The organism is Paenibacillus sp. MCAF9 (assembly GCF_052114265.1).
Taxonomy (GTDB): domain Bacteria; phylum Bacillota; class Bacilli; order Paenibacillales; family Paenibacillaceae; genus Pristimantibacillus.
In genome coordinates this window covers 1-57,671 of sequence record NZ_JBFREL010000028.1, presented here as the reverse complement: position 1 = coordinate 57,671, position 57,671 = coordinate 1, and the positions used below count along the sequence as shown (strand labels likewise).

Annotated in this window: 53 protein-coding genes (1 of these 53 running past the window's edge); 46 read left to right on the top strand and 7 right to left on the bottom strand. The window is 46.1% G+C overall.

The genetic code is table 11. From position 1 onward, the window contains the following. The 5 genes from hisS to AB4Z45_RS26600 all read left to right on the top strand — a co-directional run. On the top strand, nucleotides 1–1,143 hold the 3' portion of the coding sequence (hisS, locus tag AB4Z45_RS26620; RefSeq protein ID WP_441912579.1) for a histidine--tRNA ligase. It extends 123 nt beyond the left edge of the window; the window shows 1,143 of its 1,266 coding nt (coding positions 124–1,266); its start codon lies off the left edge, out of view; the stop codon is at nucleotides 1,141–1,143. A gap of 28 nt (nucleotides 1,144–1,171) precedes the next feature. After that, entirely contained in the window at nucleotides 1,172–2,992 is a 1,821-nt protein-coding gene (aspS, locus tag AB4Z45_RS26615; RefSeq protein WP_076270824.1) for an aspartate--tRNA ligase, read from the top strand. Nucleotides 2,993–3,021: 29 nt separating this feature from the next. Next, on the top strand, nucleotides 3,022–3,777 hold the full coding sequence (locus tag AB4Z45_RS26610; RefSeq protein ID WP_430057769.1) for a tRNA threonylcarbamoyladenosine dehydratase: 756 nt from the start codon (nucleotides 3,022–3,024) through the stop codon (nucleotides 3,775–3,777). Continuing rightward, complete coding sequence (locus tag AB4Z45_RS26605; protein ID WP_441912578.1) at nucleotides 3,774–4,439, top strand: YdeI/OmpD-associated family protein; 666 nt, start codon at nucleotides 3,774–3,776, stop codon at nucleotides 4,437–4,439. The genes AB4Z45_RS26610 and AB4Z45_RS26605 overlap by 4 nt, the downstream gene beginning before the upstream one ends. 193 nt (nucleotides 4,440–4,632) lie before the next feature. Further along, complete coding sequence (locus tag AB4Z45_RS26600) at nucleotides 4,633–5,940, top strand: replication-associated recombination protein A (protein ID WP_441912577.1); 1,308 nt, start codon at nucleotides 4,633–4,635, stop codon at nucleotides 5,938–5,940. Nucleotides 5,941–6,030: 90 nt separating this feature from the next. On the opposite strand, the gene AB4Z45_RS26595 is transcribed toward AB4Z45_RS26600, so the two are convergent. The 3 genes from AB4Z45_RS26595 to AB4Z45_RS26585 are packed head-to-tail and all read right to left on the bottom strand — an operon-like array spanning nucleotide 6,031 to nucleotide 8,074. Continuing rightward, nucleotides 6,031–7,116, bottom strand: a complete 1,086-nt coding sequence (locus AB4Z45_RS26595; protein ID WP_441912576.1) for a copper resistance D family protein — start codon at nucleotides 7,114–7,116, stop codon at nucleotides 6,031–6,033. Next, nucleotides 7,116–7,685 carry a copper resistance protein CopC gene (locus AB4Z45_RS26590; RefSeq protein WP_441912575.1) on the bottom strand — a complete coding sequence of 190 codons (570 nt, stop codon included), beginning with the start codon at nucleotides 7,683–7,685 and terminating at the stop codon, nucleotides 7,116–7,118. Before AB4Z45_RS26590 ends, AB4Z45_RS26595 begins: the two co-directional genes overlap by 1 nt. Nucleotides 7,686–7,738: 53 nt before the next feature. Further along, on the bottom strand, nucleotides 7,739–8,074 hold the full coding sequence (locus tag AB4Z45_RS26585) for a hypothetical protein (RefSeq protein ID WP_441912574.1): 336 nt from the start codon (nucleotides 8,072–8,074) through the stop codon (nucleotides 7,739–7,741). Here AB4Z45_RS26585 and AB4Z45_RS26580 point away from each other — a divergent pair. Beyond that, nucleotides 8,062–9,402 carry a hemolysin family protein gene (locus tag AB4Z45_RS26580; protein ID WP_441912573.1) on the top strand — a complete coding sequence of 447 codons (1,341 nt, stop codon included), beginning with the start codon at nucleotides 8,062–8,064 and terminating at the stop codon, nucleotides 9,400–9,402. The genes AB4Z45_RS26585 and AB4Z45_RS26580 overlap by 13 nt on opposite strands. Before the next feature lie 73 nt (nucleotides 9,403–9,475). Here the strand turns inward: AB4Z45_RS26580 and mnmA are convergent, their stop codons facing one another. Next, nucleotides 9,476–10,609, bottom strand: coding sequence for a tRNA 2-thiouridine(34) synthase MnmA (gene mnmA / locus AB4Z45_RS26575; protein ID WP_441912572.1), 1,134 nt, complete (start codon nucleotides 10,607–10,609; stop codon nucleotides 9,476–9,478). A 202-nt stretch (nucleotides 10,610–10,811) separates the two neighbouring features. On the opposite strand from mnmA, the gene cymR reads away from it, so the two are divergent. The 15 genes from cymR (at nucleotide 10,812) to AB4Z45_RS26500 (ending at nucleotide 27,162) form a co-directional block, all read left to right on the top strand. Next, complete coding sequence (cymR, locus tag AB4Z45_RS26570) at nucleotides 10,812–11,231, top strand: cysteine metabolism transcriptional regulator CymR (protein ID WP_054027272.1); 420 nt, start codon at nucleotides 10,812–10,814, stop codon at nucleotides 11,229–11,231. Between the two features lie 12 nt (nucleotides 11,232–11,243). Next, nucleotides 11,244–12,398, top strand: coding sequence for a cysteine desulfurase family protein (locus tag AB4Z45_RS26565; protein WP_441912571.1), 1,155 nt, complete (start codon nucleotides 11,244–11,246; stop codon nucleotides 12,396–12,398). A 17-nt stretch (nucleotides 12,399–12,415) separates the two neighbouring features. Next, a complete protein-coding gene (locus AB4Z45_RS26560; protein WP_441912570.1) occupies nucleotides 12,416–12,952 on the top strand; it encodes a PRC-barrel domain-containing protein in 537 nt (178 codons plus the stop codon). A gap of 13 nt (nucleotides 12,953–12,965) precedes the next feature. Continuing rightward, complete coding sequence (locus AB4Z45_RS26555; protein WP_054027275.1) at nucleotides 12,966–13,163, top strand: hypothetical protein; 198 nt, start codon at nucleotides 12,966–12,968, stop codon at nucleotides 13,161–13,163. A 155-nt stretch (nucleotides 13,164–13,318) separates the two neighbouring features. Beyond that, nucleotides 13,319–14,389 (top strand): AI-2E family transporter, encoded by a 1,071-nt coding sequence (locus AB4Z45_RS26550; protein WP_076270816.1) that lies wholly within the window; start codon nucleotides 13,319–13,321, stop codon nucleotides 14,387–14,389. A 355-nt stretch (nucleotides 14,390–14,744) separates the two neighbouring features. Then, nucleotides 14,745–17,378, top strand: coding sequence for an alanine--tRNA ligase (gene alaS / locus AB4Z45_RS26545; protein WP_441912569.1), 2,634 nt, complete (start codon nucleotides 14,745–14,747; stop codon nucleotides 17,376–17,378). A gap of 50 nt (nucleotides 17,379–17,428) precedes the next feature. After that, the gene (locus tag AB4Z45_RS26540; protein ID WP_076270873.1) at nucleotides 17,429–17,695 is read left to right on the top strand and encodes an IreB family regulatory phosphoprotein; all 267 of its coding nucleotides are present in this window, start codon (nucleotides 17,429–17,431) and stop codon (nucleotides 17,693–17,695) included. Nucleotides 17,696–17,815: 120 nt separating this feature from the next. Then, the gene (gene ruvX, locus AB4Z45_RS26535; protein WP_076270814.1) at nucleotides 17,816–18,232 is read left to right on the top strand and encodes a Holliday junction resolvase RuvX; all 417 of its coding nucleotides are present in this window, start codon (nucleotides 17,816–17,818) and stop codon (nucleotides 18,230–18,232) included. A gap of 8 nt (nucleotides 18,233–18,240) precedes the next feature. Next, complete coding sequence (locus AB4Z45_RS26530; RefSeq protein ID WP_076270813.1) at nucleotides 18,241–18,537, top strand: DUF1292 domain-containing protein; 297 nt, start codon at nucleotides 18,241–18,243, stop codon at nucleotides 18,535–18,537. Then, complete coding sequence (locus AB4Z45_RS26525; RefSeq protein WP_054027280.1) at nucleotides 18,537–18,848, top strand: DUF1292 domain-containing protein; 312 nt, start codon at nucleotides 18,537–18,539, stop codon at nucleotides 18,846–18,848. Before AB4Z45_RS26530 ends, AB4Z45_RS26525 begins: the two co-directional genes overlap by 1 nt. A 216-nt stretch (nucleotides 18,849–19,064) precedes the next feature. Continuing rightward, entirely contained in the window at nucleotides 19,065–20,171 is a 1,107-nt protein-coding gene (gene mltG / locus AB4Z45_RS26520) for an endolytic transglycosylase MltG (protein ID WP_441912568.1), read from the top strand. 54 nt (nucleotides 20,172–20,225) lie between these two features. Then, a complete protein-coding gene (locus AB4Z45_RS26515) occupies nucleotides 20,226–21,158 on the top strand; it encodes a peptidase U32 family protein (RefSeq protein ID WP_339207917.1) in 933 nt (310 codons plus the stop codon). 95 nt (nucleotides 21,159–21,253) lie between these two features. Continuing rightward, the gene (locus tag AB4Z45_RS26510) at nucleotides 21,254–22,516 is read left to right on the top strand and encodes a peptidase U32 family protein (protein ID WP_441912567.1); all 1,263 of its coding nucleotides are present in this window, start codon (nucleotides 21,254–21,256) and stop codon (nucleotides 22,514–22,516) included. 198 nt (nucleotides 22,517–22,714) lie between these two features. Further along, nucleotides 22,715–24,931 carry a methyl-accepting chemotaxis protein gene (locus tag AB4Z45_RS26505; protein ID WP_441912566.1) on the top strand — a complete coding sequence of 739 codons (2,217 nt, stop codon included), beginning with the start codon at nucleotides 22,715–22,717 and terminating at the stop codon, nucleotides 24,929–24,931. A 209-nt stretch (nucleotides 24,932–25,140) separates the two neighbouring features. After that, nucleotides 25,141–27,162, top strand: coding sequence for a peptidoglycan D,D-transpeptidase FtsI family protein (locus AB4Z45_RS26500; RefSeq protein ID WP_441912565.1), 2,022 nt, complete (start codon nucleotides 25,141–25,143; stop codon nucleotides 27,160–27,162). Nucleotides 27,163–27,230: 68 nt separating this feature from the next. Here AB4Z45_RS26500 and ytvI read toward each other — a convergent pair whose 3' ends face one another. After that, nucleotides 27,231–28,391 (bottom strand): sporulation integral membrane protein YtvI, encoded by a 1,161-nt coding sequence (gene ytvI / locus AB4Z45_RS26495; RefSeq protein ID WP_441912564.1) that lies wholly within the window; start codon nucleotides 28,389–28,391, stop codon nucleotides 27,231–27,233. A gap of 166 nt (nucleotides 28,392–28,557) precedes the next feature. On the opposite strand from ytvI, the gene AB4Z45_RS26490 reads away from it, so the two are divergent. After that, entirely contained in the window at nucleotides 28,558–29,949 is a 1,392-nt protein-coding gene (locus tag AB4Z45_RS26490; RefSeq protein ID WP_339207921.1) for a polysaccharide deacetylase family protein, read from the top strand. Between the two features lie 172 nt (nucleotides 29,950–30,121). Here AB4Z45_RS26490 and ilvD read toward each other — a convergent pair whose 3' ends face one another. Continuing rightward, the gene (ilvD, locus tag AB4Z45_RS26485) at nucleotides 30,122–31,807 is read right to left on the bottom strand and encodes a dihydroxy-acid dehydratase (RefSeq protein ID WP_076270807.1); all 1,686 of its coding nucleotides are present in this window, start codon (nucleotides 31,805–31,807) and stop codon (nucleotides 30,122–30,124) included. 241 nt (nucleotides 31,808–32,048) lie between these two features. On the opposite strand from ilvD, the gene AB4Z45_RS26480 reads away from it, so the two are divergent. The 18 genes from AB4Z45_RS26480 (at nucleotide 32,049) to AB4Z45_RS26395 (ending at nucleotide 49,423) form a co-directional block, all read left to right on the top strand. Beyond that, complete coding sequence (locus AB4Z45_RS26480; RefSeq protein WP_441912563.1) at nucleotides 32,049–32,753, top strand: response regulator transcription factor; 705 nt, start codon at nucleotides 32,049–32,051, stop codon at nucleotides 32,751–32,753. Next, nucleotides 32,743–33,837: a sensor histidine kinase gene (locus AB4Z45_RS26475; RefSeq protein WP_441912562.1), complete on the top strand. Its 1,095-nt coding sequence runs from the start codon at nucleotides 32,743–32,745 to the stop codon at nucleotides 33,835–33,837. Before AB4Z45_RS26480 ends, AB4Z45_RS26475 begins: the two co-directional genes overlap by 11 nt. A gap of 96 nt (nucleotides 33,838–33,933) precedes the next feature. Beyond that, nucleotides 33,934–34,902, top strand: a complete 969-nt coding sequence (locus tag AB4Z45_RS26470) for a D-alanyl-D-alanine carboxypeptidase family protein (protein WP_441912561.1) — start codon at nucleotides 33,934–33,936, stop codon at nucleotides 34,900–34,902. Nucleotides 34,903–35,118: 216 nt separating this feature from the next. Beyond that, on the top strand, nucleotides 35,119–35,421 hold the full coding sequence (locus tag AB4Z45_RS26465) for an urease subunit gamma (protein WP_441875885.1): 303 nt from the start codon (nucleotides 35,119–35,121) through the stop codon (nucleotides 35,419–35,421). Between the two features lie 93 nt (nucleotides 35,422–35,514). Next, entirely contained in the window at nucleotides 35,515–35,883 is a 369-nt protein-coding gene (locus AB4Z45_RS26460) for an urease subunit beta (protein WP_441912560.1), read from the top strand. Beyond that, entirely contained in the window at nucleotides 35,880–37,595 is a 1,716-nt protein-coding gene (gene ureC / locus AB4Z45_RS26455) for an urease subunit alpha (RefSeq protein ID WP_441912559.1), read from the top strand. The genes AB4Z45_RS26460 and ureC overlap by 4 nt, the downstream gene beginning before the upstream one ends. Nucleotides 37,596–37,637: 42 nt before the next feature. Then, nucleotides 37,638–38,330, top strand: a complete 693-nt coding sequence (locus AB4Z45_RS26450) for an urease accessory protein UreF (RefSeq protein WP_441912558.1) — start codon at nucleotides 37,638–37,640, stop codon at nucleotides 38,328–38,330. Between the two features lie 25 nt (nucleotides 38,331–38,355). Further along, nucleotides 38,356–39,084 (top strand): urease accessory protein UreG, encoded by a 729-nt coding sequence (ureG, locus tag AB4Z45_RS26445; RefSeq protein WP_441912557.1) that lies wholly within the window; start codon nucleotides 38,356–38,358, stop codon nucleotides 39,082–39,084. After that, on the top strand, nucleotides 39,084–39,977 hold the full coding sequence (locus AB4Z45_RS26440; protein WP_441912556.1) for an urease accessory protein UreD: 894 nt from the start codon (nucleotides 39,084–39,086) through the stop codon (nucleotides 39,975–39,977). Before ureG ends, AB4Z45_RS26440 begins: the two co-directional genes overlap by 1 nt. A gap of 196 nt (nucleotides 39,978–40,173) precedes the next feature. Continuing rightward, entirely contained in the window at nucleotides 40,174–40,617 is a 444-nt protein-coding gene (locus AB4Z45_RS26435) for a MarR family winged helix-turn-helix transcriptional regulator (protein WP_441912555.1), read from the top strand. A gap of 145 nt (nucleotides 40,618–40,762) precedes the next feature. Beyond that, nucleotides 40,763–41,800 carry a BMP family lipoprotein gene (locus tag AB4Z45_RS26430; protein WP_441912554.1) on the top strand — a complete coding sequence of 346 codons (1,038 nt, stop codon included), beginning with the start codon at nucleotides 40,763–40,765 and terminating at the stop codon, nucleotides 41,798–41,800. 116 nt (nucleotides 41,801–41,916) lie between these two features. Beyond that, on the top strand, nucleotides 41,917–43,416 hold the full coding sequence (locus AB4Z45_RS26425) for an ABC transporter ATP-binding protein (RefSeq protein WP_441912553.1): 1,500 nt from the start codon (nucleotides 41,917–41,919) through the stop codon (nucleotides 43,414–43,416). Beyond that, on the top strand, nucleotides 43,409–44,458 hold the full coding sequence (locus tag AB4Z45_RS26420) for an ABC transporter permease (protein ID WP_076270798.1): 1,050 nt from the start codon (nucleotides 43,409–43,411) through the stop codon (nucleotides 44,456–44,458). The genes AB4Z45_RS26425 and AB4Z45_RS26420 overlap by 8 nt, the downstream gene beginning before the upstream one ends. A 2-nt stretch (nucleotides 44,459–44,460) precedes the next feature. Next, nucleotides 44,461–45,384: an ABC transporter permease gene (locus AB4Z45_RS26415; protein ID WP_441912552.1), complete on the top strand. Its 924-nt coding sequence runs from the start codon at nucleotides 44,461–44,463 to the stop codon at nucleotides 45,382–45,384. Nucleotides 45,385–45,445: 61 nt separating this feature from the next. Continuing rightward, nucleotides 45,446–46,120 (top strand): sulfite oxidase-like oxidoreductase, encoded by a 675-nt coding sequence (locus AB4Z45_RS26410; RefSeq protein ID WP_441912551.1) that lies wholly within the window; start codon nucleotides 45,446–45,448, stop codon nucleotides 46,118–46,120. 4 nt (nucleotides 46,121–46,124) lie between these two features. Next, a complete protein-coding gene (locus AB4Z45_RS26405; RefSeq protein WP_441912550.1) occupies nucleotides 46,125–46,847 on the top strand; it encodes a nucleoside phosphorylase in 723 nt (240 codons plus the stop codon). A gap of 32 nt (nucleotides 46,848–46,879) precedes the next feature. After that, on the top strand, nucleotides 46,880–47,794 hold the full coding sequence (locus AB4Z45_RS26400) for an AraC family transcriptional regulator (protein WP_441912549.1): 915 nt from the start codon (nucleotides 46,880–46,882) through the stop codon (nucleotides 47,792–47,794). A 132-nt stretch (nucleotides 47,795–47,926) separates the two neighbouring features. Further along, entirely contained in the window at nucleotides 47,927–49,423 is a 1,497-nt protein-coding gene (locus AB4Z45_RS26395; protein WP_441912548.1) for an alpha-glucosidase/alpha-galactosidase, read from the top strand. On the opposite strand, the gene AB4Z45_RS26390 is transcribed toward AB4Z45_RS26395, so the two are convergent. Continuing rightward, nucleotides 49,420–50,034, bottom strand: coding sequence for a 3'-5' exonuclease (locus AB4Z45_RS26390; RefSeq protein ID WP_076270792.1), 615 nt, complete (start codon nucleotides 50,032–50,034; stop codon nucleotides 49,420–49,422). The genes AB4Z45_RS26395 and AB4Z45_RS26390 overlap by 4 nt on opposite strands. 595 nt (nucleotides 50,035–50,629) lie before the next feature. Between AB4Z45_RS26390 and AB4Z45_RS26385 the strand changes: the two genes are divergently transcribed. The 6 genes from AB4Z45_RS26385 (at nucleotide 50,630) to AB4Z45_RS26360 (ending at nucleotide 57,468) form a co-directional block, all read left to right on the top strand. After that, nucleotides 50,630–51,886 carry an MFS transporter gene (locus AB4Z45_RS26385; protein ID WP_441912547.1) on the top strand — a complete coding sequence of 419 codons (1,257 nt, stop codon included), beginning with the start codon at nucleotides 50,630–50,632 and terminating at the stop codon, nucleotides 51,884–51,886. Nucleotides 51,887–52,120: 234 nt separating this feature from the next. Then, nucleotides 52,121–52,927: an ABC transporter ATP-binding protein gene (locus AB4Z45_RS26380; RefSeq protein ID WP_076270790.1), complete on the top strand. Its 807-nt coding sequence runs from the start codon at nucleotides 52,121–52,123 to the stop codon at nucleotides 52,925–52,927. 9 nt (nucleotides 52,928–52,936) lie between these two features. Continuing rightward, nucleotides 52,937–54,769, top strand: a complete 1,833-nt coding sequence (locus AB4Z45_RS26375) for an ABC transporter permease (RefSeq protein ID WP_441912546.1) — start codon at nucleotides 52,937–52,939, stop codon at nucleotides 54,767–54,769. Between the two features lie 140 nt (nucleotides 54,770–54,909). Continuing rightward, the gene (locus AB4Z45_RS26370; RefSeq protein ID WP_441912545.1) at nucleotides 54,910–55,494 is read left to right on the top strand and encodes a GNAT family N-acetyltransferase; all 585 of its coding nucleotides are present in this window, start codon (nucleotides 54,910–54,912) and stop codon (nucleotides 55,492–55,494) included. Nucleotides 55,495–55,507: 13 nt separating this feature from the next. Beyond that, nucleotides 55,508–55,981 carry a GNAT family N-acetyltransferase gene (locus tag AB4Z45_RS26365; protein WP_441912544.1) on the top strand — a complete coding sequence of 158 codons (474 nt, stop codon included), beginning with the start codon at nucleotides 55,508–55,510 and terminating at the stop codon, nucleotides 55,979–55,981. A gap of 38 nt (nucleotides 55,982–56,019) precedes the next feature. Then, the gene (locus AB4Z45_RS26360) at nucleotides 56,020–57,468 is read left to right on the top strand and encodes a serine hydrolase domain-containing protein (RefSeq protein ID WP_441912543.1); all 1,449 of its coding nucleotides are present in this window, start codon (nucleotides 56,020–56,022) and stop codon (nucleotides 57,466–57,468) included. Nucleotides 57,469–57,671 lie beyond the last annotated feature (203 nt).

The window sequence follows — 57,671 nt, the reverse complement described above, 5'->3', positions numbered from 1 at the left end:
CCGATATTTGAATCCACTGAGCTGTTTCAACGGGGCGTCGGTGAAACGACCGACATCGTTGAGAAAGAAATGTATACCTTCACAGACCGCGGCAATCGCAGTCTGACGCTTCGTCCGGAAGGAACCGCAGGCGTTGTAAGGTCTTACGTAGAGAACAAGCTGTACGGCGAGCCAGACGTGTCTAAATTGTATTATATCGGTCCGATGTTCCGTTATGAGCGGCCACAGGCAGGCCGTTATCGCCAGCTGCATCAATTTGGCGTTGAGGCTATCGGTTCGGTTGATCCTGCTATAGATGCAGAAGTCATTGCACTTGGCTATACCTTTTATACAGAGGTGGGTCTAAAAGGCGTACGAGTTGAAATTAATTCCGTCGGAACACCGGCTGTACGCGCGGTGTTCCGCGAGCGTCTGCTTGCTTTCTTAGAGCCTAAGCGTGAGCTGCTCTGCAAGGATTGCCAATCACGGATGGATCGCAATCCGCTGCGCGTGCTTGATTGCAAGGTCGATCAAGAGCATTTTACGGATGCGCCGTCTATTTTGGACAGCCTGGACGAGGAATGCCAAATTCACTTTGATAAAGTAAAAATGTATTTGAGTGACATGGGCATTCCTTATGAAATCAATCATCGCCTCGTTCGCGGACTCGACTACTATACCCATACAGCCTTCGAATATAAGGCAGAGGGTATCGGTACGATCGATACTGTCGGCGGCGGCGGTCGCTATAATGGCCTAGTATCAGAAATCGGCGGTCCTGAACAGCCGGGTGTCGGTCTTGGCTTAGGTCTTGAAAGAACGATTTTGCTGCTTCAGCATCAAGAAACAGAATTGCCGGTTTTTAATCAAATCGATGTGTATGTGGTTGCGCTTGGCGAAGCTGCAGAGCGTGAGGTAACTAAGCTCGTTTACCAGCTAAGACAGCAAGGCATACGTGCAGAGCGCGATTATCTTGGTCGTAAAATGAAGGCGCAAATGAAGTCGGCAGACCGTCTTCAAGCCCGTTTTACCGCTATACTAGGCGACGATGAGCTTGAGCGCGGCGAGATTTCCTTGAAAGACATGACAAAAGGCGAACAGCGTGTTGTTGAACTGGATAAGCTCGCTGAAGAAATTAGTAGTTCGTTTGCTACACAAAAATAAATCTAACTAAACGAGGAGAATGAACACAATGTTGTTAAAAACACATCACTGCGGCCGCTTAACGAAAGCGGACGTTGGTCAATCAGTTATTCTAAACGGCTGGGTACAACGTCGCCGCGATCTTGGCGGTGTCCTATTTATCGATCTTCGCGACCGTTCTGGTATTGTACAAACGGTATTCAACCCAGATTTCTCTGGTGACGCACTAGCGATCGCTGACCGTGCTCGTAATGAGTTCGTCCTTGCCATTCAAGGAACAGTAGTGGAGCGCGATGCTGAAACTTACAACGCTAACCTTGCTACCGGTGAAATTGAAGTTCGTGTTACAAAAATTGAAGTGTTGAACGCTGCCAAAACGCCTCCATTCCCAATTGAGGATGGCGTAGAAGTAGACGAGTCGCTTCGCTTGAAATATCGTTACCTTGACCTGCGTCGTCCAGAAATGCAAAAAACGTTGTTGCTTCGTTCGAAAGCTGCAAAGGTTTTCCGCGATTTCCTAGACGGAGAAGGCTTTATCGACGTAGAAACACCAATTTTAACGAAAAGCACGCCTGAAGGCGCGCGTGATTACTTGGTGCCAAGCCGTGTGCATGAAGGTGAGTTTTTTGCATTGCCGCAATCGCCGCAAATCTTTAAGCAGCTTCTAATGGTTGGCGGTATTGAACGCTACTACCAAATCGCTCGCTGCTTCCGCGATGAGGATCTTCGTGCAGACCGTCAACCGGAATTCACGCAAGTCGACATCGAGACTTCTTTCCTTTCACAAGATCAATTGCTTGCTATGATGGAAGAGCTGACAGCTAAACTTTTGAAAGAAACAGTTGGCGTAGAGCTTGAGCTTCCGTTCCAACGCATCACTTATGCAGATGCAATGAACAAATACGGCTCCGACAAACCGGACCTTCGTTTTGACCTAGAAATTAAAGATATTACCGATATCGTTTCAACTAGCGATGTAAAAGTATTCGCAAGCGTTGCAGCAGGCGGCGGCGTTGTTAAAGCGTTGAACGCTAAGGGCTGTGCAAGCTGGAGCCGCAAAGAGCTTGATGACTTGCAGCCGTTCGCTGCTCGTTATGGCGGTAAAGGGCTAGCTTGGATCACCGTGAAGGATGGCGAATGGCGCGGGCCGATCGTTAAGTTCCTTAAACCGGAAGAGATTGCTTCGCTAACTGAGCGTCTGCAAGTTGAAGATGGCGATTTGCTAACTTTCTCTGCAGATAAGAAAAAAGTGGTTTGTGATGTACTCGGCAACCTGCGCTCTAAGCTTGGTAAAGACCTCGGCCTGATTGACGAATCGAAATTCAAGTTTGCTTGGGTTGTTGACTTCCCATTGCTTGGCTGGGATGAGGATGCGAAGCGTTATGTTGCTGAACACCACCCGTTCACACGTCCAAATGAAGACGACCTTCATTTCTTCGATACTGATCCAGGCCAAATTCGCGCACAAGCATACGATCTAGTTCTGAACGGTTATGAAGTTGGCGGCGGCTCTATGCGTATTTACAAGCGTGAGGTACAAGAACAAATGTTCAAAGCGCTTGGCTTTAATGCGGAAGAAGCACAAGAAAAATTCGGCTTCTTGCTGGATGCATTTGAATATGGAACGCCTCCACACGGCGGTATTGCTTTTGGTTTCGACCGTCTGGTGATGCTGCTTACAGGCCGCACGAATTTGCGTGAGACGATTGCATTCCCAAAAACGGCAAGCGCAACAGATCTTCTCTGCGATGCGCCGTCCGAGGTCGAGCTTTCGCAGCTTGAGCAATTGCATATCCGTACAGTTCTTAAACCGAAGCAACCAGTTGCAGCGGCAGCAGCAAATGCAGCAACAGAAACTAGCGAAAAATAAGCAATCAATACGAAGGAGGCGGCGGCCGGATGCTTCACCAATTTTCACGAACAGAGCTGGCTATTGGGCCAGAGGGGCTAGCGCTAATGAAGGGGAGCACGGTTGCCGTGCTCGGCATCGGAGGCGTTGGCGGCATTGCAGCTGAGGCGCTTGCACGCACCGGAGTTGGACGTATTATACTCGTTGACAAGGACGTTGTAGATATTACGAACGTTAATCGTCAGATTCATGCGCTCACAACGACAGTGGGGCAAGTAAAATCAGAGCTTATGCGCGATCGGATTAAGCTGATTAATCCTGAATGTGATGTCATTGCCCTGCGTATGTTTTATACGGAAGAAACGTTTGAACAGTTTTTCGAGTACCCGCTTGATTATGTTGTTGATGCGTCCGATACGATTTCGTATAAGATTCATTTGATCAAGCAATGTCTCGAGAGAAAAATTCCGATAATTTCTAGTATGGGCGCAGCGAACAAGATGGACCCGACGAAATTTCAGGTTGTCGATATTTCGCAGACGCATACCGATCCCCTAGCAAGGGTTATCCGTACTAAACTTCGTAAGGAAGGCATCAAACGCGGCGTTAAGGTTGTATTCTCAACGGAGCTGCCAATGAAGCCTCGCGAGGATGTTACAAAAAAAATCGTTCCCGAGAATGCGCCTGACATTCGCAAAGCTAAGCAGCCTCCGGCCAGCAATGCATTTGTTCCGCCGGTAGCGGGTCTGATCATGGTTAGTGTTGTCGTGAAGGATTTGCTTGCTGCCGGCGGCATTGAGGTATGAACGAAGCGCTTGTCAAAAAGCTGCGATTGATGCCGGATATGAAGGCGCTTGTCCTAAGGCCGCCTTCCGAGCATTACTTGGAGGAGCTTGGATTACAAGCAGCTTCAGCAGCTATTGATGCAGATTTGCAATACGACTTTGTGCTTTTATTTGTTAACAGCTTAGCTGAGCTTGCGGAGCATGCACCAGCAGCTATCCAGGCAGTTACAGTTAAGCCTGATGGTTTGTTATGGATCACGTATCCCAAGGGCTCGTCTAAGGTGAAGACGGACATCAACCGAGACACGGGCTGGAAGCTGATGCTGACATTTCATGTTGAAGGCGTCGCTATGATATCGATGGATGACACATGGTCATCTATGCGTTATCGTCCAGAAGGTGCTGCGCAAAAGAGTAAAGCTAGGCGAACATCCTCAGCAGCCGTTTCCAGCACATCATCTACTGGGTCGGCTGAAGAGCTTCCTTTTCCAGATGATCTAGCAGCTGCTTTACAGGCATCTAGTACAGCAGCAGCCTTTTTCGAAGGCAGCCTGACCGCTGCAAAGCGACGTGATTTCGTAAAGTGGATTACGGATGCGAAGCGGGAAGAAACACGCATGAAACGAGTAGCAGCAACTATCGATAAGCTGGAGCGAGGTTTAAAATCTCCATTCGATAATTAACCAATAAATAAATAGCCGTTTCTAGAGAAAGCGATTTTGCTTTTTCTGAGAATCGGCTATTTTTTTATATACCAGCCATCCCATATTCCACGATATAAACGTTGATGAGATCAGAACTCCGTGTAAATCTGGCGAACAAATGTGCTTGTATGCTATGATCGGAGTAACAGATGGCAGAAGGTTGGGGAGCAGAATGGATTTATTTTCATATCAAGAGGAAGAAGCGCCTCGCGCCAGGCTGCTTGCAGATCGCATGCGGCCGCAGACATTAGACGAATATATCGGGCAAGAGCATATAGTAGGAACGGGTAAGCTGCTGCGGCGGGCTATTGAAGGCGATCAGGTGTCGTCAATTTTGTTGTATGGTCCGCCGGGCTGCGGTAAAACGACGCTTGCACATATTATATCCTTGCGGACAGCAGGCGAGTTCGTGAAGCTGAATGCGGTAGATGCGTCGGTAAAGGATGTACGTGAGGTTATCGAGCTGGCTCGCACCAACAAAGCGATGTACGGCAAGAAGACGACCCTTTTTCTTGATGAGGTGCATCGCTTTAATACAGCTAGGCAGGATGCGCTGCTTCCTGCTGTCGAGCAGGGCATTATTATATTTATAGGGGCGACAACAGAAAATCCATTTCATCATGTGAATGGCGCTCTATTGTCACGTTCAACTTTGTTTCAGCTCGAAGCGCTTGGCGAGGAGCACGCCTATGAGGCGATGATAAGAGCACTAGCCGATCGTGAGCGGGGTTTAGGCTTTATGGACTTGCAAGTAGATGAGGACGCGCTGCGGCATATCGCTGCAATGGCTGGCGGAGACATCCGAAGGGCGCTTAATGCGCTTGAGCTGGCTGCGGTGACAACGCCGTCTGAGATGGATGGTTCTGTCCGGTTGACGCTTGAGGTGGCTCAAGAGTCCATAAGGAAGCCGTCCATTCGCGCAGATCTATCTACACAATATGATGTGCTGTCGGCGTTTCACAAAAGTGTAAGAGGTTCAAGCGACGCAGCGTTATTTTGGTTTTTATATGCTGTGGAGAAGCTGGGCATGGACCCGATGACGTTTATCCGCAGGCTGATTGTCGCATGCAGCGAAGATATTGGACTTGCTAATCCGCAAGCGATGATTCAAGCGGTTACAGCGATGGATGCCTATCATAAGATAGGCTGGCCTGAAGCGAAATATAACATCTCACAAGCGATTCTGTTCGCGGTAGAGAGTCCCAAGTCGAATGCTACTGCCATTGCAATCGGCAATGCAGAGGCGGCAATCGAGCGAGCAGGCGGTGCAGAGGTACCGCTGCATTTGCGCGATACCCACTACAAAGGGGCGCAGCAGCTTGGCCACGAGGGGTATCAATATCCGCATGATTTTCCGAACCATTATGTAAAGCAGCAATATTTGCCGAATACGCTTGGGGGAATGACCTTTTATAAGGCTACCGAGCAAGGGATGGAAGATAAAATAAGGCAAAATCAGCAAAAACGCCATGGTAAATGATAATTTACTTAATAAAAAAACTCCTGCTAATTTGATGGAGGAAAGCTCATTCCTAAGCTTACCTCCATATTAGCAGGAGTTTTTCTTCTATTAAGCAATCGCAAACATCAGGCCGAAATAGCCGAATACCACTGTCAAAATACCCATTACAAAAGCTGGCATAAGATTATTTACGCGATACATCCAAAGCAGACCGACCGCCATTAGTGCAGCTGCCGCAAGCATGAGGAGGCACTCCATGTTCAGCGTGAATTTCAAGCTGATGTCAGGGCTGAAGTTTCCTTTGTAAATTGAAGTGAATAATGGAGAAGGTGATTCCGATTGCAGTGTCTCCTTCACCTTATGCGGTGGTGCTTGCTGACCAAGCACACCTGTTGCTGCAAGCACGAGCAAAGCAATGAAGCTTTCTGCTTTTAGCCAGCGCCTTGGATTGAAATTCGGATTAGTTTTTGCTATTTTTTTGTATCCGAAGCCATTTGAGAAAGCAAACAGCAGTAGAGGCAAAATCAGTAGATGTTTAATCAGCAGCATCTGACCGTAGGGAAGCATCCATGAGTTTACATATTCTGGAGTTGTGAATGACATAAGCGTAATGCCGGCAAGAAGCGTTACAAAAACAGAAACTATGGCTACTGGCGAAAACCAACGCAGAAATGCATTCCAATTGGCATCATCTTTGGAAAACCAACTGATCACAAACAAAATGCCGATCCATACGCTGACTGCGAGAAAATGAGCAGAATGTGTAATTAAACCTTTAAATCCATACAAGGATGAAGCATGTCCTGCATAACCCAGCCACACAATTAGCAAAAAGGTAACAAACAAAGCTACCTTAGGCATATGCTTATCGCCCCGGAATGCTTTAAGCCCTAGTAGAAAAGCGAGTCCAGCTGATCCGATGGTTGTCCAAACCCACGCTTTGCCTGTATTAACATCGAGCAGGATGCTCTTTAGAATAGCGCCGTAGCTCATGTCAAAATCTTTGGCAAATACGATAGCAAGCTTATGAATAGGAACGTAGGATAAGAACGGTATTGCTACTGCGCATGCGAGCAGCAGGCCATGCGGTACATGAACGGAAGGCCTTCTGTCCTCCGGTACAAGCCGCAATAGAAAGGTGCCCGTTAAAATGGCGAAGCAAATGTATAGAAGGCCTTCGCTGATATAGATCATTATTTGCGCCTCCGCATGAATAAGAGAACTGCTGCTACGATAATGACACCGATAACGACATAAGGAGTATAGTTTGTCCCAGCATCATTAGTTGTAGCTTCACTGCTTCCTCCGTCAGTATTGGTGCTAGCATCAGGTGAAGGAGTAGGAGCCGTTGTCTCTGCTGGTGCTTCAGTAGCTGTTGCTGTTGGTTCTTCGCTTGGTTGTTCAGTAACAACAGGTGCTTCTACAGTAAACGAATAATCGCCTTCCACCGAATGACCATCCGCTCCGATAATGACCCACTTTACTGTATAAATGCCATTAGGCAAAGCAGCAGGAACTGATCCGGTCATCGTCATGCCGTCAACCTCGACCTTTTCTTTTTCCATTTCCTCGCCGGCAGCATTTAATATTTTAAAATTACTAAGCTTTTCGATCTTTGTGTTAAATGTCATCTCTATACGCTCTGGTGAGGCAGCGACCGTCGCATCTCGCGCAGGCACCGCGCTTTCTAGTTTGGAATGGGCCATCGCTACGCCCGGAACGAGCCATAGAGCGGCAAGAAAAATAAGCAATATTCGTTTCATTTTTAAACCTCCTACATATTTTTACAACGAGCCTACTTGGTAAGCTCATTGCATTATAACAGATTCCAATTCGCTGTTGCGCCAAATAAAATGATCAATTCATTGCGGCTTAGTGAACATTTGTTGAAGATCGTTTGATGCTTCCTATAAAAAACGCTTAGAAAGACTGGAAATCTGCGTATAAGTGCTAGCCTATGGCGAATAGACATAATTACAGTCTTGAGAGCGGTATGGCTCGCAAGCTTTACCGTTTGACGCGGCGGTTTGTCATCTAGGAGAAATCTCACACTACACAAAGATTGCCGTATCTTTGTTCCAAAAGGAGGTGCACCTGTCATCGCATCCCGTTTCATTTCTTGCGGAGGACAGGAATCCAGTGATTGACCCATTACCGACCAGCTTGTCTCTGCTGCTTATTTTTGTTTTTATCATGATGAACAGTTTTTTTGTTGCTGCCGAGTTTGCAATGGTGAAGGTAAGAGGAAGCCGCTTAGATACAACGATCGCTGATGGTGATTCGAGAGCGAAGCTTGCCTTTCATATGACAGGCAATTTAGATGCTTATTTGTCTGCGTGCCAGCTTGGCATAACGCTTGCTTCGCTTGGCCTTGGATGGGTTGGCGGTCCAGCTATTGCAAATGTGATCAAGCCTGCTATGGCTTTCATCGGCATTCGCAGTGAATGGTTTGTTCATACCTTTTCATTTTTGCTTGCCTTTGTTCTCATTACGATGCTGCAAATAGTACTTGGAGAGCTGGCGCCAAAAACGATTGCAATTCGCAAAGCTGAATCCATTACTCGCTTGACAGCATTGCCGCTCGTTTGTTTTTATAAGCTTATGTTTCCCTTTATTTGGTTATTTAACGGGGTAGCCAATTTGCTTCTTAGAAAAATTGGAATTGAGCCTGTGACCGAGAAGGATTCGGCACACACGGAGGATGAAATTCGGATTTTGATGAAGGAGAGCCACAAAAACGGTTTAATAGATAATATGGAGCTAACGCTTGTTGATAACATTTTTGATTTTGCCGAGACGAATGCGCGTGAAATTATGATTCCTCGAACAGAAATGATATGCCTGAATACAAGCTGCACTATAGCCGACAATAAAAAAATTGCGCTGGAGCAAATGCTGACGCGTTATCCGGTTTGTGAGAATGACAAGGACAATATCATTGGGTTCGTGCATATCAAGGATTTACTGAAGGACACGATGCACAATCTGCAGGATATAAGGCAAATTACGAGACCAATTACGACAGTACCCGAATCGATGCAAATTAGTACACTGCTGAAGCTGATGCAAAAACGAAAGTCGCAAATTGCTATTTTGATTGACGAGTACGGCGGCACTTCCGGCTTAGTGACGCTGGAGGATATTATGGAGGAAATCGTCGGCGAGATTCAAGATGAATTTGACGAGGAACGAGAGCCTCTTGAGAAAAAAGACGACAACACCTACTCCATTAGCGGTCTCATGCTGATAGAGGAAGTTAACAGCTTCTTCAATCTCGATATCGAAACGGATGATTATGATACAATCGGGGGCTGGATGTATTCCAAAATAAACATACCTCCTGTCAACAATCAGCGTGTCGATCACGCTGGAGAATATGAATTCATTATCGAAGAGACGGATCATCTTCGGATCTCCAGGCTTCTGATTCGAAAGATTGGCGAGAGAAAAAAAGGACAGAACGGCCAATATTTTGGCTGAACATAAACGTTTTGATCAAAAAAAAGCTGCCTAATGCATCAATAGCGGATGCTTCAGGCAGCTTTTCGTGTTGTTAGGCTTGCTTTGCAAAATCAGCAGCAGGATCGACTTTCTTAACTTTATCGATCGTGCCTCCGCCAAGGCAAACGTTGCCGTCGTAGAACACGACAGCTTGTCCAGGTGTAATGGCTTTCTGAGGCTTGTCAAACACGATATGCGCGTTTCCATCTTCGCCAATCGTTACGCTGACGCCTTGATCGGGCTGGCGATAACGGAATTTGGCGGTGCAGCGAATGGTATCTCCGCTTTTTGCTGGTAGAATCCAGTTCATGCCGGTTGCCGTCAAGCTCTCTGAGTATAGGCTGGCATGCTGCTCTCCCTGTACAACATAAAGAATGTTTTTCTCCAAATCCTTGTCCGCTACGAACCAAGGCTCTCCGGAACCTGATCCGCCAATGCCAAGTCCTTGGCGCTGGCCGAGCGTGTAATACATCAGCCCGTCGTGACGCCCTTTTTTCTCGCCGTTTCTAATATCAATCATATCGCCGGCTTGAGCGGGAAGATAGCCGCTAAGGAAGGTTTTGAAATTGCGCTCCCCAATGAAGCAAACGCCTGTGCTGTCTTTTTTCTTAGCGGTATAAAGGCCAGCTTCTTCAGCAATACGGCGTACCTCGGGCTTCGGCAGATGCCCAATTGGGAACATCGCTTTAGCCAGCTGCTTCTGATTAAGGGCGCTAAGGAAGTACGTCTGATCTTTATTTGAATCGACTCCGCGAATGAGCTTCGTTGTGCCATCCTCGGTACGTTCTACTTGGGCATAATGGCCTGTTGCCAAATAATCCGCTCCAAGCTCCAAGGCGCGCTGCAGGAAGTCGCCAAATTTAATCTCGCGGTTGCACATAACGTCTGGGTTAGGCGTACGTCCGCGCTTGTACTCATCTAGAAAGTAAGTGAATACCTTGTCAAAATATTGCCGTTCAAAATTCACGGTATAGTAGGGAATGCCAATTTGTTCACATACGCGGCGTACATCTTCAGAATCTTCTTCCGCCGTGCAATGACCGAATTCATCGGTATCATCCCAGTTTTTCATAAAAATGCCGACAACGTCATACCCTTGCTGCTTTAGCAGCAGTGCAGTGACGGAGGAATCGACGCCGCCTGACATCCCGACGACAACTCTTGTCGAAGCTTTTGATTTTTCCATCGTAAACACCACCTTGCTTGAATCAAACATTTATTATTGTAACATAGGCTGCAAACTTTTTCATGAAGATGTCAACCTTTTTTGCACACTCCGCCCGCTCGATATGTTAACATATAAGTGAAATGGGAATACAGAGAATTAACAACCAAAGCGGAAGACACAATCATAAATCAATACTAAAAACAATAAAAGAGGTGCCACTTTGAAAATATCGACGAAAGGCCGTTACGGCTTAACTATTATGATGGAGCTTGCGGCTAAATTTGGTGAAGGCCCGACTTCGCTCAAGAGCATCGCTGAACGAAATCAGCTTTCCGAGCACTATTTGGAGCAATTAGTAGCACCCCTTAGAAATGCTGGTCTTGTGAAAAGTATTCGCGGAGCTTATGGCGGCTATATTTTATCGAAGGATCCGGAAACGATTACGTCTGGGGATATTATTCGAATTCTTGAAGGCCCGATTTCGCCTGTAGACTTTACAGAAGAAGACGATCCGGCTAAACGTCAGCTTTGGCTGCGCATTAGAGACAGTATTGCAGAAGTATTAGATTCGACTACGCTTGCAGATCTAATTAATTTCGAAGATGCTGGCAAACCTGATAGCTATATGTTCTATATTTAAGGAAGCCGACCTATGACAAATCATTATTTTGATCATGCCGCCACTACACCTATGCATCCGAAAGTCATCCAAGCGATGCTTGAGGTAATGCAAGGCTCCGGCGGCAATTCGTCTAGTATGCATGCTTTTGGAAGAGCGGCCAAGCATCAGTTAAATCGATCACGAGATCTCATTTCAGCAGCAATAGGCTGCAAGCCGGGACAATTATTATTTACCTCAGGTGGAACGGAAAGCGATAATGCCGCTCTAATTGGGGCTGCTAGAGCACAGCGTAAACGAGGCAAATCACATATTATAACTTCAGCGGGCGAACATCACGCTGTTCTTCATACATGCGAATGGCTGGTTAAAGAAGAAGGTTTCTCCCTAACCGTACTGCCTATTGATAGCTTTGGACGAACATCACCAGAGCTTGTTCAAGAAGCCATGACCCCAGAAACAGGCCTTATTAGCATCATGCATGGAAATAACGAGGTTGGAACGATTCAGCCGATTGAAGAAATAGGGCGCATAGCTAGAGCTGGCGGTGCTGTTTTTCATGTGGATGCTGTTCAAGCTTTGGGCTCAATCGAGTATAGGCTCAATGAGCTGCCAGTCGATCTTATGAGCTTCTCCGCCCATAAGATTAATGGTCCTCAAGGTGTTGGCGCACTTTATGTGGCTAACGGTACGCCGATTGACGCTCTTCAGCATGGTGGATCTCAAGAGAGAAAGAGGCGTGCAGGAACAGAAAATATTGCGGGGATCGTCGGGTTTGCTGCCGCAGTTGACATTTGTGTGAACGAGCGAGAAAATAAGCAACTTTTTATGGACGAGCTTCGTAAGAGATGGATAGAACTTCTTCACAACCATGTTGAAGTGCCTATCGTTATAAATGGCTCGGAGCAGCACTATTTACCGCATATCGTAAATATCAGCTTTATTGGTGTCGATACCGAAACGATGCTCATGAATTTGGATATGGAAGGTATCGCAGCAGCAAGCGGTTCTGCTTGTACCTCCGGCGCGCTTGAACGCTCACATGTACTTCGAGCAATGCAATTGCCCGAGGAACAAATTAATTCTGCAGTAAGATTTAGCTTTGGTTTGGGGAATACTTTGGAGGAATTAGAAGATGCCGCACAAAAAGTTGGAACAATCGTGAGGCGTATTCGTAATAACTACTAGGAGGACTCCAGCTAAGCGTGATCAAACTTCAACGGCTTATTGGACTACCCGTAATCGTTATCCATTCCGGCAAACTTGTTGGAACTGTCAAGGACGCCTGGTTCGATGAGCATTGGCAGCTGAAAGGGCTAATACTCGATTGTCCCAAGTGGTTTGCTTCCTCCGTAAAAATAGTGGAGTGGACTCACGTGATATCTTGCGGGGAGGACACCGTTATTATAGCAAGTGAAGCAGCGATCGTTCGGATGAAGTCGAAGCAATTGCTACGTTCTTATGACACAGGATTAGTAAAATTAAAGGATCTGCCCGTCGTAACTGTACAAGGTATTCAACTTGGCAGAGTGTCGGATGTTTATTTTTACCCAAAAGAGGGTACACAAATAATAGGCTACGAGCTTACGGACGGTTTTGTTTCGGATCTGATGGAAGGGCGCAGATGGCTGAAGGCGCCGAGTGATCCGGATAGCGTATTACTCGGGGAAGACGCGATTATTGTTCCTGCTGTCAGTGAAGCGGAATTGGAGCCTGTCGCAGCTTCCAATTTCAGAGAATAGGGAGAAATGAAAGATGATGAGATGTCCGAATTGTAATTCGAAAGATATCGGAAAGATCGGTTCCCACCAGTTTTATTGCTGGGGCTGCTTCATTGAACTGACGGTTAACGGCGACAAAATGTCGGTTTACCAAGTGGAAGAGGATGGCACGTTAAGCTCACTCGACGACTTGTTCTTTGAGGAAGAAATTACACAAGTTCACGTCAACTGACGTGCGTTGCTATAAACTTGAATATCAAAAGACGGTCTTCGGCCGTCTTTTTTTTGCTGTTATAGGATGATTTAGGGCGCTTGTACATATACTGAACTAGTTCGGCTTGTCTTGCTAAGAGCGAAGCGGATAAAGAAAGTTCGGGGGTGAGGACGGTGGAGCGCTTTACGAAGAACCGTCTATTTGTCTGGCTGGTTTACATCATTTTGGGTCTGCTTGCGATTTATCTTATGCTGCTTATAAAGCCGCTTATTGTGAACGTATATGTGTTTGTAAAAGCCGTTTTTGCTCCATTTATAATCGCGATGATAATTTCTTATGTGCTGAATCCGATCGTTACGATGCTGCATGACCGAAAGGTTCCTAGGACGATTGCCGTGCTGCTCATATATGCAGTGTTTTGTGCAGTCATTACGGTGATTCTCGTTAACTTGATTCCAATGTTCATCGAGCAAGTACAGGAAATCAATCGTCATGTGCCTGAGCTTTCCATGCGGGCTCAAAATATCGTCACGGACATTAACAACACTTCTTTTTTACCGGAGAGCATTCGAAGCGGGCTTAATAAGTCACTTTTGCATATGGAAAAAAAGCTGTCGGAGAGTTTGTTCAATTTTGTTAACAATATTGGGTCCATGTTAAATGCAGTGTTTATCGCGTTTATTATTCCGTTTCTCGCCTTCTATATATTAAAGGATTTTGATGTGTTTGAAAGAACGGTCATTACGTATGTACCCAAATCACATCGCAAAAACACGGTCAGGCTGCTTAAAGATATCGATACGGCACTCGGCAGCTATATTCGCGGACAGTTTTTGGTTTGTATTATCGTTGGCGTGCTTGCTTATTTCGGATACCTGTTGATCGGCATGCCTTATGCGCTGCTCCTTGCCGGCATCGTTGCGATAACGAATGTCATTCCGTATCTCGGTCCTTTTTTTGGAGCAGCACCTGCAATACTAATGGCATCTACGGTTTCCATTAAGATGGTCATCCTTGTCGCGATTATCAACACCCTGTGCCAAATACTCGAAGGTAACGTAATCTCTCCACAAGTAGTTGGCCGTACGCTCCATATGCATCCCTTGTCGATCATTTTTGCATTGCTGGTGGGAGGGGAGATTGCAGGCATTGTTGGCATGATTTTGGCTGTTCCTATTTTTGCAGCCTGCAAAGTGATCATTCAGCATATGTTCGCCTACTACGTGCGAAGAAAGATTATTTGACAGGCGGATAGGCTGTGGCTATAATTTTAAAATAATCAAGTGTCAATTATAAGGGAATAAATCGTTGATGAAATGAAGTAAGCCAATGCCCGTTAGCCAGAGAGAAAGCTTCTTCGCATTTGCTTTTCGATAAGCAGTCGCGTCGGTTGAGAGAGCTTTTATAACGAAGAGTGGCCGAAAGCTATTTTCGGAGTGTGAATGAACTTCACCGGTTGGACCCGTTAATGTCTAATGAAGGCGATTGCTCTAGCTGTTTGCAGCGAGGCAATAACCAGGGTGGTACCGCGATTCTATTCGTCCCTGTCAATGACAGGGGCTTTTTTTGTGTTTTATCATTTGAAGGGGGCTCAACCTAATGAAAGCTAGTGAAATTCGTGCAAAATGGCTTGCATTTTTTGAAAGCAAAGGCCACAAAATTGAACCAAGTGCATCGCTTGTACCGCATAATGACCCGTCCTTGCTATGGATTAATGCAGGTATGGCGCCGCTAAAGGCTTATTTTGACGGACGCATCGTTCCAGAAAACCCGCGTATTACGAATTCACAGAAGTGCATTCGTACGAATGATATCGAAAACGTAGGCAAAACCCGCCGCCATCATACGTTTTTCGAGATGCTGGGCAATTTCTCGATCGGTGATTACTTCAAGGAAGAAGCTATTACTTGGGCATGGGAGTTTCTGACTGAGCCAAAATGGATTGGTTTTGATCCTAATCGCTTGTCGGTAACGGTATATCCAGAAGATGTAGAAGCATTCGAGTTCTGGAATACGAAAATTGGCCTTCCTGCTGAACGGATTTATAAGCTGGAAGAAAATTTTTGGGATATTGGCGAGGGCCCTTGCGGACCTTGTACAGAAATATTCTATGACCGCGGCGACAAATATGGCGATCTTTCGGACCCAGAATGCTGGCCGGGCGGTGAGAACGAGCGTTTCCTAGAAGTTTGGAACGTTGTATTCTCACAATTCAATCACAATAAAGACGGCAGCTACACGCCGCTTCCAATCAAAAACATCGATACAGGCGCAGGACTTGAGCGTTTTGCTTCTATATTGCAGGATGTGGATTCGAACTTTGATACGGATTTATTCCGTCCAATTATCGACCGCACTTGTGAAATTGCGAAAGTAAGCTACAAAGTGAATGAAGAGCATGATGTTGCGCTTAAAGTTATTGCCGATCATATTCGTACAGTAGCGTTCGCAGTAGGTGATGGCGTAATGCCTTCTAACGAAGGCCGTGGCTACATCATTCGCCGTTTGCTTCGCAGAGCTGTTCGTTACGGAAAAACAATCGGAATCGACCGTCCGTTTTTGCATGAGCTGACTTCAATTGTTGGCGAGGTTATGGGCGTTTATTATCCAGAGGTTGTTGAAAAGCGTGAATTTATCGAGCGGGTTATCCGTACGGAAGAAGAGCGTTTCCATGAGACATTGTCCGATGGTCTAGCTATGCTGTCTGATCTGGTAGCTGCTGGTACGAAAGCTGGCCAAAAAGAGATTAATGGCGATGATGCATTCCGCTTGTATGATACTTACGGCTTTCCTTTCGATTTGACGGAGGACTTTGCTTCAGAAAATGGAATGACGGTAGATCGTGCTGGATTCGACGCAGCGATGGAAGCACAGCGCGACCGTGCCCGCGCAGCTCGCCAAGATACTGGAAGCATGAAGGTTCAAGGCGGACCGCTCGGCGATTTCACGGTTAAAAGTGAGTTTGTTGGCTATAATGAACTGGTAACTGAGTCCAAAATCATTGCCATCGTTCATGAGGATCTATTGGTTGAATCGGCTCCAGAAGGCAGCAAAGTCGTTGTGATATTGGATCGCACACCTTTCTATGCAGAAAGCGGCGGACAAATCGGAGATACAGGAACGATTACGGGCAAAGGCTTTACGCTGCAGGTTGAAGAAGTAACCAAAGCACCGCACGGTCAAAGCGTCCATCATGCTGTTGTTACCTCAGGTACTGCTCGTATAGGTGAAGCAGTAGAGGCGAGCGTTGCTAGAGCTGTACGCGATGACATTATTAAAAACCATACGGCAACGCATTTGCTTCATAAAGCGCTCAAAGAAGTGCTTGGTGATCATGTCAATCAAGCGGGCTCTTCGGTAGAGGCTGAACGCCTGCGCTTCGACTTCTCGCACTTTGGCAGTATAACTGCTGAAGAGCTAGTAACGATTGAACGCCGCGTCAATGAGCAAATTTGGCTCGGAACTCCGGTTTCCATCGAAACGAAATCATTGAATGAAGCTAAAGCGATGGGCGCGATGGCGTTGTTCGGCGAGAAATACGGCGATGAGGTTCGTGTGGTTCAAGTTGGCAGCTATAGCTTGGAGCTATGCGGAGGCTGTCATGTAAGCAATACATCGCAAATCGGATTGTTCAAGCTGTTAAGCGAGAGCGGTATTGGGTCGGGTGTTCGAAGAATTGAAGCCGTTACGGGTAAACATGCGTATAACTATTTAGATGGTCAGCTTGACCTGCTTAAGCAATCGGCTGCACTTCTGAAATCAAATGCAAATGATGTGCCAAAACGGATTGAAGCATTGTTTGGTCAAGTGAAGGAATTCTCTCGCGAGAATGAATCCCTTCAAGCAAGGCTGAGCCGGATCGAAGCAGGATCACTTGAGCAAAACGCGAAAATAGTGAATGGCATCACTGTCCTTTGCGCAAAAGTGAATGCTCCTTCAATGGACGCGCTTCGCGGCATTGTTGATGAATTGAAGCTGAAGCTGGAGTCAAGTGTTATCGTGCTTGGTGCGATTTCGGATGACAAAGTGAACCTTGCAGCTGCAGTTTCTGCAGATTTAATTAAAAAAGGTTTCCATGCAGGCAAAATTGTAAAAGAAGCTGCAATTCATTGCGGCGGCAGCGGCGGCGGACGCCCAGATATGGCGCAAGCAGGCGGAAAAGACACAACGAAGTTGGATGAAGCGTTGAAACTTACAGAAGAACTAGTTCTTAATCAAACAAATGTGATATGATATGAGTGTATATCTCATTGAAATGCGGTTTGGAAAGCGAGGTGCTGGCGATGAGTTCCATGGACAAAACAATGAAATTTAACGTGAAGGCGGAGGGGGTTGAATCTTCTCAAGACATTCTGCTATCCGTGCATGAAGCGCTTCTAGAGAAAGAGTATAATCCGATTAACCAGATCGTTGGGTATTTGCTGTCCGGAGATCCCGCGTATATTCCGCGGCATAACAACGCCAGGAGTTTAATTCGCAAGAAGGAACGAGACGAATTAATCGAAGAGCTTGTCCGGTTTTATCTAAACCATAAGAAACAACAAGCGTAAACGGCTAAAGCCCCCTTAGGAGGCTTAGCTATCGTTTCGCAGAGAAATATAAGCAGTTTATAAGCAGATAAACTTATAAATTCTTATATTTTAACTAATGAGGCAGGAGCCGGACAAGACATGAGATTGATGGGACTTGATTACGGTGACCGCAACATAGGAGTTGCTGTCAGCGACGCTTTTCGTTGGACCGCGCAAGGAACTGGTGTTATTGAACGAAGGCGAGACCATAGTGAGTTTGACCGCATTGCCGATCTGGTTAAGGAGCATGAGGTTAGTGAAATTGTTGTTGGTCTTCCAAAAAACATGAATGGCACCATCGGTCCACGTGGAGAAATTTGTATAGAATTCGCAGAACAGATTAAGCAGAAACTAAACATACCTGTTCACCTTTGGGACGAAAGGCTGACAACGGTAGCTGCCGAACGAACGCTTATTGAAGCGGACGTCAGCCGGAAGAAGCGAAAGCTCGTAATAGACAAAATGGCGGCAACGCTTATTTTGCAAAATTATCTCGATTCTAAAGCGAAAAGGTGAGGGTAAACATGACAAATGAAGAGTTGGAATTCGAAGAGCCGGAAATTATTTATATCCCGGATGAAGAAGGAAACGAAGAGGAATTCGAAGTCATCATGAAATTTGAAGTTGATGGTTCCGATCAGAAATATATGATGGTAGTTCCGCTTCATGGAGAAAATGACGAGGAAGATGAAGTATATGCTTTCCGTTATGAAGAAGAAGGCGATGACCTGAAGCTGTATACCATTGAAGATGAAGAAGAATGGAATATGGTTGAGGAAACGTTCAACACTCTCCTTGGTGAGATGGAGGAAGAAAATTAATGTCCGGCACAGAGCATGAAGCACCTAAGAAGCTGAATACGCTACGAGCGGCATTCGGCAATGAAATTGAGCTTGAAGCAGATGACGGCAGCGTAGAGGTATACGATATTAAAGCTGAGTTTCAGCTAGGGGATCGCATTTATGCAGCCCTGCAATCGGATCCGATGCGTGGCGAGGATGATGTTGAGCTATTCCGCGTCATTCAAGTCGATGGTGAACCGCAGCTGGAAAACATCGAAAACGATGAAGAGTGGGAAGCTGCATCAGAAGCGTACGATGATTTATTGTTTGCTACTGACGAGCGTCCATAAAACGTCGTGTAATGTATATGCATCTAACGAGAGAGCGGCCAATAACCGCTCTTTTGTTCCATGTTTAGCGTTAATTACTCAAACATGCGGTAGTAATTCTCTTCATTAACCTGTTTAACAGCATTTTCAGCTGAGCCACCATAGGATGGTCTCAGCCATTTCGCCTGCGCAAATCGATATACCGAAAATGATGCATTATAAAAAGGGGGTCTAATTTTGGACAAGTCATCACAGCACCTTGAGCAACAATCATCATCGGGACCGAGGAAAAGCCGCATTACATTATGGGTTATTTTAAGCTTGTTAGGAATTATGATCATTGGTGCTGGAAGCGTTGCTTTGTATGTGTGGAGCAGCTTGAAGCCAACAGCTGCTGGAGCGGTTCAGAAGATTGATATTCCAAGAGGAACATCAGCGAATGAGGTTGCAGAATTACTGGAAGAGCAAGGGATTATTAAAAATGCATTTATATTTAAATATTACTTGAAGCTTAAGGATCAAGGCGGACGCTTTCAGGCGGGACTTTATGAGCTGAACCCCGGCATGAATAATGAAGCCATTATAGCCAAGCTAAATGCTGGCGACACCGTAGAAGCAGAAACGATTCGATTCACGATTCCTGAGGGCTTTACCGTATTGCAAATTGCTGACAAGCTTGCTCAAGAGAAATTGATCAACAAAGAAAAGTTTATTGGATTAATTGCATCGGAAAACAATTGGGGTGATGCGGAGGCTGTTCGCTCCATTCCCAATAACGATAAGCTGCATCAGCGTCTTGAAGGTTATCTGTTCCCTGAAACGTATGAGATGAAAAAAGAAAGCACAGAAGAAGATATTATTAAACGGATGGCGCTTGAACTCGACCGGAAGCTTGCTGAGCTTCCAGAGGGCTGGATGGAAGTGCTTGAAGAGAAAAAAATGTCCTTTCATGATATGCTGACAATCGCGTCACTTGTAGAGCGTGAAGTCGTTGTGGACGAGGAAAGAGCTCTCGTATCGGGCATTATTTACAACCGGATTGAAGATGGCATGAAGCTGCAAATTGATGCTACCGTTCAATATTCATTAGATAAGCCTAAAGAACGTCTTTATGAGAAGGATTTGCTCGTAGACAGTCCTTACAACACGTATAAGGTAGAAGGTTTGCCGCCTGGACCTATCGCAAGTCCAAGTCTTAAATCGATTGAAGCGGCTATATATCCGGAAGATACGGAATATTTCTTCTATGTAACCAAGAAGGATGGAAGTCAGACTCATTTGTTCGCAAAAACATATAAAGAGCATTTGAAAAACATCGAGAAAAGTAATCAGACGGCTGGGTAGTCATACGATTAGATAGGAAACGAAGCTTGAAGGTGTTTTTAAGGAGGATCAAGTATGGCGTACAAGCCGGAATTGTTAGCTACCGCTGCATCTATAGAAGAGCTGGAGAGGCTTATGGCAGCAGGCGCGGATGCTTTTGTCATTGGCGAAGCACGCTACGGTATGCGATTAGCAGGAGAGTTTAACAAAGAAATGATAGCGCAGGCTGTAAAGCTCGCTAAGCCTAAGGGTGTGAAAATCTATGCTGCCCTTAACAATCTTATGGATAATGAAGCAGCGGATTCATTAAATGATTATGTATCCTCGCTTGCTGAAGCAGGCGTTGATGCACTAGTATTCGGCGACCCTGCGGTCTTAATGGCTGCTAGGTTGCATGCCCCAGGCATGGCGCTGCACTGGAATGCCGAAATGACCTCAACTAATTATGTTACAGCTAATTATTGGGGCCGCAGAGGTGCGACTAGATATGTGCTCGCACGCGAACTCAATATGGAACAGGTTTGCGAGACAACGGCTAGTACAGAGCTTGAGGTTCAAGTGCATGTGCATGGGATGACGAATATTTATCATTCAAAGCGTTCGCTAGTAGAGAGCTATATGGAGCATCAATCGGAGACGGATCGGCTTCCGGAGAAAGACAAAGATCGCGGGCTTTATGTGATGGAAGCGGAGCGGCAGGACGAGCGTTATCCAATCTACGAAGATGCGAACGGCACTCATATTATGAGCTCGGATGATGTATGTATGGTAGAGAACCTTCATGAGCTGCTGGATGCTAAAGTAACCAGCTTGAAGATTGAGGGATTAATGAAATCTACCGAGTACAACGAAATTGTTGTGCGCTCATATCGGCAAGCAATCGATGCCTATTTGGCTGATCCAGAGGGCTATATTTTCCAAGAGGAATGGCTAGACGCGATCAAGAAAGTCCAGAACCCGCAGCGAGAGCTGAGTTTTGGCTTCTTCTTCAAAGAGCAAGTCTATTAATAAGTTAATGCTTACGAAGTGAGTTTTGCTTCGCAAAACCAAAGTTAATGCTTACGAAGTGAGTTTTGCTTCGCAAAACTTAGGAGGTACACATAGTGACAACAATTGAGAAGACGACACCTCGCTATCAAGGCAAACGCCATCGGCTGGACAAGCCGGAGCTACTCGCACCAGCCGGAAATTTAGAGAAGCTGAAATTCGCGATTCATTACGGAGCTGACGCGGTTTATATCGGCGGTCAAAAGTACGGCTTGCGCTCCAATGCAGACAATTTCAGCTTTGAAGAAATGAAGGAAGGCGTTGAGTTCGCGAGCCGCTATGGTGCAAAGGTGTTTGTTGCGACCAATATATATGCGCACAATGAGGATATAGAAGGACTTGAAGACTACTTGCGCAATCTAGAAGCAGCAGGAATCTCAGCTATTATTGCCGCAGATCCTGCCATTATTGAAACGGCGCAGCGAGTAGCTCCGAAGCTTGAGGTTCATTTGAGCACGCAGCAATCCACGCTGAATTGGCAGGCTGTGCAGTTCTGGAAGGAAGAAGGCTTGCCGCGTGTTGTACTGGCCCGTGAAACGAGCTTTAAAGACATTGCTGAAATTAAAAAAAATGTTGATATTGAGATCGAAGCGTTTATTCATGGAGCTATGTGCTCATCTTTCTCTGGTCGCTGCGTATTGTCTAATCATTTTACGGATCGTGACTCCAATCGTGGAGGCTGCTGTCAGTCATGTCGCTGGAAATACGATTTGTTTGTTGACGATATGCCAATGTACCCGGAAGAAGAAGATAAGTTTACAATGGGCTCAAAAGATCTTTGTATGATTGAATATTTGCCGGAGCTTATCGAAGTTGGCGTTGACAGCTTCAAAATCGAAGGACGAATGAAAAGCATTCACTATGTGGCGACGGTCGTTAATGTTTATCGTCAAGCGATTGATGCATATTTCACTGATCCTGAGCGTTTCGAGTTGAAGCAGGAATGGGTGGATGAGATAAATAAGGCTGCCAACCGTCCGCTAAACACTGGATTTTTCCTTGATACACCGGGTGCGGAGGATCATATTTATGAGCCAGAGGAAAAAGCAGCGCCATATGATTTTGCTGGAGTAGTAGTAGATTATAATGATAAAACGGGTTTTGCGATCGTGCAGCAGCGCAATCACTTTAAACTAGGACAAGAAATCGAATTTGTTGGCCCGAAGGGTACTTTTTTCAAACAAACAGTAACCGAAATTACGGATACAGATGGCAATGCGCTTGAAGCGGCTCGCCATCCTTTGCAGCATATTCGCATTCGTACGTTAAAGCCGGTTAAACCGATGGATATGATGAGAAAGAAGATCGGGAAGAAGTAAATAGGCAAAACATGACTAGAGTCTTATTTTTTAAGAAAATAAGACTCTTTTTTTTGTATTTATTATTATGAAATGACAAGAATGTGTCGATATAAAATAATATACTGTAAATCTACTGTAAATACATATTTCGGCAAGATGCGCTAGCAGCAAACGTACTATTTTGGACTTACAATATTAAAGGCGGTGTCTTCCCTCATGGAAAACCAAGAAGAACAAAAAAAGAAGAAAACAAAGAAACAGAAACTGGAAAAAGAGCAAAATAGCACAAACGAAATTAAGTCAGGTACAAGTATGAAAGCGTCATCAAAAATGCAATCTTTATCACAGGCAGCAAAGGCAGCGACGGTATCTGTAAAAGGCACAAAGCTGTCAAGCCCGATTAAATCAGTAGGAACGAAGCTGTTTACGATTATCTTTTGCAGCATTATCGCGTGTGTATTGACAGTAGGTCTAATGGCTTATTCAAAGTCGAAGTCGATTATTGAAAATAAAGTTTCAGAAGCGAGCTTTCAAACGATCAATCAGGTTGCAAACAATATGGACGTTATTTTCAAGACGTATGAGGATTTATCGCTACAAATATTAATTGACAAAAGCTTCTATGAAATTGTAAGGAAAATGCTTGACGGCGATGACGATTTCAGCAAGTTTGAGGCATCGCGTAATTTAAGCGACAAAATGCAATCTTACGTTATGGGTAATAATACGATCGTTTCCATGATGCTGCTACCAGTAAATCCGAAATTGACGGTTGTAACATCCGGCCGGGCAACCACCGGTACTGCGGAGAAATTAATGAAAACAGCATGGTTTATGGAAACTGTCGAAAATGCGGGAAAAACAAACTGGATTCCACCACAGCCTGAAGGTATGTCAGATCCAGCGGGTGCGCCAACTATAGGCTTGAGTCGACTCATTAAAGATATAACTTCAAGTGAAGCATCTTATGTACTGCTGCTGGAGGTGCAAGCCTCGACGCTTGCGAAACGCTTCGAAGAAGTTAACCTTGGTGAAGGAAGCCAGCTTTCGATCGTGAATGCAAACGGTGAATATATTACAAATAATGATCCAGAATTGGTAGGCAAGCCAGCGAGTATTACATTCCCAACCGAAGGCGATAAAGCGCTTGAGGATTCGTCGAAAATGAAAACGACAAACGGTGCTGAGGTTTTGGCTACATACAAAACATTCGAAACGATGAACTGGAAGCTTCTAGGCACGGTACCGGTAAAAGAGCTGGTAAAAGATGCTAAAGCGATTCAAAATTTGACATGGATTACGGTATTTATCGCAGCACTTATTGCAATTGCAATCGGTATTCTCGTAATTATGACGATTGCACAGCCACTGGTTAAGCTTCGCAACCTGATGACTGAAGGAGCAAGCGGCAACCTGACCGTACGATCTGTCATGAAAAAACGCCAAGATGAAATTGGTGAGCTAAGCGACAGCTTTAATCTTATGATGACACAAATAACTGCTCTAGCGGTACAAACGACAAGATCAGCTGAGGATGTACTGGTTACAGCTACTGAGCTCGGAGATGCTTCTCGGAAAACAGCTATTTCTGCTAAGGAGATTGCAGTCGCAACAGAGGAGATCGCGGGAGGAGCAACAAGCTTGGCTGTTGAAGCGGAGCGAGGTTCTGACCTTACAGGAAACATCGATGTTCAAATGAAAAAAGTTATTGCAGCCAACGAACAAATGGTGAACTCTGCGCAAGCCGTTGAGAAGGCAAGTGAGCAAGGAACAAACTATATGGGCGTACTTATTCAAAAAACGAGCATGACAGAAGAAATGACCCGTTCTATGGTAGAGAAGGTTGATGCTTTGAAGGAAAGCACGGGCTCAATCGTAAAAATCCTAGACGTGCTCAATAGCTTAACGAAGCAAACGAACATCTTGTCATTGAATGCGACGATTGAAGCTGCTCGCGCTGGCGCAGCAGGAAAAGGCTTTATGGTCGTTGCCGATGAAATTCGCAAGCTGGCGGATCAAAGCCGCCAATCCATTGACGTTGTTGGACAAATCACGGAGAAAATTAGAGGCGAGATTGACGAGACCGTTCATGTTTTGTCCGATGCTTATCCGTTATTCCAAGAGCAAATCGGTTCTGTAAAAGAAGCGAATCAAATTTTCTTAACCGTTTCTGGTCAAATGGGAGAACTAGTTAAGAAGCTGGATCTCGTTACGGATTCAATCGGGCAATTGGATGAATCGCAAGTCGTATTAGGCGAAGCGATGACTAACGTGAGTGCAGTAGCTGAAGAATCTTCCGCTACATCAGAAGAAGTTGCATCACTTAGCACAGAACAGCTAAGCATTAGCGATGGTATGGTACGCTTGTCGGAAAAGCTGGATACGGTGTCTCGTGAGCTCAAGGATTCACTTTCAAAATTTAAAATTAATTAGCAATCACGGTATCCTATTAAATTGTTAATATTGAAGGAAGAGCTGTTCAAGCAGTTAATGCTGAACAGCTCTTTTTTTTGTTGTAGAAAATAGAATGGATGTTTGAAGGAGAGCCGCGGAAGGAGATAATGAACGTATAACAACGATTCCAGCGCTTATCAAACATTAGTCAGCATTAAAAAGGAGCTTTCGCAGGATGAGAACGGGACATGATTAAACGAATAACAATGGCTGCTTGTTTCATTAGTTTAATAATGATGCTTTATATTGGCCGCTTAGCTTGGATTCAATTGATGCCTGGAAGCTCCTCTTCTGCGGTCCTTTCTCCACTTGCAAACCGGGGAGGATGGCAACGGCTGTCAGTTCAGCAGCGTCAACGAAACTTGGTGCTGGACACAGGCAGAGGCGACTTTTATGATCGCTATGGAAAACCGATAACAGGTGAAACTTATTCGGCCGTTGCTTTATTTCCCATACGGGCAGAGCTGCGAGGTCAAGAAAAGAGTTTAGCTGAGCTTAGCCGCTTACTAGGCGTAACCATGGAGCAGCTGCGGCAGAAATGGGATGCCGTGCGAGAGCCTGTGTTTTGGAAGGCTGATGGGATGCAGGCTCCTATGCGACTGACAAATGATCAAATTACCCGCCTAAAAAAAATTGAGCTAAACGGTATACGAGTGCTTCCTTATCGCAATCGCTATTTGCCGTATTTTGATGCGAAGCATCTGATTGGCTTTACAAGCCAGCATCCAGAGTGGCTGCAGACTAACCATCCAGAAGATCTTGTAAGCGGCAAAAGAAAGCTGGTAGATCAGGTTGGCGGGTCGGGGCTTGAGAAATCGCTGGACAAGCTGCTGCATGGAGTAGGGGCTACTTCTGTTTCCTACTTCCTGGATGGACGTAATGCACCAATGCATGGCCTTGATATGCGGATTACGCAGCCTGGCAATCGATATTATCCTCTTAAAGCGATGACGACGATTGATTTGCAGCTGCAAAATGAAATCGAAGCGTATGTGGATGCACAAGGCTTGCAAGAGGGAGCAATCGTTGTGCTGGATGCGAGCAATGCGGATATTGTAGCGATGGTATCACGGCCGCAATTGAAGCCAGGACAGTTCCAAAGCTCCGACGGCAGCGAGTGGGCTAATCATGCAATCAAGGCGGTCGCTCCCGGCTCTGTGTTCAAGCTTGTTGCGGAAGCAGCTGCGTTGGAAGCGGGTGTAGTGAATCAGCATGAAACGTTTTTTTGCAATGGTGAATACGGCAAATATGGCTTATCCTGCTGGAAGGAAGGCGGACACGGCCGCTTGACGCTCCAAGAGGGCTTGGCGCAATCATGCAATATTGTGTTTGCAACGCTGGCAGAGCGGCTTGAAGCTAAGCAGTTGAAGCGGACCGCAGACTTGCTCGGGATAGGGCAGCAAGCGGGCTGGCATCGCGATGAAGCTTTTGGCCCCTTTACATCGCCTCTGAGACTGCTTGAGGAAGAAGATCGCGGACAGCTGTTTGCAGCCGATAAGAGCAAGCTCGCTTGGAATAGCGGCGGTGAGATGGGTGAGCATAAGCACGAGAATGGCAGTGCTAATGGCAGTAGCGGTGACAATGAGAATGGCTTTGGCAGTGGAAGTGGCAATGATAACGGCAGTGGCAGTGGCGGTGGCAAGCGAAATGAGAAGCGGAGCGGGAAGTTTGATGCGGCGCAGCAAGCGCGGGAAGAAGCAGCCATGCTGGCTGGCGTCGATGGCGGTGTGCTCGCGCAAAGCGCGCTTGGGCAGCGTGATGTAAGGATGTCGCCGCTGCAAGCGGCAAATCTGATTGTAACGCTGCTGAATGAGGGGCGCGTAATGGAGCCGCGCCTAGTGAGTGAAATCCGCTATGCCAACGGCCAGCGGATGGTGAAGCTGCCCGCGCAGCGCGCGCAAGCGATCCGTGGCCGGATTAAACCGGCCACGGCGCATGCGCTGCTGCGCGGCATGCAGGCGGTCGTCGACCATGGAACCGGTCGATCGATCCGCCAAGGGTTGTGGGCGATTGCCGGCAAATCCGGCACCGCCGAAACGACTCAGGCCGGAATCGCCCGCAACCACCAGTGGTTTGCGGGCTACGGCCCGGTCAAAGCTCCACGATATGCCGTAGCCGTCCTCGTGGAGAACAAGCCGCCTGGGAGCTCGCACCAGGCGACTAAGCTCTTTCGCGGCGTCATGGATATCGCCGCACGCCATTCCAAATAAAATGAGCCACCCCATTGCAGACGAATCAACGTTCGTTTGCAACGGGGTGGCTCTGTTTTATTTGCGTATTATAGTTCCTTGATGTCCTTGTTATTTATTTTCACCGATATACTATCAGTGTCGGGCTTGTCCGAAGGGTTGTCGTATTCCCCCTGCGGAGCGTGAATCCAGCGGTGGAAATAACCTTGATCATACAGCGCTTTGATTAAGATCATAAGAATAGGTGATAATATGACACCTGCGACGCCAAAAAGCGATAAGGATACAATCATGAAAGCGAGCATTGTAAAGGCGGATACGCCTAAGGAGTCGCCTGTAATTTTTGGTTCAAGAATTTGGCGTGTAAGCACAACTGCGAGAAAGAGGACGGACAGCCAAATAGCAAGCGAGACTTTGCCGACAATTATTAGGTAAATAATCCATGGGATAAAAATAGTGCCTACGCCTAGCAGCGGCAAAATGTCGAAGATAGCGGATACGACTGCTATGACAAAAGCATTTTCTACGCGCAGCAGAAGGAGCGCGATCAAAATAACGACAAAGGTGATACTAATCATCTTGGCTTGCGCTTTAATATATAACGCGATTCCTTTAAATACATTGTTTCTAAGGAAGAAAAATGCCGTTTTGAAGGTGTTTGGCGTTTTGTCCTCGGCCGTCTTTTTCCAAGTCGTAATTTCGATGCTTAAGAAATAAGCTAATATAATCCCGACTACAAAATTAAAGACGAAAGTTGAAAAGGATGTGACGTACCCGATGATACTAAGCAGTACAGTCTTTCCAAACAATGCTAATGTTGAAGAAGCGCCTTCAATGAGGTCTTTGGAGCGCTGAACCAAATCCAAATCTGCGGGCAGATTCCCAAATCTGGTTTGCACCTCTTCAGTCAGATTAGCGATTTGAACAGCGAGCATTTCTTGATATTTCGGGAAGTTGTTAACGAGCTCAGTTCCTTGCTTCGTAATCAGGTAAGCTGCGCCTGAGAAGGCGGTAAGTAAAATTAAAGTGAACAGCAGAATCGAAATGCCGGAAGCGATCGATTTTTTCATGCCAAGCTTATTTAGACGCCTTGCCAGCGGCTCAATACATAAGAAAATGAGAAAGGATAAAAATATAGGCGTTGCGATTCGGTACAAATAGCTGAAAGAAAACATAATTAAATAGACAGTTAGTGCAATGAGTGCGATGTCAAAGGCGGTTCGCCAATACTTTTTGTAAAAGGGCAGCATAATGTTTCTCCTTCTTTTTCCATATTCATATTTCCATAAAGATTGTACTATAGTTTTTAAAAAGATGCCTATTTTTAATTGCGTTATGCTACAATTAATACTACTGTTGTTGTTTTGTACCGCTATTTATTCGTCGACTAAATCATATAACGGTGGGGAAAACAAAATGGAAAATTTGCTGTTATGGGGATTATACGTAGCATCCTTCTATGCGTTTCTTCCTGGCCTCATTAGCCGTACTTTTGGCTTTCGTGTTTTTAAGAAGGGCCGTGTGGGAAACGAAATATCTTTAACGTTCGATGATGGGCCAGATGAGATTTATACGCCGCAATTGCTCGATCTTCTTGCCCGCTATAATGCGAAGGCAACCTTTTTTGTTGTCGGCTCACATGCCGAGGGACAAGAAGAGCTGCTGAAGCGGATGAAGGATGAGGGTCACAATATTGGTGTCCATAATTACGTTCACAAATCGAACTGGTTAATGCGTCCGAGGACGGTTAAGCGCCAAATCGAGCGTACGCTTGACATTATTGAGCAAGCAACGGGATTGCGATCGACTTATTATCGCCCGCCATGGGGAATCGTAAATGTATTCGATTATGCGAACTTAGGCCATTTGCAAATTATTTTGTGGTCGGCAATGTTCGGTGATTGGCGGATACGTTTAGGGTCAGAACGATTGAAAAACCGGATGATGAAAAAACTTCGGCCAGGTGAAGTCATTCTATTGCATGATTGCGGCATGACCTTTGGGGCGGACAAGGATGCACCGAGAAATATGCTTACCGCACTTGAGGCTTACTTAGAAGAAGGTACGAAGCAAGGTTTCCGCTTTGTTGGCATTGAAGAAATGATGAAGCGATCTGAAGCAGCGCGTGCTGCTCATACATCACTCTTGAAGAAAGCGATGATATCGCTTTGGCTGACATGGGAGCGTCTGTTTCACGTCGTATTCCGTCTGAAGACCGTAGGAGATGTGAAGGATGCAGCGTTTCATTACCGGGTGACCACATACACTGGCCAGGACATTGAATTAGCAGAGGGAGGACGCGTCTCAAAGGGAGACCGTATTGCAGAACTGCATTTTGACAACAAGAAATTGTCGATGATTGCAGCAACCTCAAAATCCCCTGTAGCTACAGGTATTCGCATGCTGCGTGAAGTGGAGCAAGCTCTTCCGCTGCTCGCAAATCAGCTTGCTGAAGATACAGATGCGAATGACATCAAAGCGGTATATGGGGTTACAATGATCCATCGCGGGGCTGATCGATTAGGATTTGAAATATTTCAGCTGCCTGAGGGCTGGTTTGCCAGATCATCGCGTGTGTACTTGCGTGTATTGATTAAAGTATTAACGAACACGAAGCAGACTTCTCAGAGCAAGAAGAAAAGAGAACTGATCTCGCCGCGTATGCTGTTAATGCCCGTCGCAACGATTAGGTCCTATGCAACGGCACAGCTGAACATGATTCAAGATATAAGCCAGACAGTAGAGAGAACTTTAAACGCAGCAGCCGACGAAGCTGCGCAGTTAGGTACAAAAACAACAGCGATATAATGTTGAGATATAAAAGACATTTATCCAAATGAATGTTAAATAAATAAAGGAGTGCAGGCTGTTTCCAGCCTGCACTCCTTTTGTTTAAATATAAGGAAGAAACTTCCTCTAACTTACCTTATATTTTTTGCTCAAAGCTGCATCAGCATCCAGAGGATGCTGAAGGCGATAACTACATTTTCATTACGCCACCAGTGCTGGCAGATGTAACAAGGTGAGCGTAGCGAGCCAAGTAGCCGCGCTTGATTTTTAGCTCGAAGCCTTTCCATTCGGAACGGCGTTTCTCGAACTCTTCGTCGCTAATAAGAAGATCCATCGTACGGTTGTTCATGTCGATCTCGATGATATCGCCGTCTTGTACGAAAGCGATAGGGCCGCCTTCAGCTGCTTCAGGAGAAGCGTGGCCGATGCTGATGCCGCGAGATGCGCCGGAGAAACGTCCGTCTGTAATGAGGGCAACCTTAGCGCCGAGTCCCATACCTACGATTTGCGATGTTGGTGCAAGCATTTCTGGCATACCAGGGCCGCCGCGTGGTCCTTCGTAACGAATGACTACGACATGACCTTCTTTGATTTTTCCGTTAGCGATGCCGTGAAGCGCTTCGTCTTGGGAATCGAAACAGATAGCAGGACCTTTGTGGTAGCCGCCAACGGACTTGTCAACTGCACCTGTTTTAATAATAGCGCCGTGAGGAGCCAGATTACCAAATAGTACAGCCAAACCGCCGCGTTCTGTATGCGGGTTGTCGATGGTATGAATAACATCGGTGTCTTGAATTTCACAGCCAATAACATTTTCACGAAGCGTTTTGCCAGTAACGGTGATGCAGTCACCATGCAATGCGCCTTCTTTCTTGAATAGCTCATTAAGGACAGCACTTACGCCGCCTGCATTATGCACATCTTCAATGTGATAATCGGATGCAGGAGCGATCTTCGCCAAATGCGGTACGCGTTCAGCCACTTCGTTAATACGCTCAATTGGGTACTCGATTCCAGCTTCATGCGCGATTGCTAGCGTGTGAAGTACTGTATTTGTTGAGCCGCCCATTGCCATATCTAGAGCAAATGCATTGTCGATTGTATCTTTTGTAACGATGTCGCGAGGTTTGATGCCTAGCTCGATGATTTTCATCAATTGGCGAGCAGCGTCTTTAACGAACTCTTTGCGTTCTGGAGAAACAGCAAGAATCGTGCCGTTACCAGGCATTGCAAGTCCCATGCCTTCTGCCAAGCAGTTCATGGAGTTTGCCGTAAACATACCGGAGCAAGAGCCGCAAGTCGGACAACCGAATTGTTCAAGCTCCATCAGTTGATCGTCATTGATTTTACCAGCTTGGTGAGCGCCTACGCCTTCAAATACGCTGGAGAGTGAAATTGAACGACCATCGGATGTTTTACCGGCTTTCATAGGTCCGCCGCTTACAAGCATAGTCGGGATATTGACGCGAAGTGCGCCCATGATCATGCCCGGTGTAATTTTGTCACAGTTCGGAATACAAACCATACCGTCAAACCAGTGAGCATTTACGACTGTTTCAATGGAATCGGCAATAATTTCACGGCTGGCAAGTGAATAACGCATACCGATGTGACCCATTGCAATCCCATCATCAACGCCGATTGTGTTAAATTCGAAAGGAACGCCGCCAGCTTCACGGATCGCTTCTTTAACGAGCTTGCCGAACTCCTGTAGATGAACGTGACCAGGAATAATATCAATATACGAGTTGCAAACCGCGATAAACGGCTTGTCGAAATCTTCCTCTTTTACGCCTGCGGCGCGAAGCAAGCTGCGATGCGGTGCGCGGTCGAATCCTTTTTTGATCATGTCTGAACGCATTCTTTTGGCCGCCATGTAAGTTCCCCCTATATGCTTATTAAAATATCAATACTCTCGATTTTATCACAACGGACGGGCGTTGGCTATAACGTCAGCCGAAAGGCGTTTCGCAAAGAAATGTTAAAAAAACATTAAAAATGGCTTAAACATTGTGATATTCCGTGAAACAATAGGACATCATGCAGGTTAATCATGTATAGTATGCTCATTGGTAACGATGAGAATAATTTGAAGATGAATAAGGAGGCGCTTGAAATTGGAAAGAAGAGTATTAATTGTTGATGATGAGCGGGAAATTGCCGATCTTATAGAGATCTATTTGAAAAATGAAGGGTTTATTACCGAAAAGGCGTATGACGGGGAGCAGGCGCTGCTTGCTTATGCGCGAGATCCGTTTGACTTAGTCATCTTAGACATCATGATGCCGAATATGGACGGGCTGGAAGCTACGAGGCGGCTCAGGCGCGATCAATCGGTCCCCATTCTAATGCTCAGTGCAAAAGCAGAGGATATGGATAAAATTATGGGGCTGATGACCGGTGCGGACGATTATATGATCAAGCCGTTTAATCCGCTTGAGCTTGTCGCTAGAGTACGCTCTTTACTGAGAAGATCCTATCAGTACAGCGGTCAAGCAAGTGCGAATAATGGGGCGCGGCAAGATAAGGAGCTTCGCCTTGGACCGCTGCGGATCGATAAGCTGAGCCATACGGCTGAAATAGACGGCAATCCGCTTCATCTGACTTCTACTGAGTTCGGCATTTTGCATTTGCTCGCTGGCCAGCCTGGCCGCGTGTTTAGTGCGGAGGATATTTTCCAGCAGGTGTGGAAAGAAAAATATTTTGATTCCAACAATACGGTAATGGTCCATATCAGCAAGCTCAGAGATAAGCTGGAGAAGGAGCTTGGTGATAAGATGATCATCACGGTCTGGGGGGTTGGCTATAAAATTGAAGGATAACATTGCATTAAAGCTTGTCTTCCGTTCGTTGCTGAATATCGCGATAAGCGCCGTGCTAGCGGCCTTTTCACTGTATATCCTATTAGGGTTCGGAATGTGGCTTATCGATAATGTAAGGCCAATGAGAGTTTTGTATCAATTCATTGATAGGTTTGATCGACGGCTTGTGTATGGTGCTGCGGGCATTGTAATGTCTCTTTTTTACTACATCATTCTCCAGTGGAGCTTATTTCATTATCTCGGTCAAATGAATAAGACGGTTCGCGGCATTGCTGACGGTACCTATGATATGGATTACAAAATCGAAGTGCGGAAAAGAAATATATTTGGTCCTATGGCAGCCAATATGAACAGCTTGGCAGGAAGGCTCCATCATGCGCTCGTGGAAGAGCGGAAGGCAGAGCAAACCAAAAACGAATTGATTACGAACGTTTCCCATGATTTGCGTACACCTTTAACATCAGTGCTTGGCTATTTGGGATTGATTGAGCAGGATCGTTATCGAGACGAGGTAGAGCTGCGCCACTATGTTCAAATCGCTTATGAAAAATCGATGCGACTGAATGTCCTCATTAATGATCTTTTTGAATATACGAGAATGAGGCATGATACGACTGCGCTTAAAGTAACGAATTTTAATTTAATCGAAATGCTCGGACAGCTGCTTGTGCAGTTTCGATTGCCGCTGGAGGAAGCGGGAATGCAGAGCAAGCTGGTGACAGATAAAACGTCAGTCATGATCAAGGGAGATGCAGCCAAGCTTGTGCGTGTATTTGAGAACTTGATCGTGAATGCCATGAATTACGGCAGAGACGGCAAACAGGTCGTTGTGACGGTTCAGTTGGAGGGCAGTGCAGCCGTTATCGAGGTTATTAATTTTGGTGAACCGATTCCAATGATGGACATTCCTCATATTTTTGAACGATTTTATCGCGTAGACAAATCAAGAACACAGTGGTCAGGCGGTTCCGGCTTAGGGCTTGCCATTGTCAAAGGCATCGTTGAAAAGCATGAAGGTACGATTTCGGTGACGAGTGATTCGGAGCAAACGGCATTCCGTATAACATTGCCGATTATTAATTAATAATTAAGGGTTTCTTATGGTTTGTTTACGGTCTCCTTAAACTGACTCTCCTATACTTGGTTGTATAGAAGAGACAGTGAAAGGGGATCGTTTTTTATGCAGCAAGAAACGTATGGAAGAAAACGTGGAGGTACAATCTTGTGGCTTCTAACCGCAATTGGAGTGATCGTCAGTGTCTTTTACGTCATTTCATTAAAAGGCAGCCCATCTAAAGCTGATTTGCAATTGGATTCTAGCTCGGCGATTTTAATAGATCTTAATACAGGGGAAGTGCTCTACGAAAAAAATGCAAATGAAGCGCTGCCGCCTGCAAGCATGTCGAAGCTGATGACAGAGCTTATCCTATTAGATCTCACAAGTGAAGGTACGCTTGATTGGAAAGAACAAGTGAAAACCAGCGCTTATGCTGCAGAGGTGCCAGGTTCCCAAATAGGCTTTGCGGTAGGGGAGACCTATACGGTTAGAGAGCTTTTTGAAGCGATGGCGATTCATTCCGCGAACGATGCGGCAGTAGCCCTTGCAGAGCATGTTAGCGGCAGTGAGGCTGCATTTGTTCAATTAATGAACAATCGGGCTGCTAAGCTGGACTTGTCCAATCAAACCGTCTTTGCGAATGCAACGGGGCTTAGCCATGAGGATCTGCTTCCGTTCGAAGCTGCTTCTTCGGAAAGGGATACTATGATGTCAGCTAAGGATACAGCAACACTAGCTGCCTATTTACTGAAGAAGTATCCTGAGGTAGTCGATGTTTCCAGCCGCAATAGCGTGAAGCTTGCGAGCACCTCGCAAAGATTGAAGACGACAAACATGATGCTAAGCGGCATGCCGTATGCATTTCCGGGCAATGACGGATTGAAAACAGGTTATACCGTGCAGGCTGGCTATTGCTTTACAGGTACTGCAAAGCAGGATGGCAAACGGCTTGTATCCGTCATTATGGGGGCGAAGACGCCAGAGCAGCGATTCACGGAAACAGGGAAGCTGTTTGAATACGGTTTTCAATTAAGCGGCTTGGAGAGCGTGATGGGGCATGTTCAAAGCAAACTAGGCTTTAAAGTAGGATAAATAAGGTAGAGTTAAATCTATTTTTCTCGAATGATGCAGAAAATAGTCTATTATTCTCATCGAAATAATTGTGTTATTGTCATGTTAAGTCTAGGACGAGCGCGAGTCGCTTTTTCTGGACTTTTTGTTTTTATGTCATAAAAACTAACATTAAATGATTTACGAACCCGTATTTGCTGTTTATAATAAAACTAATACAGATAAAGAGGTGAGTATATGCAATTGACCGAACGTGAAAAAGAAAAGCTGCTCATTACGATCGCTGCAGATTTGGCAAGACGACGAATGAATCGCGGCTTGAAGCTTAATTATCCTGAAAGCATAGCGTTAATCACCTCTGAAATTATGGAAGGCGCTCGTGATGGAATGACCGTTGCACAGCTAATGGCATTTGGAACAAAAATTTTGAATGCAGATCAAGTCATGACTGGCATTCCGCAAATGATTCACGAGGTTCAGGTGGAAGCGACTTTCCCAGACGGAACGAAGCTTGTTACCATTCACGACCCGATAACTTGAAAACGATAAGTAAAACGGCTCTGGGCATCATTTCATTTGATATAGAAAGTGGCATGTGAACGATCAGCTTTATAGGGGAGGAGAGAATGGCCTGTGATACCTGGACAATATCGAACGGCTGACGGTGAAATTGAATTGAATGCAAGGCGAATGACGAAGCAGTTAATTGTAGTAAATACTGGAGACAGACCGGTTCAGGTAGGCTCTCATTTTCATTTTTTTGAAGTGAATCGTGCATTGAGGTTTGATCGCGAGGCAGCTTTCGGGATGCGTCTTCACATCGCAGCAGGGACAGCGGTTCGTTTCGAGCCCGGTGAGGAGAAGCCTATAACCGTCGTTGAGCTGGGTGGTACAAAGCTATCTTATGGACTTAATGGTCTCAGCCAAGGGAAAGCGGAGAACGGCAGGATGCCAGATGTTGTTCGCGAACGGCTTGCGGCTTGGGAGGGCGAAGGTAAATGACTAAGATGGATCGACGCAGCTATGCGGCCATGTTTGGCCCTACAACGGGTGATGCCATTCGGCTGGCAGATACGGAGCTATGGGCACAGATTGAACATGATTACACGGTGTATGGCGACGAATGCAAGTTCGGCGGCGGCAAGGTTATACGCGATGGCATGGGGCAGTCGAGCGGCGCGCTGCGTGATGAGGGTGTGCTGGATACATTGATTACGAATGCCGTTATTATCGATCATTCCGGCATTGTGAAAGCGGATATCGGCTTAAAGGATGGATTTATCGTTGGTATCGGCAAAGCCGGAAATCCAGACATTATGGACGGCGTGCACCCGAATATGATTGTTGGCGCAAGTACCGAGGTTATTGCTGGTGAAGGAAAGATTGTAACAGCAGGAGCCATTGACTCGCATATTCACTTTATTTGTCCGCAGCAAATTGAAACGGCGCTTTCCTCAGGCGTCACGACGATGATCGGCGGTGGAACAGGTCCGGCAACAGGAACCAATGCAACGACGGTTACACCTGGCGCGTGGCATATGCGGCGCATGCTGGAGGCAGCCGAACATTTTCCGATGAATATCGGCTTTACGGGTAAAGGCAATGCTTCGTTCACCGCTCCGCTCATTGAGCAAATTGAAGCGGGAGCCATTGGGCTTAAGCTGCATGAGGACTGGGGAACAACACCAGCAGCAATTAACGCTTGCTTGCAAGCCGCAGATCAGTACGACATTCAAGTTGCTATCCACAGCGATACGCTGAATGAGGCAGGCTTTGTTGAGGATACGCTTGCGGCCATTGGCGGAAGAACGATTCATACGTATCATACCGAGGGCGCGGGCGGCGGTCATGCCCCAGACATCATTATCGCGGCAGGCGAGATGAATGTTTTACCGTCATCCACGAACCCTACTCGTCCTTTTACAATTAATACGATAGAAGAACATTTGGATATGCTGATGGTTTGCCACCATTTGGACAGCAGCATTCCTGAGGACGTTGCATTTGCTGATTCTCGGATTAGGCCGGAGACGATTGCAGCGGAAGATATATTACATGATATGGGCGTATTCAGCATGATTAGCTCCGATTCACAAGCGATGGGGCGCGTAGGAGAAGTTATTATCCGCACATGGCAAACGGCAGACAAGATGAAAAAGCAGCGAGGACCGCTCCTTCCGGACAATGAACAGCATGATAACTTCCGTATTAAGCGCTACATTGCCAAATATACGATTAATCCTGCGATCACGCATGGTGTCTCTCATCTGGTAGGCTCGCTGGAAGCGGGCAAATTCGCCGATCTTGTCATTTGGAATCCGATGTTTTTTGGCGTCAAGCCGGATCTTGTGCTGAAGGGCGGGAGCATCGCATTTGCGCAGATGGGTGATCCAAACGCTTCAATCCCAACACCGCAGCCTGTGTTCGGTCGGCCAATGTTCGCTTCCTTCGGGAAGCTGGTGTTCAGCAGCTCGATTACTTTTGTATCTCAGGCAGCCTATGACCTCGGGGTTGCGAAGGAGCTCGGACTGCAGAAGCGTATTGAACCTGTAAAAGGCTGCCGCAGCGTAACGAAGAAGGATATGATCCACAATGATGCAACGCCTAAGCTTGAGGTGGACGCGGAAACCTATCATGTTCTGGTAGATGGCGAGCATATGACCTGCGAGCCAGCTGAGGTGCTGCCGATGGCGCAGCGTTATTTCTTATTTTAGCTGCGCGCTGCGGCCATGGAGGACAGGAGGGCGAGCGAAAAATTGAATGATGATATGAAATGGCTGGCTATGCAGCAGCTGCTCGATTCAGCACTGCCGATCGGCGGCTTCTCGCATTCGTTCGGTCTTGAGACCATGGTTCAAGATGGCCGTATGAATCGTTCAGCTCAGCTCTATGATTATGCCTCAGCCATGCTTTTGCAAAGCTGGGCAAGCTCGGATGCGATGGTGATCAAGGCCGTATATAGGGATGCGCCAAAAGGGAATTGGGAGAAGGTGTGGGCGATTGAGCGGATTGTTCATTTGCAAAGGGTCGCATCAGAAACACGCAGCGGCGTAGAGAAAATGGGGCGTCGGCTGCTTCAGCTTGCAGCAGCTATACATCCGCAGCTGGATTGGTCGCCTTTACTGGAAGCAATGAAGGCAGGGAATTGTTTTGCTTCCCATCCTCTCTCGCACGGCTATGCCTGCTGGGTGCTTGGCATATCGGAGGAGAAAGCGATCCAAGGCTATTTGTATACTTGCATCGTAACTTGCGTCAACAGCGCTCTGCGGCTGATGTCGATGGGACAGACGGAGGGTCAATCGTTGCTCGCAAGGCTTATACCGCTAACAGCAGACGCCTTGAAAATCGTGCGTGCGATGGAGCCGGAACAAGCCTATTCTAATATGCCGATGGCGGAGATGGCGATGATGCGCCACGAGAGGTTATATTCGCGATTATTTATGTCTTAATTATAAATTAATGGAGGAATGAAAAATGTGCCAAGGACAAGGACATACGCATCAGGAATGGGAAAGCCCGGCAATAGACAGCTCAAGGCCGATCCGAATCGGTATCGGGGGACCAGTAGGTTCAGGAAAAACAGCGCTTGTAGAACGATTAACGCGTGAGCTTCATACCAAATACAGCCTCGCTGTCATTACGAACGATATTTACACGAAGGAGGATGCTCGTATTTTGTTCAATACGGGTGTGCTGCCGGAAGAACGTATTATCGGTGTTGAAACTGGCGGGTGCCCGCATACAGCCATTCGAGAGGATGCATCGATGAATTTTGAAGCGATCGAGGAGCTGGAGCGGCGCTTTGACCATCTGGATCTTATTTTCATTGAGAGCGGCGGAGATAATCTTGCTGCGGCGTTCAGTCCTGAGCTTGTCGATCGTTTTATTTATATTATCGATGTCGCCCAAGGCGAGAAGATTCCACGCAAAGGCGGACCTGGTATTATGCGCTCGGACCTGCTTGTCATTAACAAAATCGATCTTGCGCCGTATGTAGGAGCGAGTCTCGCAGTTATGGAAGCTGACACAATTAAGATGCGCGGGGAGCGACCTTTCGTTTTCTCTAATTTGTTTGGCGGCGATGGCGTGGATGAGATTGTGAATTGGCTTACACATGAGGTAGCACATGCGCGCGGAACGGAACACTCGCATGTGATTCAGCTTACGAGCATACCTGATGACAAGCGGCACACAGCTTCCTAATGAGGCGTGAGCAAAGCAGTGCAGAGGCTGCAGCCATTCGGCACGAGGATAATGCAGTGGGAGAGGTCAGGACATCCGTACTGCGTGCAACGTTTGCCAGCCGCCTCGGTCAAACGTTAATCGGCAATAAATATCATACTGCTCCGATAAAGATTGCCAAAGCTTTTCCACTGGCTGGTCAGCTGGGCGTAATCGTAATGGATGTTTCACCTGGCCTGCTTAGCGGTGACCGGTATGAGCTGGAATGGACAGCCGAGCAGCATTCTCATGTCATGATTACGAATCAATCGTATACGAAGGTGCATCCTAGTTTACCTAACAGTGACTCTTCGATACAGCAATTGTTCGAACTAGAGACAGATGCAGTCGTCGAGCATATGCCGGAGCCCATTATGCTATATAAGGAAGCGGCCTTTCGAAACGATACTCAGGTTCGACTGCAAAAAGGGTCCGCTTGGCTGCAAGCCGACGTCCTTTGTCCAGGCCGCACGCTTCGCGGCGAACGCTTCGACTATCGCTCATACAGCAATTCATTAACCGTTCATTATGGTGAAGAGCTTATCTTCTCGCAGCGTCAGCGAGTAGTGCCAGGCAGTCAAGTTATAACTGCGCCTGGCAGCTGGGACGAGATGACGCACTGGGCAACCTTTTATATGTTCAGTGATCGTGTCAACAGAAGCCATCTGGAGCAGCTTCAGGAGAAACTGGACAGCTTCGAAGCTCCCGAGGCTCATAAAGTAATTGGCGGGGCGTCTATGACCTATCGATACGGTGTTGCGGTGTCCGCAGCCTCAACGGCAGCATGGCCGCTGCAGCAATTAATGCAAGAGCTGTGGCAGACTGCGCGAATGGGACTGCTTGGCAAGCCGCCGCTGCGATTTTTGCAAGGATAAATTAAGCAGTTTTATATTTTTTCAGACAAAAAGGTCAACCTGCAACCTTCGGTTGGTCTTTTTGTGCTAAATCAAAAAGGTTTCATATTTATTTCGTGCAGAACGTTAGTTAAACAAAGAAAGGGAAGGTATAATATGAACAACAGGATGGACTAAAGAAAGTAGATAGGTTGGTGATCAATTGGAAGCTTCAGATATGGAGAGACAAGAGTTAATGAGGCGGCTGGACGAATCATTTCGTCAAGTGAGAAGACAAATAAACACCGAATGGCACACCTATAATGTGCATGGCTTAGGCATGACCCATGGGAAAATGTTAATTATTTTAGGGAAATCGGGGCCACAGAAAGCATCAGCTTTGGCTGAGCAGCTGCTTATCACTAGTGGTGGAGTTACTGGAATTGCTGATCGTTTGATAGAGCTCGGGTATGTCAAGCGCGAACGAGGCGAGAAGGATCGGCGTGTCGTGATGCTCGAAATTACAGATGAGGGTATGGAAATCATTCAATTAATTGAGACGATACGCTCAAAGCTTATGCTTAAGCTGTTCGATGGCATGTCGATCGCTGATATGGAGCAAGGTGTGCGGATGTTTGAGCAAATGAGTCATAATATGGAGACGGATGTTACAAATTCGTGACTAATTTCATATTTCATTATTATTGTGGATGAATTTAGTGTAGAATAAACTAGAAATTTGTCGAATCGAAAAAGATTGACAAAATCCGATAAAACAACTAGGATTAAAAGGAATTAATACATTCAATTGTTTAGGGGAGATTACGATGAAAAAGGTTTTTGCTTTGGCGGTATCGTTGTTTCTAATGGTTGCGATTGTTGCAGCTTGCGGATCCAACAAAAATGAACCAGGAAACGCAGCGAATAACGGTGCAGGCGACAAAGCGGACAAGAAAAAAATCGCTCTTGTATTGCCCGAAAAAATTGGCGTTAACAAGTTTTTTGTATTGATGGATGAAGGCTTCAAAAAAGCAGGCTCCGAATTCGGCGCTGAAGTGAAAACAATTGAGTCCACTGACCCAGCGGGTTTTGAACAAAATCTTCGTGCAACTGTAGCAGAAGATTACGACTTGATTATTACAGCAACATTCCAAGCAGAAGATGCACTTAAGAAGGTGGCTGCTGAAAATCCGGACAAGTCTTTTGCAATTATCGATACTGTAGTTGATCTTCCAAACGTTCGCAGCGTTAACTTCCGCGAGCATGAAGCTTCTTACTTGATGGGAGCACTTGCAGGTCTTGCAACTAAAACAAATATTGTGGGTGCAGTCGTTGCAATGGATGCACCACTTCTTAGCAAATATACATCAGGCTTTGAACAAGGCCTGAAGAGCACAAACCCAGATGCACAATTCCTTATCAACTATGTAGGCAGCTTTACAGATCCAGTTAAAGGTAAAGAGCTTGCGCTTCTTCAACAGTCCAAAGGCGCTGACTTTATCGCAGGTATGGCAGCAGTTGGCGACAATGGTGTGTTTGATGCAGCGAAAGAAAAAGGCTTCTTCACTTCAGGTCAAGATACAGACCGTACGGATGAAGATCCAGAGCATATCGTGCTTTCACAATTGAAAGGTACGGATGCAGTTGCTTACGAAACAGTGAAAAGCTTCGTTGAAGGCAGCTTTGCATTCGGCGTTGCAGACTACGGCTTGAAAGAAGACGGCGTAGGCTTGACTTTCGTAACAAGAGACAGCAAATCGACGCTTAGCCCGTTTATCGGCCAAGAAAATGTCGATAAAGTAAAAGCTATCGCAGAAGACATTAAATCTGGTAAAATCGTAGTAGTTAATCCGCTAGCTCAATAGAACAACACGCCGGCTGCTACCCATGCAGCCGGTTTGCTTGTTGCCTAGAAGCTTCCTCTGTAATCGAGGGAGCGGTTTTTTTGTTTATATCGGGATTGAAAGGGGAGAGCTTTTGTATGTTGCTGCAAATGGACAGCATTACGAAGTCATATGGGAGCGTAACCGCAAATAGCAATGTTCAGTTTTCGCTGCAAAAAGGAGAAATTCATGCCTTAGTAGGTGAAAACGGTGCAGGGAAAACGACGTTAATGCGTATTCTGTACGGGATGGAAAGTCCGACTAGCGGTGAAATTCGCATTGACGGAAAGCCGGTTTCGTTCGGGAACCCTGCTGATGCGATTAAGCATAAGATTGGAATGGTTCATCAGCATTTCATGTTATTCCCGACGTTTACGATAGCCGAAAATATCGTCATTGGGCGCGAGCCCTCCAAAGGGGTAGGCTTTGACCGCAAGGCAGCTGCCACAGAGGTGGAAAGAATCGGCAAGCTTTATGGCATGCCGGTAGACCCATGGAAGAAAGTTGCAGATTGCTCGCTCGGCATGCAGCAGCGCGTTGAAATATTGAAGGTGCTCTATCAGGGCGCAGAAGTTATTATTTTGGATGAGCCAACTGGCGTCTTGACGCCGCTCGAAGTGAAAGAGCTGCTCATTGCAATTAAAGGATTAGCGGCGCAGGGCAAAAGCTTTATTCTTATTAGTCATAAGCTGCAAGAAATTATGGAAGTTGCTGACCGTGTTACCGTCCTTCGAGATGGCAAGGTTACGGGAGCAGTCGAAGCGAAAGGCACGAATGCGGAACATTTGTCACGGCTTATGGTAGGCCGGGATTTAGTACATATATCACGGAATAAGGTGAGCAGAGGCAAGCCTGTTCTTGAGGTATCGAATGTATCTATTCCAGGTGTCAAAGCGAAGCCGCTGCTTAGCGATATTAGCCTTCATGTTAACGGTGGCGAAATTGTGGGAATCGCGGGTATTTCTGGCAATGGTCAATCCGAGCTATTGCAGACGATATCCGGTTTAATGAAACCCGGAGCCGGCACAATCAAGCTGCTGGGTAAAGATATGACCGGTGCGCCAGTTGGCGATATTCGTGAAAGCGGGCTTGCTCATATTCCTGAGGACCGTTACCAGTGGGGCGTTGCGAAGGATGCGACCGTTACCGAGAATGGCTTGATGGGACATGCTGACAAGCATCAAAAGCTTGGTGTATTGAATGGGACAAGCATTCGTCAGATGGTAGGCGAGTGGGTGACACGCTTTGGGATAAAAACGGGCTCTTTATCTACAAAAGCTCAGTATTTATCCGGCGGAAACCTACAGAAGCTTATCGTTGCACGGGAACTTGCGCAGAAGACGCCGTTTCTTATCGCTGCGGAGCCAACGCGCGGCGTTGATGTCGGCGCTATGGAAATTATACATGGCGAGCTTCTAAAGAAGCGGGATGAAGGCGGAGCAATATTGCTTGTTTCATCAGAGCTGACTGAAATTTTGAAGCTATCTGACCGTGTGTTGGTCATGTATGAAGGTAAGATCGTAGGGGAACTGGATGCTGACAAAGCTACAGAAGAGCAAATTAGTTTGTTAATGGCGGGAGGAAAAGCGGTTGGATAAGCTGGTACAATTCGGACGTTCGCTGTTACAGCCGCTTTTGGCTGTTATCATTGGTTTAGCAGCGGGTGCGATTGCCATTGTGATCGTCGGAGGCTCCGTAATGGAGACATACGCGGAAATGTGGAAGGGCGCCTTCGGCAGCTTTTATTTTTTTACGAATACGCTCAGTAGAGCTACGCCTATTATCCTTATTGGCCTAGGGGTGGCACTGGCATTCCGTGCTGGATTTTTTAATATGGGCTCAGAAGGCCAAATGGTATTAGGCGCTCTAAGCGCAGCGGTAACGGCAATCTATTTGCCAGGGCCAGGTTGGTTTAAGCTCGTAGCTGCTATTATAGCTGGAATTATTTCCGGGGGAATATGGTCGGCTTTCGCAGGCTGGCTCGATGCTAGATTTCGAATGAATCTGCTCATTACCACATTATTGCTCAATTATATTGCAACGTTGTTTGCAGGGTATATTGTATCGTATCCGCTCAAGGATCGTACAGGTTCTGCTGCAATGGCGCAGACGGTTATGCTTGATCAAAGCGTATGGCTGCCGAAGCTGTTTAAAGGAATGAGCCTTCATGGCGGATTTATTATTGCTGTAGTCGGAGCAATATTGCTGTTCTTGTTCATGCGCTATACTGTTAAGGGTTATGAAATTAGAATGCTTGGCGGCAATCCGTTGTTTGCAAGCTATGGCGGCGTGCAGCGTGGAAAAATGATGCTTATCAGCATGTTCGTCAGCGGAGGTTTTGCTGGACTAGCTGGCTCCGTTGAAGTGCTCGGCACGCAGTACCGCTATTTGGATGGCGCTTTGACTTCGCCAGGTTACGCATGGTCGGGTATTATGGCCACATTGCTTGCCGGATCGCATCCGCTCGGAACGGCTGTAGCAGCGATTTTGCTTGCTGCACTGCAGACCGGCGGTATGGGCATGGAGCGGAATACAGATGTTCCGCTGGAGGTATCCAGCATTATTCAAGCGGTGCTCATTTTGTTCGTTTCTGCTAAGTTCACATATTCGTTCATTAAACGCAGGAAGGCGAGGTCATAAGTATGGATTTTTTATTAGATGTCTCGCTGTATGCCTCGACGCTTCGTATGGTTACACCAATTCTGCTTGCGGCACTCGGCGGCGCAATATGCGCGCGTGTTGGTTTGTTTAATGTAGGCCTTGAAGGTTTAGTATTGATCGGTGCATTTTCTGGGATTGTAGGCAACCACTTCACAGGAAATGTGTTCGCAGCCGTATTGTTTGCGGTAGTATGTTCAGTTTTATTTTCAGTACTCTTCGGTTTTATGAGTATTCATCTGAAAGCGAATGTTATCGTTGTTGGTATTGCGCTTAACTTTCTGGCGCTTGGACTGACGACATTCTCACTGCGTGCGATCTTTGATGTGAAAGGCGCATACTACAATAAGGATATGATTGGGCTGCCTAAATGGGATATTCCATTGTTAAAGGATATTCCATGGTTCGGAGAAGTTTTATCCGGGCATTCCCCGCTGGTATACTTGTCCATCATTCTCGTTATTGTGCTGCAACTGTTTTTGTTCAAAACGGTTACGGGCTTTCGCTTGCTGGCAGCTGGAGAGAATCCAACAGCAGCCAAAAGCTTAGGCATCAAGGTAACTCGCATTCAATATGGAGCAGTGCTGCTCTGCGGCGCTCTGTGCGGGTTAGCAGGCGCGCAGCTGTCGCTCGGCAATGTTACTATGTTTACAGAGGGAATGACTTCCGGTAGAGGTTTCATTGCGCTCGTTGCAACGATGTTAGGCCAATCCAATCCAATCGGTGTTGCGGCATCAAGCTTGCTGTTCGGATTTATGGATGCACTCAGCATCAGGCTGCAGGGCTTCGCGCTGCCAACTCATTTTACGATGATGCTGCCTTATATCGTTACGATTCTCGCTATGTTGTTCTTTAAAGATAAAGGTTATATGCAGGAAGCTCGCAAGTCGAATGAGAGCTCCAGGTAGAGCAGAGATGCTTTATAGCTTGAAATGAATCAGCAAGGAATGGAATTTGGAGGTATACGAGATGCATAAAAAAGCAGAACGTCTCAAAAAAGTGAATAGCATTAAACAGACGGTGCTTGCTCCTGAGATCGCTCATCGGATTCCGCCTGGTCAAACGATGACCGAGCGATTTCCGATTTTGCATGAGGGAGAGGTTCCTTCCTATGACATCAACACCTGGTCGCTGCGAGTATTCGGCGAGGTAGAGGAGGAGCGTACGTTCAGCTTCGAAGAGCTGCTTGCTATGCCTCAAACCCAAACGAAGTGCGACATTCATTGTGTAACGCGCTGGTCGAAGCTGGACACAGAATGGGAAGGCATTAAGTTCAAGGACTTGCTGCCTTTGCTGGGCGTTAAGCCAGATGCCAAATATGTTATGTTTCATGCGGATGAGGACTATGACACGAATGTGCCGCTTGAGGATTTATTGCACGACAATGTGCTGCTTGCGCATCGATTTGACGGTGAGCCGCTGACTGACAAGCATGGCTGGCCGATGCGGATGCTCGTACCTCATTTGTATTTTTGGAAAAGCGCAAAATGGATTAGAGGCATCGAGTTTATGAAAGAGGATCGCGAAGGCTTCTGGGAGCGCAACGGCTTCCACAACTATGCCGATCCATTTAAAGAACAACGCTTCACGAGCGAAGAAAATTCGATGCCGGAAGACGAATGGATAACGAAGGAGTTTGATTAATCAGATGCTGCCTATACTACAAGTTAACCCAGAAGATTTGCCGGATTACGCTATCGTATGCGGTGATCCACGCCGCGCGGAGACGATTTCACAGAAGCTCGACAATGTAAAAGAGCTTGCATTCGCTCGCGAATATCGGACATTTGTTGGTGAATATCAAGGAGTAAGGCTAGCCGTGGTAAGCCACGGCGTAGGTTCGCCAGGAGCAGCGGTATGCTTCGAGGAGCTTATCCGCGGAGGCGTTAAGACACTTATTCGTGTCGGTACAGCAGGATCTTATTCAGCAGATCACCCTGCAGGAAGCCTCATCGTCAGCACAGCGGCCGTTAGAGCGGAAGGGCTTACGCATCAGCTGGTGCCGGCAGGATTCCCGGCTGTTGCAGACAGCGCGGTTACTGAAGCGTTGTATGCGTCTGCGCTTGAGAGCGAAGGCATTGTTAAGAAAGGCATAACGGTAACGCTTGATGTCTTTTTCTCAGGAGTTGTAGATATTCCGCATCGCCAGTACAAACAAGCAGGCGCACTAGCTGTTGAAATGGAAATTGCTGCTTTGTTCGTTATCGCAACAATGCGCGGTGCACGCGCGGGAGCGATTCTCGCACTGGACGGTTACGCAGATTCTGATTTGGCGGGCGAATATGATCCGCATACAGATGTTGTAGCGAAAGCAATCGAGCGTGAGATTGAAACGGCGCTTCTTGCCGTCGTTAAGCTTGCATCCGCGTAACCATACTTGTCTTTAAGTAAGGGGGGCTTCACGTGAGTGGGACGTTGTTTAAGCGAGAATGGCTGAATGGAGATTTTTATCCGCATGTGTTTGCTTATTATTTTAAGCAATGGTTTGATTACGAGATGGCCTTCCACACGCATGATGCAATCGAAATTATGTATGTCATTTCCGGAGCTTGCGGAATAGAGCTGGAGGCAGAGGCAACGAGTCAAGCATGTGAAATGACGCTCAAGAAGGGTGATTTCATTATTCTTGATGCGAATGTTCCGCACCGACTTACCGTGGACGAGCGCGGGCCCTGCCGGATGCTAAATGTTGAATTTGATTTTAGGGAACGCCCATCGGCGTTTCCCTCTATACGGCAGCTAGCGTTGGAGGACGAATTTGTGGACAGATTGATCACAGAGCCGTCCTCTTATTTGTTTTTGCGTGATCCGAATGAAGTGTATCAGGTGCTAAAGAGCCTAGTGCTTGAGCTGGACAGCCGAGGCAGGAGCGTCAATATGAAGGCAGAGCTGTTGTTTGCTCAACTGATCTTGGCGATAGCGCGGCTTCATAAGGAAGCTGGCGTAAAAGGGGCTAATCCGATTGAAGCTTATGTGAAGCAATCGATTGAATATATGCATCATAACTATGATAGAGATATTCAAGTAAAGGATATTGCTGCAGCTGTAAGCTTGCATCCAGGTTATTTGCACCGCGTATTTCGCGCGCAGATAGGCCAAACGCTAACAGGTTATTTAACGGAGCTGCGAATGGAGAAAGCAAAAATGCTGCTCCGTGAGACGGATATTGCAATAGCGGATATTTGTGATTATGTTGGTGTGGGGAGCAGGCAATACTTTCATGCGATGTTCAAAAAATATACGAAGCAGACGCCAATTGCTTACCGTCACTCGGTCGATACGCAAACATTGGACTTCCGCTGGCAGCGCAATGATTAATCCAAAGTGACGATTTCTGACACTATGAATGGCAGTTGGTCACAATATTGATAACGCTTCCGTTTTATCGTTGCTAAAATGTAGAGGAGATTAAACAAACTCTATTTAGACGATAATCGGAGGCTGATTGGCATGTCTACTTTTAAAATTGCATTTATAGGCGCAGGCTCGATTGGATTCACGCGTGGACTGCTGCGGGATTTGCTCGCCGTACAGGAGTTTCAAAACATTGAAGTCGCATTTACAGATATTAATGCACATAACCTGGAGATGGTGACTGCGCTTTGTCAGCGTGATATTCATGAGAACGGCCTGTCGATTTCCATTCAATCAACAACAGATCGGCGCGAAGCCTTGAAGGAAGCGAAATACGTCATTTGCACTATTCGTGTCGGTGGACTTGAGGCTTTCGCAACCGATGTTGATATTCCGCTCAAATACGGCGTTGACCAATGCGTTGGCGATACGCTCTGTGCTGGCGGCATTATGTATGGACAGCGGGGCATCGCTGAGATGATGAACATTTGCCGAGATATCCGCGAGGTTGCTGCAAAGGATGTGCTTCTGCTCAACTATGCTAACCCGATGGCGATGATGACTTGGGCATGCAACAAGTATGGCGGTGTCCGGACGATTGGTCTATGCCATGGTGTGCAAGGCGGACACTGGCAAATAGCCGAAGCTTTTGGACTGAAGCAAGAGGAAGTAGACATTATTTGCGCAGGTATCAACCATCAAACCTGGTACATCCAAATTAAGCATAACGGTGAGGATCTAACCGGCAAGCTGCTCGAAGCATTTGAGAAACATCCAGATTTCAGCCGTACGGAGAAGGTACGCATTGATATGCTGCGCCGCTTCGGGTATTACAGTACAGAGTCTAACGGACATTTGAGCGAGTACGTCCCTTGGTATCGGAAGCGGCCTGAAGAAATTAACGATTGGATTGATTTGAGCTCATGGATTAACGGAGAAACGGGCGGGTATCTTCGTGTATGCACGGAGGGACGCAATTGGTTCGAGACAGATTTTCCAAACTGGATGAAGGACCCTGCAAATGAATTCAAGTCGGAACTGCGCAGTCATGAGCACGGTTCATACATCATTGAAGGACTCGAAACAGGACGAATCTACCGAGGTCACTTTAATGTGGAAAACAAAGGGGTCATAGCTAACCTGCCTAACGATGCCATCATTGAAGCGCCAGGTTATGTTGATCGCAACGGCATCTCAATGCCAATCGTGGGGGATCTGCCGCTTGGTGCCGCTGCGGTGTGCAATGTAAGCATCTCTGTGCAGCGTCTTGCTGTAGAGGCAGCCATAAATGGCGACATTAACCTGCTCAGACAGGCTTTTATGATGGACCCGCTAGTTGGCGCAGTTTGCAATCCGAAGGAAATTTGGCAGATGGTCGATGAGATGCTTGTGGCGCAGGAGCAGTGGCTGCCGCAGTATACAGATTCGATCGCGGCAGCCAAGAAACGCCTAGAGGAAGGACCTTTGCTTCCTACGCGTGATTATAAAGGCGCAGCGCGTTTGAAGGTAAAGACGGTTGAGGAAATGCAGCAGGACCGAGATGCCGCTAATAAAAATGCAGGCGAATCGGATAAGGGCAAGGAGCGGGTTTAACGCGGAGCGTATTTCAGCTCCATAGCTTCAAGTCTAGTCCCTGGCGGCGTCCAAGCAGGCGGTCCAAATTTCTTGAGGTAGCCTAGTGTATTGAGGTAGCTCTCTACCGATTGCTCTTCATCCATCTTGCGGAAAATTTCCCAACAAGCGATAACATCATTAAGTGCACGATGACCGCCAATGAGCGGAATGCCATAACGATCGGACATGTCTTTCAGTGTATGCGGATAAACATGCCGCGCGCGGCTAATCGTGAGCGTATCGATGAAGCTGTTCGAAAATGATCTGCCCGCAATGCGAAGCAAGGAATGGTGCAGGAAACCAAGGTCGAAGGCAGCATTATGAGCAATCAAAACGTTATCGCCTATCATTCGGTTCAAAATACGGAATGCGGTGTCCTCGTCCATGCCGTAGGAGGTCATCTCATCCGTGATGCCTGTCAGCTCTGTTATTTTGGCAGACAGCTTGCCATCGTAACGTACGAGAGTACTGAATTCACTCGCTATTTCACCGTTCACGCAGCGAATCGCAGCCATCTCAATTACACGATCCTTCTTCGGATCAAGGCCGCTCGTTTCAAAATCGATTACCGTATAAGAATGATTAGTCATAGTTGGTTCACCACTTTTTCTAGTTATAAGTTGCAATCGTATATGAAATAATTCGACAAAAAAGATAAATAACCTTCATTGTGAACATAAAACGACCCATTACCAGAGCTTAGTAAGCCGGTAATGGGTCGTTTTTGCTTTGATAAATTCGTTTTGCGGACTAGTGGTTATTGCCGGATGCATTGCCTTTTTTGTCGGAAGTTTTTGTCGTTGTATTTTTGGTTGCATGACCTTGCTGCTTCGCCATGATCGGTTCACCCCCTTCTTAATGTAATGGTTGTATTTTGTGATTTGAGGGGTGAGGCTATTCTCGATTAGGTACGATTAGCATGCTTTTGAAGCACATGTAAAAATTAACCAAATTAGATCTGTTTAATCGCTATGTCTACTATTTTCAAGTCGGATCGGCAAGTCTAATCATGCGAACAAAGGATATAAACAATGAATACGGTTACTTGATTGCTCCATATGGAAGAATAACGGCTATTTTGAAGGAGTGAGCGCTTTATTGAGTCGAGGGTATATGATAGCCATGTGATAAACTAAATAGAAAAGAAAGCGCTTTTCAGTTGAGAAGCAACGGGGGATGCTGCAAATGCGGACGGGGTCGAGATTTTGGAGTAAATGGAATGTAATGAAAGGTACGCCGCTTCCGCCAGAGAGCAGACTTAGCAAGGAAGCGATAACGGCTTTAATCATTCATTGCTGCTTTCAGTTTGGCGCATCGATGTCGGGTTTGTTTCTCAATTTATATTTGTGGCGGTTAACGCAGGATTTGACAGTAAACGGAATTTATAACATCATCGTTTTCATCGTAACGCCTCCGGCCTTTGCATTAGGTGGCTGGATTGCGAAGCGGCATGATCGTATGGTCACTTATCGACTGGGTATCGTCATGATTGCCATCTTCTATTTGATGGTCGTCATTGCACAAGAGCATGTGGCTCAGTATTACATATGGTTTGCTATTTTTAATGGGATCGCCGCGGGGCTTTACTGGACTGGTTATTTAGTTATTCAATATGATGTCTCAACGGAAGCGAATCGCATACGTTTTCTTGCAATCAATATGATTTTCTTTAATGCATCCGGACTCGCTGGGCCGGCGCTTGCGGGGTTCATTATTCAGCGAAGCGAGGGGCTGCAGGGTTACATCATTATTTTCACGCTTGCCTTCATTATGTTCCTTATCGCAGCGATCGTCAGCTTCCGCATTCCGATGATCAAATCACATCACAAAGCCTATTATTTAAAATTCATGGGGCTGGTGATGCATAAGAATCGTCGCTGGCTGAAGGCATTGTACAGCTTTTTTGTATTAGGTCTATTTCAGGGAATTATGCTCTTCCTGCCAAATATTATGCTGTATCAGACGGTTGGGCGTGAGGATTGGGTAGGCTACTTAGGTGTTTTCTTCTCCTCGCTTACGGTAGCGACGGGTTATGTGATTTCAAGAAAAGCACAGAAGGAGCAAGTACGCAAATATGTGCTCCTGTCTACAACTGGAGTAGCCATCGGTTCATCGCTGCTGCTCATTCAAGTGGAATTTTGGTCGGTTGCCTTATTTATGATTTTGTTCTCGATATGCAATCCGCTTGCCGTCAATACGCTTACTTCCTATTATTATCGCTTAATCGGGACATTGCCTCTTAAAGGGCAGCTGCGAATAGAATCCGTTGTCATGAGGGAGCTTTTTCTAAATGCGGGAAGGGTGCTTTCCATTTGCTTGCTCATTATACTTGCTAAAGATCTGCAATCTGTATGGATGCCAATTGTGCTGTTTGCCATGGCGGTATTGCAATACATATCGGTATGGCTCATTAAGGAGAAGCAAAACTCGGAGCAAAATTAACAAAAAGCAGGTAATATTAATTATCTTGAAAGAAGAGCCTCGACCGTGGTATGACATGGTTGGGGCTTTTTGCCGTGAAGTTTAGGAGCTGTCTGTTAAATCGTAAAAAAGTATTAAGATAATCTTTATGAAATCTTAACGGTTACATTAAGCTCGCTTTAGGCGTCTTCCTTATACTAAGTAGAGTGCAGGGTATCGTACAGGTACCAAGGCAGAAGGAGATGTCACTAAGCTATGACAACAAAAAATCCCGTTATTGATATAAGACAAATATCCAAAATATACGGAAGCAATAAGGCGAATCAGGTTTATGCGCTGAACAATATTTCGTTCACGATGCAAGAAGGAGAGTTCATCGGCATTATGGGAGCTTCCGGTTCGGGCAAAACCACACTGCTCAACGTAATCTCGACGCTGGATAATCCAACAGAGGGTACGATTTCAATTGCTGGAACAGATATTACACGAATGAAAGCCCGTGAGCTTTCGGATTTCCGGGCGCAGCGGCTTGGGTTTATTTTTCAAGATTTTAATCTGCTCGACAATCTGACAGTTTATGAGAATATCGCACTTCCCTTGTCCTTGCAGGACGTCCCTGCTGGCGAGATCCGAATCAAAGTGCGTCAAGTAATGGACAATCTTGGTATTACAGCGCTAGCCGAACAATATCCAGCGATGATCTCAGGAGGGCAGCGGCAGCGAACAGCCGCGGCGCGCGCCATCGTTCATGAGCCTGCATTGCTGCTGGGTGACGAGCCGACAGGCTCGCTTGATTTGAAAAATGCGGTTAGTCTGCTCGAGACGATGAAGCGTCTAAACGAGGAACAGCGAATATCGATTCTCATGGTGACTCATGACGCGTTCAGTGCAAGCTATTGCGGAAGAATTTTATTTATACAGGATGGTCAGCTTGTGAAAGAGCTGTACCGCACGGGCAGCCGTGAATCCTTTTATAAGCAAATTTTGGACGTGCTCGGCGATTATGGCTCGGCAGCTGCAGCTGCTGCATCCGATGAAACTTATGAATCGGAAAGGCAGTGAGGTGAGAACATGCTTATAAAACTAGCTTTATCCGGCATGAAAAGCAAATTCAAAGATTATATCGTGCTGCTTGCTGGACTTGTCATGTCGATAGCCATCTTTTATATGTTCCAGACGATGGCGTGGAACCGCGATTTTACGGAGGCAAATGCAGTTATCAACTCAATTGGGCTCGTCTATATATTAGGCTCGGTACTGCTCTCGGCGATCACTTTTTTCTACATTATTTATGCCAATAGCTTTTTGCTGTCGCTGCGCCAGCGGGAATTCGGACTTTACCTCGTTCTGGGGGCAAGCAAAAGTAAAATACGTACTTTAATGTTTATTGAGACGATTGCGCTCGGCATTATTTCACTAGCGGTTGGGCTTGGGCTCGGGTTTGGCTTATCCACGCTTGTGGGGCATCTCATGGCTAAGCAGCTTCAGACGAGTCTTATCAGTTATCATGCCGTATTTGGACCAGCCATTTTATTTACTATCATCTTCTTTACTTGTTTATTTGGACTGTCTGCGATATGGAATCAGCTGAAGCTTTCTCGCATGAAGGTATTGCATCTTGTCCATGGCAATATGCAAGCAGATCGGCTATGGGGAAGCAGCCCGTGGAAAATTGTACTTAGCATCGTCGGAGCAATTGCTCTCGGGCTCGGTTACTTCTCCCTTACGTTTATGGAGCAGCTGCGGGAGAATGGATTGTATACCGCAACATTCATGACACCGCTCGGAACGTACCTTCTGTTTATGATGCTGCTCCCGCCACTTGTAGTAAGAATGAAAAAGAGGAATCAAACACGTGGAATTCGTGCCTTCACTTTCGGCCAGCTGAGCTTCCGAATAAATGGCTTAACGAAGCTGCTGGCAACGGTAGCGATGCTGATTGCTCTTGGAGCTGGTGCAATTGCTGGAGGTATGGCTTTTGTGAACGATGCGAAAATTAGGGGAGAGAGCTACCGCGTTTATGACGCGATCGTGCATAACCCGAATGCGGAAGAAGCAAAGATACTCGCTTCCATTCCGTTCAAGGAGCAGTTCAAGTATCGCTACAAAATAGAAAACGAAATGGTTTATTATGCGAAAGAGGACCTCGAGAGCCAGCGGCCATTTGTTCATTCGGGGCAGGGCCGCGAGTATTGGGATGAGATAGAACAGATCAAAGGCCCTCTTCCAGCAGGCTCTGCGAGTGATGCAGATAATACGGATACAGAAGAGCTGTCCAGTCAGAAGTGGAGAGGTTTCATCTGGGAGATTTCGCCACCCATAAGTGAGTTCAGGCTTGTTGATGCAGGAGAGTTCGCAAAGCTTGAAGCAAAGGAACAGTTCGTTGTGATCGGAAGGACGGGTGATTTCCTCGCTTATCGGATGTCATGGAAGGCACTAGACCAGCTGGAAACAGAGAAATCCAATGGGGAGTACCTATCATGGAGCAAGTACAAGAACTATGAGAATGCAATAGGTATCGCTAGCGGTACAGTCTTTATGGGCTTTTTCCTTGGCATCGCCTTTCTTGCTATGATGGCGAGCTGCTTAATGTTCAAAATATTATCGGGTGCAGCGAAGGATGTTCAGCGATATGAGATGCTCAGCAAGCTTGGGGTAAGGAGAGAGAGGTTATCGCGTTCAATCTATCACGAGCTGTTCCTCGTATTTTTATTTCCTGGTATCGTTGGGCTCACGCATGTTCTAGTTGGTATGAATCTCTTCTCGTTTATGTTAACTGAGCCATATTATCGCTTATGGATTCCCATTGCGTTGTTCGTGGTTATCTATGCTGCTTACTATCTATTAACCGTTCGATTGTACCAGAACATCGTGCTGTCAAAGCGGGACAAGGCTGTACATTAAAGGTAACCAAAAAAAGGAGCTCTCAGGACGAATGACCTGAGGGCTCTTTATTTGGATAGGACATTACAAATAATTTCCTTTTTAATATTAATTTTATGTATAATAGCGCTTAATACGATTATTGATTATGGGAGGATCACATGAGAGAAATAGATTATAGTCAATATTTTTGGCAGGATGAGGAGATCAGATTACGAGCAATTCAAGATGCTGACTGGGAAGGGCATTACTTCAACCGCTTTGATACGCCAGCTCGGCGCTTATTAGAGTGCACGGTTGAGCTGCCGCCTACGATTGCCGAGGCTAAAAATTTCGTTGAAACTTATGCTGATTTCTCTACGGATAACAGGCGCATCATGTTTGCGATTGAAAATAGAAACGCTGAAAATATTGGAGGCGTAAATCTAAATAGTATCGATGAGAAAAACGGCACGTTTAGCATTGGCATACAGATCGATAGAGATCACCGAGGCAAGGGATACGGGACTAGAGCGATGAGAATTCTATTAAAGTATGCTTTTATGGAAAGACGGCTTAATAAGTTTAATGACTATGTACTGGAAGGCAACGTAGGCTCAACAAACATGATGATCAAGCTGGGCTGCCAGCAAGAGGGTGTGCGACGGAAAGTGATTTACACTAACGGTGAGTATAAAGATCTTATTTTATTTGGTCTAACGAAGGATGAATTTGTAGAACAGCAGAAAAAAGATCGTTCTGTTTAGGAGGTTTAACAATATGAATATTCGATTGTTCGAGCACAACGACAGGCAGGATGTAATAAATATATTATCGGAGCATCCGCTGCAATTCCCAGATTTCGTTATTGAAAGATATCCGCCTCGGTGGGCGGACTTCGCCAAAGCTCCAGCGGGTCAAAGCCAATATTATGTAGCTTATAGCGATGACAATCAAATTACGGGTCATGCAGGATACCTATTTAATAATGAAGTAGGACTTTATGAAATCGTAGGCGTAGTCGTGAAAAAGGATTTTCAACGAGCGGGCGTTGGCAAAGCGTTGCTTTCTACCATCTGCAATAAAGTAAACGAGCTGAAAGAGAAGGAAATTATTCTTTATACTTTAGGGCATCCGGGGAATGAAGACACGATAACGTTTTATCAACGGATCGGATTTGAGGTCAGCCTATATGAAAAGGACTATTTCAGTAGTGGTTACGATAGAGTGACGTTTATTAAACAGTTGGGCTAGTAGATTCGTTGAGTATAAAAGAGTGGGTGATTGCATTCATGACTAACGATGTTGAAGGCTTGATAAGTGTTACGGAAATGGATCGACCAGAAAACCATGGTTTATCATCAAAGTCGTTGCTTGCGTTTTTTACTCAAATCAAGCAATTAAACTTGAAGGTGAACAGCTTTATCCTGATGCAAAACGGCAAGGCTACTTCCAAGTTTTATCGTGATCCTTATCGTTCAGGCACTCCGCAGCTGTTATTCTCACTTAGCAAAAGCTTCACATCTATCGCAATAGGCATTGCTTGTGACGAGCGCCTGTTGGATTTAAGAGACAAGGTTATCTCTTTTTTCCCTGATAAGCTGCCGCATGCGATTTCGGATAACTTGGCTGAAATGACCATTCACCATCTGCTATCGATGAATGCCGGCCATCATGACAATATTTACGGAAGCGTTGCGGAGCAAACGGACTGGGTTAAAGCCTATTTAGCAATGGAAGTAGAGCATAAGCCAGGAACCTATTACCGTTACAGTACACATTCTACCTATATGTTGTCTGCTATCCTTGAGAGAGTAACAGGTCAAAAGCTAACCGAATATTTAATGCCTCGTTTGTTTATGCCTCTAGGCATTTCATCCCCTTCTTGGGAAACCTGTCCGCTTGGCGTCGTTGCTGGTGGAATGGGACTAAGTATTCCTACTGAAGGGATAGCTAAGTTTGGGCAAATGCTGCTAAACAAAGGCATATTTAATGGCCAGCGAATCGTTTCAGAGAAATACATTTCACTCGCCACCAGCATGCAAAGCGATACATCGCGAGACGAAGAGCGCATCGATTTTTCCCAAGGTTATGGGTATCAATTTTTTCTATGTCGTGATGGCTGTTATATGGGAAATGGCGGGTATGGGCAGTTATGTTTTTTGTCGCCCAAACATCAGGTTGTCATTGCGGCAACATCGAGCTTCTCTTCCATGAAAGAGCTTCAAACCATGCTAGATTTAGTGTATGAGCATATCCTCATGCAAATAGACACGGATATCCTCTTTGAAGACGGTGAACAAAAAACAGATTTAGATCAGCATCTCTTGAAAATACCAGCATTAAGTGAGCCTAGCCCTATTCGCTTAGATGATCTTCGTTTTTCATTCATGGATAATAAACAAGGACTCACTGAGCTTCATTTTGCAGCAAGTGGGAACGAATTTCAGTTTAAGTTATTTTTTGGCGAACAGAGTGTGAAGACGTATCCGTTTAACTTCAGCACCTTAAACCATTCAATCGATCATTTTGTGAAAGATTTGGAAACACATGATCAGGAAGTGGTTACAAATGCTTGTTGGATAGACAGCAACCAACTATCTCTTACTTTGATCTACATAGAAACCCCGTATGTGATAACCTATTTCGTTCGCTTTTATGATCATAAAATAGAACTTAAATGTACTCATAACGTGTCATTTGGTTTTGGTGCGTACGAATTAATTGGTATACAGGTTTAGTATTGTGACAGCATAGCTATGCGCTTTAGCAGAAATTCAGAGAGGATGCCAAGAGGCCAATGTCATTAAGTTAAGGTGTAAGTTCAATAGAATGCAAAAGAGCAGGTTATCAAAAAGATAGCCTGCTCTTTTTTTGCCCAAATGAGGAAAAAGAACTTGACAGGCGATTGTAAGTGTGTGGCGACGCCCCTTGAAAAAACGAG

Excerpts from the sequence above, each read along its gene's own strand:
- aspS (WP_076270824.1), top strand. The coding sequence starts at position 1,172 with ATGTTGTTAAAAACACATCACTGCGGCCGCTTAACGAAAGCGGACGTT.
- AB4Z45_RS26610 (WP_430057769.1), top strand. The coding sequence starts at position 3,022 with ATGCTTCACCAATTTTCACGAACAGAGCTGGCTATTGGGCCAGAGGGG.
- AB4Z45_RS26605 (WP_441912578.1), top strand. The coding sequence starts at position 3,774 with ATGAACGAAGCGCTTGTCAAAAAGCTGCGATTGATGCCGGATATGAAG.
- AB4Z45_RS26600 (WP_441912577.1), top strand. The coding sequence starts at position 4,633 with ATGGATTTATTTTCATATCAAGAGGAAGAAGCGCCTCGCGCCAGGCTG.
- AB4Z45_RS26595 (WP_441912576.1), bottom strand. The coding sequence starts at position 7,116 with ATGATCTATATCAGCGAAGGCCTTCTATACATTTGCTTCGCCATTTTA.
- AB4Z45_RS26590 (WP_441912575.1), bottom strand. The coding sequence starts at position 7,685 with ATGAAACGAATATTGCTTATTTTTCTTGCCGCTCTATGGCTCGTTCCG.
- AB4Z45_RS26585 (WP_441912574.1), bottom strand. The coding sequence starts at position 8,074 with ATGGGTCAATCACTGGATTCCTGTCCTCCGCAAGAAATGAAACGGGAT.
- mnmA (WP_441912572.1), bottom strand. The coding sequence starts at position 10,609 with ATGGAAAAATCAAAAGCTTCGACAAGAGTTGTCGTCGGGATGTCAGGC.
- AB4Z45_RS26565 (WP_441912571.1), top strand. The coding sequence starts at position 11,244 with ATGACAAATCATTATTTTGATCATGCCGCCACTACACCTATGCATCCG.
- AB4Z45_RS26555 (WP_054027275.1), top strand. The coding sequence starts at position 12,966 with ATGATGAGATGTCCGAATTGTAATTCGAAAGATATCGGAAAGATCGGT.
- alaS (WP_441912569.1), top strand. The coding sequence starts at position 14,745 with ATGAAAGCTAGTGAAATTCGTGCAAAATGGCTTGCATTTTTTGAAAGC.
- AB4Z45_RS26540 (WP_076270873.1), top strand. The coding sequence starts at position 17,429 with ATGAGTTCCATGGACAAAACAATGAAATTTAACGTGAAGGCGGAGGGG.
- ruvX (WP_076270814.1), top strand. The coding sequence starts at position 17,816 with ATGAGATTGATGGGACTTGATTACGGTGACCGCAACATAGGAGTTGCT.
- AB4Z45_RS26530 (WP_076270813.1), top strand. The coding sequence starts at position 18,241 with ATGACAAATGAAGAGTTGGAATTCGAAGAGCCGGAAATTATTTATATC.
- AB4Z45_RS26525 (WP_054027280.1), top strand. The coding sequence starts at position 18,537 with ATGTCCGGCACAGAGCATGAAGCACCTAAGAAGCTGAATACGCTACGA.
- AB4Z45_RS26515 (WP_339207917.1), top strand. The coding sequence starts at position 20,226 with ATGGCGTACAAGCCGGAATTGTTAGCTACCGCTGCATCTATAGAAGAG.
- AB4Z45_RS26505 (WP_441912566.1), top strand. The coding sequence starts at position 22,715 with ATGGAAAACCAAGAAGAACAAAAAAAGAAGAAAACAAAGAAACAGAAA.
- AB4Z45_RS26500 (WP_441912565.1), top strand. The coding sequence starts at position 25,141 with ATGATTAAACGAATAACAATGGCTGCTTGTTTCATTAGTTTAATAATG.
- ytvI (WP_441912564.1), bottom strand. The coding sequence starts at position 28,391 with ATGCTGCCCTTTTACAAAAAGTATTGGCGAACCGCCTTTGACATCGCA.
- AB4Z45_RS26490 (WP_339207921.1), top strand. The coding sequence starts at position 28,558 with ATGGAAAATTTGCTGTTATGGGGATTATACGTAGCATCCTTCTATGCG.
- ilvD (WP_076270807.1), bottom strand. The coding sequence starts at position 31,807 with ATGGCGGCCAAAAGAATGCGTTCAGACATGATCAAAAAAGGATTCGAC.
- AB4Z45_RS26470 (WP_441912561.1), top strand. The coding sequence starts at position 33,934 with ATGCAGCAAGAAACGTATGGAAGAAAACGTGGAGGTACAATCTTGTGG.
- AB4Z45_RS26465 (WP_441875885.1), top strand. The coding sequence starts at position 35,119 with ATGCAATTGACCGAACGTGAAAAAGAAAAGCTGCTCATTACGATCGCT.
- ureC (WP_441912559.1), top strand. The coding sequence starts at position 35,880 with ATGACTAAGATGGATCGACGCAGCTATGCGGCCATGTTTGGCCCTACA.
- ureG (WP_441912557.1), top strand. The coding sequence starts at position 38,356 with ATGTGCCAAGGACAAGGACATACGCATCAGGAATGGGAAAGCCCGGCA.
- AB4Z45_RS26440 (WP_441912556.1), top strand. The coding sequence starts at position 39,084 with ATGAGGCGTGAGCAAAGCAGTGCAGAGGCTGCAGCCATTCGGCACGAG.
- AB4Z45_RS26435 (WP_441912555.1), top strand. The coding sequence starts at position 40,174 with ATGGAGAGACAAGAGTTAATGAGGCGGCTGGACGAATCATTTCGTCAA.
- AB4Z45_RS26430 (WP_441912554.1), top strand. The coding sequence starts at position 40,763 with ATGAAAAAGGTTTTTGCTTTGGCGGTATCGTTGTTTCTAATGGTTGCG.
- AB4Z45_RS26425 (WP_441912553.1), top strand. The coding sequence starts at position 41,917 with ATGTTGCTGCAAATGGACAGCATTACGAAGTCATATGGGAGCGTAACC.
- AB4Z45_RS26415 (WP_441912552.1), top strand. The coding sequence starts at position 44,461 with ATGGATTTTTTATTAGATGTCTCGCTGTATGCCTCGACGCTTCGTATG.
- AB4Z45_RS26410 (WP_441912551.1), top strand. The coding sequence starts at position 45,446 with ATGCATAAAAAAGCAGAACGTCTCAAAAAAGTGAATAGCATTAAACAG.
- AB4Z45_RS26405 (WP_441912550.1), top strand. The coding sequence starts at position 46,125 with ATGCTGCCTATACTACAAGTTAACCCAGAAGATTTGCCGGATTACGCT.
- AB4Z45_RS26395 (WP_441912548.1), top strand. The coding sequence starts at position 47,927 with ATGTCTACTTTTAAAATTGCATTTATAGGCGCAGGCTCGATTGGATTC.
- AB4Z45_RS26390 (WP_076270792.1), bottom strand. The coding sequence starts at position 50,034 with ATGACTAATCATTCTTATACGGTAATCGATTTTGAAACGAGCGGCCTT.
- AB4Z45_RS26385 (WP_441912547.1), top strand. The coding sequence starts at position 50,630 with ATGCGGACGGGGTCGAGATTTTGGAGTAAATGGAATGTAATGAAAGGT.
- AB4Z45_RS26380 (WP_076270790.1), top strand. The coding sequence starts at position 52,121 with ATGACAACAAAAAATCCCGTTATTGATATAAGACAAATATCCAAAATA.
- AB4Z45_RS26375 (WP_441912546.1), top strand. The coding sequence starts at position 52,937 with ATGCTTATAAAACTAGCTTTATCCGGCATGAAAAGCAAATTCAAAGAT.
- AB4Z45_RS26370 (WP_441912545.1), top strand. The coding sequence starts at position 54,910 with ATGAGAGAAATAGATTATAGTCAATATTTTTGGCAGGATGAGGAGATC.
- AB4Z45_RS26365 (WP_441912544.1), top strand. The coding sequence starts at position 55,508 with ATGAATATTCGATTGTTCGAGCACAACGACAGGCAGGATGTAATAAAT.
- AB4Z45_RS26360 (WP_441912543.1), top strand. The coding sequence starts at position 56,020 with ATGACTAACGATGTTGAAGGCTTGATAAGTGTTACGGAAATGGATCGA.